The organism is Bradyrhizobium sp. BWC-3-1, assembly GCF_032917965.1.
Classification (GTDB): domain Bacteria; phylum Pseudomonadota; class Alphaproteobacteria; order Rhizobiales; family Xanthobacteraceae; genus Bradyrhizobium; species Bradyrhizobium canariense_D.
Genome location: NZ_CP136625.1, coordinates 4,141,344 through 4,197,001 on the forward strand (window position 1 = coordinate 4,141,344; position 55,658 = coordinate 4,197,001).

The window sequence follows — 55,658 nt, forward strand, 5'->3', positions numbered from 1 at the left end:
ACCGTAATTCTCCGAGGAGTATTCGGCCTGTGCCTGGGCGCGCAGCACGACCTCGCTGACCAGCGGAAAGTGGTCGTGGCCTTCGAGCTGCGCCAGCACGCGGTTGAACAGAGCGGGGCGCAGCGCGCCGCCTTTCGCGAACGGAACGTCCAGCGTCGCCAGGAATTCCGCGAGCGCGTGGACCTTTTCCAGGGTCGGCTCGTCATGCACCCGGTAGATCAGCGGCAGCGACTTCTTCTCGAGCATCTCGGCTGCCGCGACATTGGCGAGGATCATGAACTCCTCGATCAGCTTGTGCGCGTCGAGCCTGTCGGGCACGACGACGCGGTCGACCGTGCCGTCGGGCTTGAGCAGGATCTTGCGCTCGGGCAGATCGAGATTGAGCGGATCGCGCTCGTCGCGCGCGCGCTTGACGCAGGCATAGGCGGTATAAAGCGGCCTCAGGATCGGATCGAGCAGGGGGCCGGTGGTGTCGTCCGGCCGGCCGTCGATCGCGGCCTGCGCCTGGGCATAGTTCAGCTTGGCCGCGGAGCGCATCAGGATGCGGTGGAAGCTGTGCGACCGTTTCCGCCCGTCCGGCGCGATGATCATCCGCACCGCGAGCGCGCCGCGCGGCTCGCCCGGCACCAGCGAGCACAGATCGTTGGAGATGCGCTCGGGCAGCATCGGCACGACGCGGTCGGGGAAATAGACCGAGTTGCCGCGATCGAGCGCGTCGCGGTCGAGCGCGGTGCCCGGCCGCACGTAGAAGCTCACATCGGCGATGGCGACATCGACGATGAAGCCGCCCTTGTTGTTGGGATCGGGATCCGGCTGCGCGTGTACCGCGTCGTCGTGATCCTTGGCATCCGGCGGATCGATGGTGACCAGCGGCACATCGCGCCAGTCCTCGCGCCCCTTCAAATTGGCCGGCTCCGCCGCTTCGGCTTCGCGCTCTGCCGCGGGACGGAATTGTAGCGGGATGTCGTGCGCGTAGATCGCGATCAGGCTGATCGCCTTCTCCGACTTGACCGAGCCGAGCTTCTCCTTGACGCGGCCTGACGCCAGCCCAAAGCCGCGCGAGCGGATGATGTCGACGCTGACGAGATCGCCGTCCTGCGCGCCGTGCGTCTCAGTCGGGGCGATGTTCAGCTCGCGGTCGGCGGACTTCTTGTCGACCGGGATGATCCGTCCGCCGCCTTCGGGCAGGCTGCGGAAGACGCCGAGGATGCGGCTCTTGGTCTTGTCGAAAACCTTGATGATGTGGCCGCGATAGGCCGGGCCTTCGGTCTCGTCGGATCGCTCGACCCGCAGCAGCGCGCGATCGCCAACGCCGGCCGCGGTGCCGGGCTTCGGCCGGCGCGGCATCGTGATGAGGATCTTTGGCGGCTCGCCGCTTTCGACCTCGTCCCATTCAGTGGGGGAGGCGACCAGCTCGCCGTCGGCGTCGCGGCCGGTAATGTCGGCGACCAGCGTCGGCGGGAGGCTGTCCGGCTCTGAAATCGTATGGCGCTTTTTCTTGACGAGCCCGTCGTCGGCGAGCTCGCGCAGCATGCGCTTGAGCTCGATGCGGTCGGCGTTCTTCAGGCCGAACTCGCGTGCAATTTCGCGGGTTCCGACCTTTCCGGGATTTGCCTTGATGAAGGCGACGATGGCTGCCCTGTCGGGAAAGCCACGGTCATTCTTGCGTTTCACTTAGCCTCTATTTGGTGCCGGCACTTTTCTTGGCCGGAGCTTTGGCGCCAGCTGCCTTGGTCGGTGACGTTTTGGCCGTCGACGACACGGCTGCGCGCGCCTTGCTGGTGGATTCGGATTTGGGTTTGGCCGCCTTCTTCGCGGCCGGCTTTTTGGTTTTTGGTGCGGCGTCATCGCCGTCGGCGGCCTTCGCCGCAGCCTTCTTGGCCTTGGCCGGCTTCGCCGCCTTCTTCGGCTTCTTGCCGCCGCCCTTGGCCGCACGCTCGTCGATCAGCGCGATTGCCTGCGGCAGCGTGATGGCGTCTTTCTCGATGTCGCTCGGGATCGTGGCATTGACGCCACCCGCGGTGACATAGGCACCGTAGCGGCCGCCCTTTACCGTGACGGTGCCGAGGGTGGGATGATCGCCGATCGCCCTGCCGGGATCAGCGCCGAAGCGGCGGCTCGGGCCCTTGGCGATCTTCTCCGCGATCAGCGTCACCGCGCGGTTGATGCCGATGTCGAACACCTCATCGCCGGCCTCGAGGCTGGCATAAGTCTTCTCGTGCTTCACGAACGGCCCGAAGCGGCCGAGACCCGCGGTGATCGGCTCACCGGTTTCCGGATGCTTGCCGATCTCGCGCGGCAGCGACAGCAGCTTGAGCGCAAGCTCGAGCTCGACATCTCCAGGGGACATCCCCTTCGGAATGCCTGCGCGCTTCGGCTTCTCGCCCTCCGCATAATCCTTCTGCTCGCCGAGCTGGATGTAGGGGCCGAACCGCCCGGCCTTGACCCAGACATCGCGGCCCGTATCCGGGTCCTGGCCGAGCGAACGATCGGCCGTTGCCTCGCCGTCGGCGGCGAGCTGACGGGTGTAGCGGCATTCCGGATAGTTCGAGCAACCGACGAAGGCGCCGAACTTGCCGGCCTTGAGATTGAGCCGTCCGTTGCCGCAGCTCGGGCATTGCCTGATGTCGCCGCCATCGGTGCGGGCCGGATAGATGTGCTGTCCGAGCATGTCGTCGAGCACGTCGAGCACCTGGGCGACGCGCAGATCCTTGATCTCGTCGACCGCGCCGATGAAACCGGTCCAGAAATCCTTGAGCACCTGCTGCCAGGAGATCTCGTTGTTGGAGATGCGGTCGAGCTGCTCTTCCAGATTGGCGGTGAAGTCGTATTCGACGTAGCGGGCAAAGAAGCTTTCGAGGAACGCGACTACGACGCGGCCCTTGTCCTCGCCGTGCAGGCGCTTCTTCTCGAGCTTGACGTAGCCGCGGTCCTTCAGCACCTGAAGGATCGAGGCATAGGTCGAGGGCCGGCCGATGCCGAGCTCTTCCATGCGCTTGACTAGCGAGGCCTCGGAGAAGCGCGGCGGCGGCTCGGTGAAGTGCTGGGTGACGGCGAGCGACTGCCGCTTCAGCGCATCGTTGGGGCTCATCGCGGGCAGGCGGCGGGAGTCCTCGTCCTCCTCGTCGTCGCGGCCTTCCTGGTAAAGTGCGAGGAAGCCGTCGAACTTGACGACCTGGCCGGTGGCGCGCAGGTCCAGCGTGCGGCCGCCGACCTTCGCCGTGATGTCGACCGTGGTGCGTTCCAGCTCGGCCGATTCCATCTGGCTCGCGATGGTGCGCTTCCAGATCAGTTCATAGAGTCTCGCCTGATCGGACTCGAGCTTGCGGCTCATGCTGTCGGGACGGCGCGACATGTCGGTCGGCCGGATCGCTTCGTGGGCTTCCTGGGCGTTCTTGGCCTTGGCCTGGTACTGACGCGGCGCGTCCGGCACATAGGCGTTGCCGTAATCCTCGCCGATCACCTTGCGGGCCTGGGTGATCGCGGACGGGTCGATCTGCACGCCGTCGGTACGCATATAAGTAATGAGTCCGGTGGTCTCGCCGCCGATGTCGATGCCTTCATAGAGCCGCTGCGCGATGCGCATGGTGTGCGCCGGCGCAAAGCCGTATTTGCGGCTGGCTTCCTGCTGCAGCGTCGAGGTGGTGAAGGGGGCCTGCGGATTGCGGCGGGCCGGCTTGGCATCGACCGCGGTCACCGCGTAGGCGGCTGCTTCCAGCGCCTTCTTGAAGTCTTCGGCTTCCGCGCCGGTGCCGATGTCGAGGCGCTGGATCTTCTTGCCGTCGGCGCCGACGAGACGGGCCTCGAAGGCGTCGCCGCGCGGCGTCAGCAGGGTCGCGATCAGCGACCAGTATTCGCGCGCAACGAACTTTTCGATCTCGAGCTCGCGGTCGCAGACCAGACGCAGCGCCACCGACTGCACGCGGCCCGCCGAGCGGGCGCCCGGCAGCTTGCGCCACAGCACGGGGGAGAGGGTGAAGCCGACCAGATAGTCCAGCGCGCGGCGCGCCATATAGGCGTCGACCAGCGCACCGTCGATCTGGCGCGGATTCTTCATCGCGTCCGTCACCGCCTGCTTGGTGATGGCGTTGAACACCACGCGCTCGATCTTGTGGTCCTTGATCGCGCGCTTCTCTTTCAGGACCTCCAGCACGTGCCAGGAGATGGCCTCGCCCTCGCGATCAGGGTCGGTGGCGAGAATCAGGCGATCGGCGTTCTTGAGGGACTTGGCAATGTCGTTGAGCCGGCCGGCCGCCTTGGGGTCGACCTCCCAGATCATCTTGAAATTGGCGTCGGGATCGACGGAGCCGTTCTTTGCCGGCAAGTCGCGGACATGGCCAAACGAGGCCAGAACCTCGTAGGACGAGCCCAAATACTTGTTGATCGTCTTGGCTTTCGCCGGCGACTCCACAATGACGATATTCATGTAGTTCCAGTAACTTATGGGGAAATTTGGGGCCGAATTCGATGAGATTCGGGTCGGCCCTTTCGTCCCGAACATGGGTGGTGAGGCCGTCGCTGTCAAATCGAGGGCTGTTGAGAGCCCTCCCGATGGGAAAAGTTTCATATCGAGAAAGTTGCAAAATACCACCTTTGAGTTGCGGTCGATGTCGGCGTAATGTTGCCGCGGGGCATGGATTCGGGTGGGGGCTGGTGACTAAGCCAGGAAAGAAACGGGCGGGCGCCGCATCGCGCGCGGGGGGAGGCTTGCGTCACGAGGAACCGGGGGAGGGCGGCGTCGAGGAGGCGGTCGCCTTCATCGCCGAGCAGGTCGGGGCCCTGCGCAAGCTTGCCGAACGGCACAGGCTCGACGTGCTGCATTATCTCCTGGGAATGACCAAGCTCGAGGCGGACGAGCATCTGCGGCTGCGGAGCAAGCGCAGGCTGTCGTGAAGGGGGCGATGTACTGCTCCAACGACGGTGCGGTTAGCCGTTGCGGCTTGCCATTTTGGCCAATCGCAGGCCGAGATATGCGGCCGTGCCGAGGTCGCTCTCCGGCAACGAGCCGTCAATCAAATGCGTCGCCAGGCCAAGCTGGCTGCCCAAACGATTGCGGCCGCTCGGATCCTCGCCACCGGGAATATCCAGTCCGCACCAGAGCATGCCATGCTGCGCGGCCAGAATGGAAAAGTAGGACAGTGTGTGGAGTTGATCGCCGCTTGCGCAGGCGCCCGTGGTGAACCCGGCTGCGATCTTGTTGGCCCAGCGCTGCTGGCTCCATCGATCACTTGAAGCATCGGCAAACGCTTTGAATTGAGCGGCTGGCCCGCCCATATAGGTCGGGCTGCCAAACGCAACTGCGTCGGCGCCATCGATCGTCTCCAGTAAGCTCTCATTCTGAAAGCGGCCTGACACGATGTCGCCGCCGGTGATGCGACACAGCGTGACCTGCGCTTTGCCATCTGCTCCGCGCGCAACCGCATGCGCCAGCTTCTCGGTGGTGCCCGAGATGGAAAAATAGGTGATGGCGAGCAGGGGCATGGTGGTGCCAGTTTGGTGGGACCTCGCCATCTTTGACGCTGTCGATGGCTTGTACAAGTCCGCCACGCCATATTGCGAGTTGGGACGCTCGGGTACATGCCGACCCGCCTTCGATGAAAGTGGGTCAACCTGCGGAGCAATCGCGGGCTGTCGTAGCCGCGAAGACCGAGCGGAATCGGTCGCCAGGACGACGTTGAAGAGACAGCGCACCGCTATCCCGCTGACCGTCGCCGCGGCGCAGGCCGCGGCTTCAGCGAGGTGTCCGTGAGGCTGAGCAATCGCCCGTCCTCCGCGCGCAGTTCGAGCTTCTTCACCGGTCGGCCTTTCTCGCGATCGACCAGGATGGTCGCGATCTCCGACGGGCGATCGTCGAATTCCTCGCTCCATTGGCGCAGCGCTACCAACACCGGAAAGACGCCGCGGCCCTTCGGCGTCAGCACATATTCCTCGTAAGGGCTGCCGTCGGAGGCGGGGGCCGTGGTCAGGATGCCGTGATCGACCAGCGCGCGCAGCCGCGTCGACAAGATGTTCTTGGCCATGCCGAGCTTGCTCTGAAACTCACCGAAGCGGCGCAGCCCAAACAGCGCCTCGCGGATGATCAGCAGGGACCACCGGTCGCCGATCGCCTCCAGCGATCGCGCGATCGGGCAGGCGTCCCCCTCGAAGCTCGTCCGTTTCACCATGATCTGGTCCTTTCGCGATCGCACGGTCCTGTCACCGTTCACGCGCTCTTGTGGTTGCATCTTAAAACCAGGTGGCTTAGATGGCAATCGTAGTTTTATGATGAAACCACTGGAGGCGAACGTGAGACTGAAGAACAAGACGGCCCTGATCACCGGCGGCAATAGCGGCATTGGACTGGCAACGGCAAAGCTGTTCGTGGCCGAGGGCGCCAAGGTGGTGATCACCGGGCGCAACAAGGAGACGCTCGAGGCGGCCGCGAAGGAGCTCGGGCCGAACGCGCTCGCGCTCGCCGCCGACGCCACCGACATTGCCGCGACCGAATCTGCGATCAAGAAGGGCGCCGAAAAGTTCGGCAAGTTCGACATCCTGTTCGCCAATGCCGGCATCGCCGGCGGTACGCCGCTGGGGTCGGCCACGCTGGAGGTCTTCGAGAAGGTCATCAGCACCAATCTGACCGGCGTGTTCTTCACCGTTCAGTCCGCGCTGCCTTATCTCAACGACAATGCTTCCATCGTCCTCAACGGCTCGGTGATCTCCGTGCTCGGCATTCCCGGCTATTCGGCCTATGGCGCCGCCAAGGCCGGCGTGCGGGCGATGGCGCGGATCATGGCCTCGGAGCTCTCGCCGCGCGGCATTCGCGTCAACGTGGTCGCGCCCGGTGCGATCCGCACGCCGATCTGGGGACCCGCGACCGCGACGCCCGAAGCCGAGAAGGCGTTCGAGAAGCGGATCGCGCTGACGACGCCGCTGGGGCGCATTGGTGAAACAGATCACGTCGCCAAGACTGTGCTGTTCCTCGCCTCCGACGATTCCGCGCATGTGCAGGGCCAGGAAATCTTCGTCGATGGCGGCGCGGTTGCCTCTCCGAGCGGCGCGCCGATCTATCGCGGCTGATCAATCTTGGTGCAAATCGGTCGGCGCAGCGGCGAGCGGTTGCGCCGGCCGGTTCCCACGTCTCGCGAGCTGTATTTTCTGAACCTTGCGGGAGGCATTGAACCTTCGCTTGCGCTGCCAAGACACTTTTACGGGCAGGGGGTCACGAAGACTCATTTCAAGGGAGCCCGATATGCCAAAGGCAGCTCGTATTATTTCCCCGATTTCAGCACCGCGTATTTACACCGAAAACTCCGCCGTTCCTGCCAAGCGTTCCGACACCTCCGAGTTCGTCGGGGTCGCTCTTTTCTCCGGCATCGGCCTGTTCGTTTCCCTCGTCGCCGTCATCCTGGGCATTCAGGGCGCCTGGTTTTAGCTTCGCCGATCGCGCACCGGTCGATCAGCCGCCGCAAGCGATGTTGCGGCGGCTGATGATGTGCGCGTTGTCAGGCCGCGCGGAGGGCGGTCGCCGCCTCGAGCGCGCTTGCGAGCGACTTCTCGCGATGCTCCGGCCCGACCTGGATTCCGTCGGCGCTGATGAATTCGGGATGATGAATCCCCATGAAACCGAACACGCCACGCAGATAGCTTTCGAGGTGCTCCAGCGACGCGGCGGGCGAGCCCGCGCCGTAATAGCCCCCGCGCGAAACCGCGAAGATTACGCGCTTGCCGCCGGCAAGGCCCTGCGGGCCGTTGGCCCCATAGCTGAACGTCTTCCCCGCCACCAGGACCCGGTCGATCCAGGCCTTGAGCTGGCTCGGAATGGTGAAATTGTACATGGGCGCGCCGATCACGACGATGTCGGCGGCAAGAAACTCGTCCAGCGCGGCCTTGCTGGCGGCGAGATCGGGGCCGAGCTCCGCCGGCGCAGGCGCGCCTTGCGCGGCCGCCAGATGCGAGCCGGAGAGATGGGCGAGCGGGCTCTGCGTCAGGTCGCGATAGACGATGTCGAGCGATGGCGTCGCCTGCCTGAGACGGTCGACGATGGCGGCGGAGACTTGCCGGGAAACGGAGTGGGGGCCGAGCACGCTGGAGTCGATGTGGAGGAGTTTCATTCGGGATCACCCTGGTATAAGTTTGTAACCAGAGCTACATGAGTGACTATCGAAATCCCGCAAGAACGCACCTTTTTGAGCCATGGGCACATCCCTGAAACCTGCGCACATCGATTTGCCCGCCTCACCAAGGCCGGATCCCAACCATGCGGACTGCCGCGGCGTCGCCTCGATCCTCGCGCGCGTCGGCGACAAATGGAGCGTGTTCGTCATCATGATGCTAAGTGACGGGCCCAAGCGCTTTAACGAGCTCAAGCGCATGATCAATGGCATTTCGCAGCGGATGCTGACCTTGACGCTGCGCGGGCTCGAGCGTGACGGCCTGGTCACACGCACGATCTTCCCGACCATTCCGCCGCGGGTGGATTACGAGCTGACCGATCTCGGCCGGGGACTGCAGCAGCCGGTAAAGGCACTCGGCGAATGGGCGATCACGCATCAGCAGCAGATCGCCGCGGCGCGTACGCGCTTCGACGAGCGGACCACTCCTTAAAGCAGCGAGACCGCCGTGGCGTTCGAGCCGGCCGGCGAGCTCGAGTTCCAAGAGCACGGTACGCACGATGGCCGGCGAGGCGCCGGACATCCGCACGAGATCGTCAATCGTGACAGGGGCAGGGCCGAGCAGGCCGGTGATCTGGTCGCGGTCGTGCCCTTGAGGATCGCTCTCGAACGGCTCGCTGTCGGGCTCGCGCGCGGTACGCATCAGCGGCCGCTCCATGATCGGTGCGACCGCGTTGACGACGTCGGCGGCTTCGGTGACGAGCGTCGCGCCCTGCTTGATCAGATCGTTGGTGCCGGCGGCGCGCGGGTCGAGCGGCGAGCCCGGCACGGCGAACACTTCGCGACCCTGTTCGGCGGCCATGCGCGCGGTGATCAGCGAGCCCGAGCGGTGCGCCGCCTCCACCACGACCACGCCGAGCGCGGCGCCCGAGATCAGCCGGTTGCGGCGGGGGAAGTCGCGGGCGCGCGGCTCGTGGCCGAGCGGCATCTCGGAGATCGTGCTACCCTTGCGGTCGAGGATCGAGGCCAGCAAATCGCCATGCTCCGGCGGATAGATGCAGTCATGGCCGCCGGCGAGCACGGCGATGGTGCCGCTCTCGACGCTGGCGCGGTGTGCGGCCTGGTCGACCCCGCGGGCAAGGCCGGAGATGACGACGAAGCCGGCTTCGCCGAGTTCGCGGGCGAGCTGACCGGCGAATTTCAAGCCTGCACCGGAGGCATTGCGCGAACCGACGATCGCAATCATCGGCCGCATCAGCGTTGCATGGTCGCCGCGCACGGCGAGCAGCGGCGGCGCATCGTCGAGTGTTGCCAGGCGTGCCGGATAACCGTCCTCGCCGGGCGCGAGCCAGGTGATGCCGAACTTGCGGCTCGCGGCGAGCTCGGCTTTCGCCTCGTCGGCGCTACAGATGCGCGCCGATCGCTGCGCACCGCCGCGGCGTGCCAGATCCGGCAGCCGCTCCAGCGCCGCGCGCGCCGTGCCGAAATGCTCGACCAGCGACCGGAACGTGCGCGGCCCGACATTGTCGGACCGGATCAGCCGCAGGCGGTCGATCCTGTCGGCTTCGGTCAGCTCTACACTTGGATTGATGGCGTCCACGGCGGCTCCTTGCAGGGACAGCATGGAACAACCTGAAGGCGTGGGCAACAGCGACGTGCGCTTGCGCGACCTTGCCCCGATGCTAAAAGCGATCCCAATAAGAAGGGTATTGCCATGATCTCACTCGCCGACCTTCAGCGCCGCATCGAAGCGGGCGAGCTTTCGCCCGAGGCCGCCATCGCGCAATCGCATGCAGCCATCGAGGCGCGGGAGAAGGAGGTCCACGCCTTCGTCCGTTACGACAGCTCGGCGAAGGCGCAAGGCGCCGGGCCGCTGCGCGGCATCGCGGTCGGGATCAAGGACATCATCGACACCGCCGATTTTCCGACCGAGATGGGATCATCGATCTATCGCGGCTGGCAGCCGCGCGCGGACGCGCCTGTGGTGATGATGCTGAAGCGGGCGGGCGCCACCATCATCGGCAAGACCACGACCACGGCATTCGCCTCGCGCGATCCGACCCCGACGCTCAATCCGCATAACCTCGGGCATACGCCGGGCGGCTCGTCCTCGGGCTCGGCCGCGGCCGTCGGTGCCGGCATGATCCCGCTGGCGCTGGGTACCCAGACCGGCGGCTCGGTGATCCGGCCCGCCGCCTATTGCGGCACCGCCGCGATTAAGCCGTCGTTCCGCATGCTGCCGACGGTCGGCGTCAAATGCTATTCGTGGGCGCTCGACACCGTCGGTCTGTTCGGCGCCCGCGCGGAAGATCTCGCGCGCGGACTGCTGGCAATAACCGGCCGCACCGAATTCGCCGGCATCGTCCCGGCGAAGGCGCCGCGCATCGGCGTTATCAGGCAGGAGTTTGCCGGCGCCGTGGAGCCGGCCGCCGAGGAGGGGCTGCAGGCCGCGATCAAGGCGGCGACGCGGGCTGGCGCCAGCGTGCAGACCATCGATCTGCCGCAGGCGGTGCAGGAGGCCTGGCGCATCCACCCGATCATCCAGGACTTCGAGGCGCATCGCGCGCTCGCCTGGGAATTTTCCGAACGCCACGATGAGATCGCGCCGATGCTGCGCGCCAGTCTCGATGCGACGGTCGGTCTCACACCCAAGGACTATGACGACGCGCGCCGGATCAGCCGCCGCGGACGCCGCGAGATCGGCGAATTGTTCGAGCGGTTCGACGTGCTGCTGACCTATTCGGCGCCGGGCACGCCGCCGGCCAAGGAGCTCGCGAGCACCGGCGACCCCCGCTACAACAGGCTCTGGACGCTGATGGGCAACCCTTGCGTCAACGTGCCCGTGCTGAAAGCCAATGGCCTCCCGATCGGCGTGCAGGTGATCGCGCGCTTCGGCAACGACGCCCATGCGCTGGCGACGGCGTGGTTCCTGGAGCAGGCGCTGGCGAAATCAGGCTAGCGCAGGTTCGAGAGCGACGATGCGCTGGCCGGATGCGGCCGGCGCTGCGCTGTGATCTGGACCTTGCTTGAGCCAGCGCCCGGCAGCCTCGCGGCCGTTCCGGTGCAGCGCGCGAATGAAGCCGCGGCCGAGATCGGTCGATGAGCGCTGCGCCAGGCCGTCGACGAAATCTTCCGCGGCGATCCTGGAGAGCCGCAACGACGATGCGGCCTGCGATTGCGCCCATTCGATCGCGGCGATCTCGGCATTGAGGGCGGCGTTGGCCGCGATCTGATCCAGCCTGCGGTCGATCGCGGCGAGTGTGATCGGCACGTAGCTGTCGCGCGCCGGCGTGACCTGGACCAGCAGGATTTCGGCGTTCGTCGTGTCCTGCACGAGCCGCAGCAGGGGGGGATTGCCGCCGAGGCCGCCGTCCCAATAAGCCTCGCCGTCGATCTCGACCGCGCAATGAACCAGCGGTGGACAGGTCGAGGCCAGCGCGACGTCGGCGGTGATCACGTCGTTGCGGAAGATCTGCTGCTGCCCGTCGCGGATCCGGGTCGCCGCGATCAGAAGCTTCGGGCAGCGCGGGTCGCGCAAGGCGGAAAAATTGATGTCGCGCGACAGCGCCTGCCGCAGCGGATCGAGATCGAACGGATCGAACTGGCCGGAGCGCAGCGTCGGGCCGAACGCGACCGAGCTTCCCGCCGGCGAGAAGCCGCCGATCAGCATCAGCGATCGGAACGAGGCTTCGTGCATCAGCCGGATCCAGAACCGGTTCAGCCGCGCGCGGGCGCCTTCACGGCCGCCCTCGGCGAAACCGGACGCGAGCAACAGCGCGTTGATGGCGCCGGCACTGGCGCCGCTGATGGTGTCGATCGCGATCGATGGCTCTTCCAGCAGCCGCTCCAGCACGCCCCAGGTGAAAGCAGCGAAGGTGCCGCCGCCCTGAAGCGCCAGCGACAATTTTCGCGGCGGCCATTGCCGCGGGGTCCGATCGTGCGTGACGGGCGCTGCAGTTAGGATTTCGGCTGGTTTCCCCGCTTCCACGATCGGATCGGGCTCGCGCGGTGGAGGTGGGACGGAAGTAGGCGCTGGAGCGACAAGCGGCGAGGGCGCACTAGACCAGATGTCCGTCGTCGAGAGTAGCCGGCTTGCCGCGGTGCAGGCAGCACCTCGCAAATCGCCATCGTCTTGCGCGCTGACAATCTTTTCGCTCATTCTGAGCAACCGCGTAGAGCCATGCCCACGTCAGGGCCAAGCCAGGAACCCGTTCGTCCATACAGCCGTGATTCGGCTGCAAGTTGCGAACACCATTTGAGATATAATGCAGAAGGGGTGCCGCGGTATCCGTGGATTCCCGGCTTATGCCTTCTCGCCGATCCGGCTTTCCTTGCCCGATTGCAGCCGCTTGATGTTCTCGCGATGGGCGTAGAACAGCAGCAGCGTCAGCACCGCGGCCATCGCTGCTAGTGCGAGATGGCCGAACCACCACAGGAACAGCGGCGTGATAAAGGACGCCACCAGCGCAGAGAGCGAGGAATAGCGGGTGGTGAAGGCGGTCGCGAGCCATAGCAGGCAGAACACCAGCGCGGCCGGCCAGAACAGCCCGAGCAGAATGCCGATATAGACGGCGACACCCTTGCCGCCTTTGAATTGAAGCCAGACCGGGAAGAGATGGCCGAGGAAGGCGCCGAGCCCGGCCAGCATCGCGGCGTTGGGACCGGCGATGTAGCCGGCGATCACCACCGCCACGGTGCCCTTGAGCGCGTCGAACAGCAGGGTCGCGGCGGCAAGGCCCTTGCGCCCCGTGCGCAGCACGTTCGTGGCGCCGATGCTGCCGGAGCCGATCGACCGCAGATCCTGCGTGCCGCCGAGCCTGGTCAGGATCAGCCCGAACGGAATCGAGCCGAGCAGGTAGCCGATGACGAAAGCGACCGGCAGAAACAGTTCAAGCGCCATGTCTGCAAATTCCCTGGCTGCAGCTCCGCACGTCAGACATGCTCGTACACTGTCCGTCCGCCGACAATGGTGCGCACCACGCGGCCTGTAAAGCGGGCCTCGTCGAACGGCGTGTTCTTGCAGGGCGATTTGAGGTCGGCGGGATCGACCACCCAGGGCACATCGGGGTCGATCACGATGACGTCGGCGGGGCTGCCCGTGCGCAGGGTTCCGCCAGGCAATCCCAAAATCTCGGCCGGCCGGGTCGACATCGCCCGGATCAGCGTCTTGAGGTCCAATTCGTCATTGTGCACGAGGCGCAGGCCCGCCGGGAGCATGGTCTCCAGCCCGATGGCGCCGGGGGCTGCTTCTGCGAAAGGCAGGCGCTTGACCTCGACGTCCTGCGGGTTGTGGTCGGACATGATGACGTCGACGAGGCCGGAGGCGACGGCGGCGACCAGCGCGCGGCGGTCGTCCTCGGTGCGCAGCGGCGGCGACAGCTTCAGGAACGAACGGTAAGGGCCGATGTCGTTCTCGTTCAGCGCAAGGTGGTTGATCGAGGCTGAGGCCGTCACGGCAAGGCCGGCGTCGCGGGCGCGCTTGAGCACGTCGAGCGACTCGATGCAGGTTAGCGACGCCGCGTGATAGCGGCCGCCGGTGAGCGCGACCAGGCGCATGTCGCGCTCCAGCATCACGGCTTCCGCCGCGTTCGGGATGCCCATCAGGCCGAGCCGCGAGGCGAACTCGCCCTCGTTCATCACGCCTTCGCCGACGAGATCGCGATCCTCGGTGTAGTGCACGATCAACGCGTCGAAATCGCGCGCGTAGGTCAAGGCGCGGCGCATCACCTGCGCATTGCTCACGCTCTTGTCGCAGTCGCTGAAGGCGATCGCGCCTGCTGCCTTGAGGAGGCCGAACTCGGTCATCTCCTCGCCGTGCATTCCCTTGGTCAGCGCCGCCATCGGCTGGATGTTGACGATCGCGGTGTCACGGGCGCGACGCATCACGAAGTCGACGGTCGCCGAGTTGTCGATCACCGGCAAGGTATCGGGCTGGCAGATGATGGTGGTGATGCCGCCGGTCGCAGCCGCCTGGCTCGCGGACGCAAAGGTCTCGCGATGGCTGAAGCCGGGCTCGCCGACGAAGGCGCGCATGTCGATCAGGCCGGGGGCGACGATCTTGCCGGCGCAGTTGACGACGTCGGTGCCCTCGGGGACGCCGGCAGCGCCAATGCCGCGGCGGGTCTCCCGGATGATGCCGTCGGCAATCAGGACATCGCCGGGGCCATCGAAATCCCTGCTGGGGTCGACGAGGCGGGCATTGGCAAGCAGGATGGGTCGGCGGTCGGTCAACATGAGCATCACGCGTTCGGCAGGTTGCGGGCGAGCGCTTCCAGCACCGCCATGCGCACGGCCACGCCCATCTCCACCTGTTCGCGGATCAGGGACTGCGCGCCGTCCGCGACCGCGGTGTCGATTTCGACGCCGCGGTTCATGGGGCCGGGATGCATAACAAGGGCGTCTGGCTTGGCGTAGGCGAGCTTCTTCTGGTCCAGCCCGAAATAATGGAAATACTCGGAGGTCGACGGCACGAAGGAGCCGTTCATGCGCTCGCGCTGGAGCCGCAACATCATAACGATGTCGGCGCCGTTGAGCCCCTCGCGCATGTCGCGCGCGACCTCGACGCCCATCCGCTCGATGCCGGGCGGCAGCAGTGTGGAGGGGCCGACGACGCGGACGCGGGCGCCCATCGCGTTGAGCAGGATGATGTTGGAGCGGGCCACGCGCGAATGCAGCACGTCGCCGCAGATCGCGACCACGAGGCCCTCGAGCCGGCCCTTGTTGCGGCGAATGGTCAGCGCGTCGAGCAGCGCCTGTGTCGGATGCTCATGCGCGCCGTCGCCGGCATTGATCACGGAACCGTCGACCTTGCGGGCCAGCAGTTCCACCGCGCCGGAGGCGTGATGGCGCACCACCAGGATATCCGGGTGCATGGCGTTGAGCGTCATGGCGGTGTCGACCAGCGTCTCGCCCTTTTTGATGGACGAGGAGGACACCGACATGTTCATGACGTCGGCGCCCAGCCGTTTGCCGGCGAGCTCGAACGACGATTGGGTCCGGGTGGAAGCCTCGAAGAAGAGGTTCACCTGCGTCCGTCCACGCAGGACGGTGCGCTTCTTGTCAACCTGGCGGTTGAGCTCGACATATTCTTCGGACAGGTCGAGGAGGCCGGTGATGTCGGCCGCGGAAAGGCCCTCGATGCCCAGCAAATGCCGGTGGCCGAGGACGAAGGTCGATTTCGATGTCATTAAAGCGAGAGCTATAGGCGGGGATGGCCGGGGGGGCAAGGGAGAAAGCCCGGGCGGGGAGTTATCCCCCGATCTGTCGGTCTTATCGCTGGCGTGAGCTGTCCCGGTCTTCTCCGTCATGCCCGGGCAGAAGCGCGAAGCGCGTCTTCGCGCTAGACGTCCCGGGCATCCACGTTCTTAAGGTGCTGTCGCAGAAAAGGCGTGGATGGCCGGGACAAGCCCGGCCATGACGAAGGGGAGATTTCCGCTGAAAACAACTCTAACAGCGCTCTTGGTCGCGGCTTTTGTTTCCGCGGCCCACGCCCAATCGCTTCCCGGCGGTTTCCTCTATTTGCACGACATCGAGCCCAGCATCATCCAGGACATCCGCTACGCCACCTCGAACAATTTCGTCGGCCGTCCGCTCGCCGGCTACGGGGCCGGCGAGTGCGTGGTGAAGCGGGAGGTTGGGCTGCGGCTGAAGGCGGTCCAGCAGGAACTGGCGGCGCAAAATCTCTCGCTGAAAATGTTCGACTGCTACCGGCCGGCGCGGGCCTCGCTCGACATGGTCAGGTGGTCGCAGAACGGCCACGAGACGGCCGCCGAGCGGCGCTACAATCCCAAAATTCCCAAGACCGAGCTGTTCCGCCTCGGCTACATCGCAAGCCGCTCGCAGCATTCGACGGGCGCAGCGCTCGATCTCACGCTGGTCGATCTCAACGCCGACAATTCAGGCAAATACGACCCGTCAAAGTCCTACGCTGATTGCACGGCGCCGGTCGAGGCGCGATTGCCGGAGGGCAGCGTCGACATGGGCACGGGCTATGACTGCACCGACGTGAAAGGGCACACCGCCGCACCGACGATCAGTCCGGATCAGCGCGCCTGGCGCAAGCGCCTGGTGGCTGCGATGGCGAAGCAAGGCTTTGTGAACTATTCGAAGGAGTGGTGGCATTTTTCCCTGCCGGGGGCGGGTGGGGCGGCCTATGATTTCCCGATCCAGCCGCGGCGGAACTGATTCCGCGCCGAGGACACGAGATGACCCAGCCCAGCTTCGCGACCCACGAGGTCTTCAACCAGTCGCCGCCGTTCGAGGACGTCGATCTGTTCGCCGTGGACCAGCCGCTGGTCGCGGCGGTCAGGGCCAATGGCGGTGCAGCGGCGGAACCGGAGCTCTCGGAGTTCGGCAAGCATTGGGGCTCGGCTGCGATGGCCGATCGGGGGCGCGTCGCGAACGAGAACACGCCGAAGCTGCGCACCTTCGATGCCAAGGGCAATCGGCGCGACCAGGTCGAGTTTCATCCGGCCTATCACGAGCTGATGGCTCACAGCGCCCGTGCCGGCGTGCACAATTCGACTTGGACTGCGGATGGAAGACCCGCGGGCGATGCCGCGGAGGTCGTGCGCGCGGCAAAATTCTACATGGCCTCGCAGGTCGAGACCGGCCATCTCTGCCCGATCACGATGACGCGCGCCTCCGTGGCGGCGCTGGCGACGCAGCCTGATCTGCTCGCCAAGGTCATGCCGGTGCTGTCGACGAAAAGCTACGATCCCACCTTCGCGTCGTGGTGGGAGAAGCGCGGTATGACGCTCGGCATGGGCATGACCGAGAAGCAGGGCGGTACCGACGTGCGCGCCAACATGACGCGCGCGGTGCGCGACGGAGGCGCCTACCGTATCACCGGGCACAAATGGTTCATGTCGGCGCCGATGTGCGACGCCTTCCTGGTGCTGGCGCAGGCGGACCAGGGACTGACCTGTTTCTTCATGCCGCGCTTCGCGCCGGATGGTTCGGTGAACGCGATCCAGTTCCAGCGGCTGAAGGACAAGCTCGGCAACCGCTCCAATGCGTCATCCGAGGTCGAGTTCGTCGGTGCCTATGCGGAAGCCGTCGGCGGCGAGGGCAAGGGCATCCGCACCATCATCCAGATGGTGCAACTGACGCGGCAGGATTGCGCGATCGCCTCGGTCGGCCTGATGCGCTCGGGGCTCGCGCACGCGCTGCATCACGCCCGGCACCGCAGCGTGTTTCAGAAGCGTCTCGCCGATCAGCCGCTGATGCAGGCGGTACTCTCGGACATGGCGCTGCATGTGGAGGCGAGCACGGCTGTGGTGATGCGGCTCTGCCGCGCCTTCGATCGGACGCCGCACGATCCGGCGGAGGCCGCCTACATGCGGCTGCTGACGCCTGCGATCAAATACTGGACCTGCAAGAGCGCGCCGCCGTTTCTCTACGAAGCCATGGAATGCCTCGGCGGCAACGGCTACGTCGAGGACGGCATTCTGGCGAGGCACTACCGGGAGGCGCCGGTCAACGCGATCTGGGAAGGCTCGGGCAACGTCATGTGCCTCGACGTGCTGCGCGCGCTCTCGCGCGAGCCGGAGGCGGCGATGGCGGTGCTGCAAGCGCTTGCTGCCGAGACCAAAGGTCTGCCGGGGGCAGACGATGCCGTCTCGTTCATCGGCAAGGCTTTCCGGCGCGCCGATGGCGAGCGCGTCGCGCGCCTTGCGGTCGAGAACCTGGCGCTGCTTGCGGCCGCCGCCGCGCTCAACGGCGTGTCACCGCGTCAAGCAGAACTGTTCGCCACCACGCGCCTCGCCACGAACCACGCCAGCATGTACGGCGCGGTCGAGCTCGAGAGCGGCGACGTGTGCACGCTGCTGGAGCGGGCGCTGCCGTGAGCCTGCCAAACGAAAGCCTCCTGATGGACTCCCTCAATCCCGATCTGCCGCCGCTCACCGAGACGCCGGCGCCGCCGCGAGTCTGGAAGTTCTGGGGCACGGCGCTGTGGGGCATCGCTATCTTCGCAGCCATGTTCGTCGGGCAGATCGGGGCCATCGTCTATCTGGTCTGGGTCGCCCGCGACCCAATCGACCTCGCATCGATGCAGCACATCGGTCGCGAGCCGGCGTCGCTCGCGTTTTCGGTCACGATGGGCCTGCCGGCGACGATGGCCGCGGTGTGGCTGGCCATCCGCATCAAGAAAGCCTCCTTCGTCGACTATCTCGCGTTCTATTGGCCGTCCTGGAAGCAACTCCTGTTCGGCGCCGTCGGGCTGATCCTGATCGTGGTCGCCTGGGAGACGATGTCGCGGAGTCTGGGCCGCGAGGCGACGCCTGGCTTCATGACCGACCTGTTGAAATCCGGCCGCGACAAGGGCGCGGCATTGATGCTGCTGTTCGCCTTCAGCGTGGCAGCGCCGATGTCCGAAGAGGTCCTCGCCCGCGGCTTTCTGTTTCGCGGCTGGGCGGCGAGCTTTCTGCGCGTGCCCGGCGCCATCATCCTGTCGTCGCTGGTGTGGACGGTCGTGCATCTGCAATACGACCTGTACTTCCTCGCCGAGGTCTTCTCCATCGGCCTGTGGTTCGGATACATGCGCTACCGCAGCAGCTCGCTTTGGCTCACGATCGTGCTGCACGCGCTGAACAATCTGACGGCAGTGGTGCTGACGATGTGGCTGGGGAGTTAGGTCACCAGCGCGATCGCGATCGGCATGGTGATCGCCGCCAAAATCGTCTGCAGCGTGATGATCTGCGCCAGCAGCGGTGCATCGCCGCCCATCTGGCGGGCCAGCACATAGGCGCTGGTCGAGGTCGGCACCGCGGCGCAGATCGCGACGATCGCGAGGCTGTCGCCGGACAGTCCGAACCAGACGGCGAGCACCAGCGCGATCACGGGCATCAGTACCAGCTTGAACACCACGCCGATGGCGGCGCCCACGCTGGGGCGGAGCAGGCCTTCAAGATGCAGTCCGGCGCCGGTGACGAGCAGGCCGATGGCGAGCGAGGAGCGGCCGAGTGCGTCCGCCACGTCATGCCAGATCTTCGGCAACGGCAGGTGGATGACGTTGACGACGAGCCCGATCACGCAGGCCCAGATCAGGGGATTGCGGACAACCGTCATGACAACGGTGCGCGCGGATTGCTTCTTCGGCGCTGCGTAGTGGGCGAGCACCGCGACGCTGAGGACGTTGACCAGCGGAATGATCGCCACCATCGCGACGGAGGCGAGCGCCAGCCCGACCTCGCCGAACATATTGGCAGAGACGGACAGCGCCACATAGGTCTGCCAGCGGATCGCGCCCTGGAAGATCGAGGTGAAGGCGGGGCCGTCGATATCGAGCCGCGACAGGGCGGGGCGGAGCGCGAGGCAGAGCAGCGACATCGCGAGCGCCGACAGCAGCAGCGCACCGCCGACCCCTGCGACCGGGACCTTGGACAGGTCGGCCTTCACAAGCGTCTGGATCAGCAGCATCGGAAACAGCACGAAATAGGTCAGCCGCTCAAGCCCGTTCCATTGCGTATCGAGCCGCATCAGGGTGCGCTTCAGCACCACGCCGAGCACGATCAGGATAAAGACGGGGAGGAGCGCCGCGATCACGACGGCCATGGATCAGTCAGGCCCCGGGGCTGCGCGCAGATTGGCGAGGCGGTCGAGCGCGCCTTGCAGGATGAAGATCGCGGCGTGCTCGTCGATCACTTCGGCGCGCTTGGCGCGGCTGACATCCATGCCGATCAGCTCGCGCTCGACCGCGGCGGTCGACAGGCGCTCGTCCCAGAGGCCGATGGGCAGCGCGGTCAGGCCGGCGAGGTTTCGGGCAAACGCCCGGGTCGATTGCGCGCGCGGGCCCTCGCTGCCGTCCATGTTGATGGGCAGGCCGAGCACGAAGCCGACGGCCTTGCGTTCACTGGCGATCGCGAGCAGCCGGGCGGCATCCTGCTTGAACGCCTTGCGCTGGATCGTTTCGACGCCGGTAGCCAACCGGCGGTCCGGATTGGAGACGGCAACGCCAATTGTCTTGGTGCCGAGATCAAGGCCGACCAACCCGCCGCGTTCGGGCCAGTGGGTTGCAGCATCGACGAGAGGCAGGATAAGAGCCGGCATGGTGTTAGCGCATATCACGCGTCGCGCTACGGAGTGAACCCGGAACATGGATGCGCTGACATTATTCGGCTTGTTCGCCGTGACAACGATGCTGGTCGCTTACGCCCTGGAAGACCGCAGCCACTGGTTCGTGCTGATGTTCGCAATGGCCTGCGTGCTCGGTTCGGCTTACGGCTTCCTGCAAGGGGCCTGGCCGTTTGGCGTGGTCGAGGCGATCTGGGCCGTCGTGGCGCTGCGGCGCTGGCGTCTCAGGCCGGAGAGACAGGCCGGGCGAGGGCGTCTGCGGACGGCAGGGTCCTCGCCCGGGTATCGGATCAACGGATCGCGATCGGGTTGATCATTGCCTGCACGCCGCCGGTCCAGCGCGGCTGGCCCAGCACGAACAGGAATTCGTAGCCCTTGTCCCTGGCAAGCGCGGCCGTATCCATGTTCTCGAGAATGTAGGTCCCGTTCATCGCGAGCAGGATCTGGTGCACCTCGAACACGTTCTTGGACTCGAACGGCAGCACCTCGAGCGCCCAGGTGTCGGCGCCGATCGCGACGACGCCCTTGCTGGTCAGGTATTTTGCCCCTTCGACGCCCAGACCGGGCTCGCCGGCCGAATAACGCTTGTCGTCCTTGCCGATCAGGCTGAGCCAGCCGGTGTGGAAGATGACGACGTCGCCCTGGCGGATCTCAACGCCCTGCTTCTTGGCGACTTCGTCGATCTCCTTGACGTTGAAGGCGGTGCCTTCCTTCACGATATCGGCGTTGTAATAGGCGGCCATATCGAGCAGCACGCCGCGAGTGACGATCGGCGGCACCTTCTCGATGCCGAGCTTCTTCAACCCGGTGGGATCGGCGAAGTCGGCGAGCTTGTTGCCATTGTAGTAGACGTGCTCGACGCCGAGATGGCCGAGGCCGTCGAGCTGGCTGCCGATGCCGACCCAGGTGTCCAGGATGTCGTCGTTATAGGTCGCCTTGTTCGGCCCGAGACCGGCGATGCCTGCCTGTCCCGGCTGCACCACGGTGATCTTGAAGCTGCGCGGCGGATAGGCCGGCGTGCTGGACGTAACGGGGATGCCGAGTGCGTAGGTCTTTCCGGTCTTCACCAGAGATGCAGCCTTCAGCACGAGTTCAGGCGTCATGTAGTTGGCGGCACCGATCTCGTCGTTCGGTCCCCATTTCGACTTGGTCCAGTCTTGTGCGCTTGCTGTTTCGATCGTCGCAGACAACGCGGCGACACAGCACAACACGAGTGTATTGCGCATCGATAGTCCTCCCGATGTTTTTGCCGATGTTTGGCTTCGTTATGATTTCGCGCTGGCCAGTCGCTCATCCTAACGTAGAAAAGCCGTCGGCTTCAAAACTTTTCGCGGTGACATGCTGCGGCGGCTGAACGCAGCGCTCCGTGCGCAGCGTCGATTGAATCAAGTACGACAGATTTGTGACAGTGAATTTCGCGCGGTGGAACGCGCTGGCATCTCAGGCCGCGATGAATTCGTCGTCTTGTTTCAGGCAGGCGGCAAACCCGTTCAGTGCACTGGTTTGATGTCCGGCACGACGCTGGATGAAGAGCGTCTCGACCTGCGCGTGCGAATGGCTCAGCGCGTGGATCGAGACGCTGCCGTTGATCGCACTGCGTTCGACCACGGCGCGCGGCAGCAGTGTCACGCCCATGTCGGCGGCGACACAGCCGATCATGCCGTCGAGCGTGCCGAGTTCGAAGCGTGCGGCTGACGGCCAGCCGAACTCGACAAAGATCTGTTCCAGCCGCTGCCGGTAGGTGCAGCCCGTGCGGAACGTCAGTGCGGTCGGGCCCGAGTCCGGCGTGCCGGCGCGCAGCTCGGCGAGCGTGGCCCAGCGCCGCGCACTGACCAGCACCAGCTCTTCGCGGAACGCGCTTGTCGCGGTGAGATCGGCATGCACGATCGGGCCTGCGACGAAGGCGCCGTCGAGCGTGCCTTCGAGCACGCAGGCGACGAGGTCGGCCGTGGGTGCGGTGCGCAGGCTCAGCCGGACGGCGGGAAAGCGGCGATGAAAATCGGCCAACAGCGGCGGCAGCCGCACCGCCGCGGTCGTTTCCATCGAGCCGATCGCGAGCGGTCCCTTGGGCTCGCCGTCGTCGCAGGCCGCGAGTACGGCCTCGCGCGCTAGTGCGGACATCCGTTGCGCGTAGGGCAAAAGGCGCTTGCCCGCGCCGGTCAGGGTCATGCCGCGGCTATGGCGTTCGAACAGCGGCGTGCCGATCTCGGCTTCCAGTGCCTTCACGCGCTGGGTGACGTTCGACTGCACCGTGTTGAGCTCTTCGGCAGCACGGGTGATGCCCCCGGTCCGGGCGACGGCAGCGAAGGTCTGGATGTCGCTGAGTTCCATAATATCGTTTCTCTTTTGAGATGGTAGCGTTCGTTAGAATTCAATTTTAGAGAATGGTATTCTGGACTAATGTTTGTGTCGAGAGCGGAGGAGCCATGCCGATCACCACGCCGCTGACCCAGCTCCTGGGGATCAAACATCCGATCCTGCTGGCTCCAATGGACACGATCGCCGGCAGCCGGCTGACACGGGCTGTCAGCGAGGCCGGCGGCTTCGGGATCCTGGGTGGTGGCTACGGCGATCAGGAACGGCTCGAGGCCGAGACCAGGCAACTGAGGGGCTTTGCTTCGTTCGGTATCGGCTTCATCACGTGGAGCCTGGCAAGACAGCCAAGACTTCTCGACATCGCACTCGACGCCAATCCGCAAGCGATCATGCTGTCATTCGGCGATCCCGCACCATTTGCAGCGCGCATCAGGGCGTGCGGGGCGCGCTTGATCTGCCAGGTGCAGAGCGAGGACATGGCGAAGCAGGCGCTCGATGCCGGTGCGGACATCCTGATCGCGCAGGGTACCGAAGCCGGCGGTCACGGCGCATTGCGCACAACCGTCGATATCGTACCTGCGATCGTCGATCTCACGGCCGGCCGCGTGCCGGTGGTTGCCGCCGGCGGAATTGCCGATGGTCGCGGGCTCGCCGCGATGATGATGCTGGGCGCCTCCGGCGTGCTGATCGGCACGCGCTTCTATGCGAGCGTGGAGGCCAATGGCGCGGAGGAAGCCAAGCAGCGCATTCGCGACGCTGATCCCAATGACACGGTGCGCGGCGTCATCGTCGACTGGTCGCGCAGCCTGTTCTGGCCGGCCCCGTTCACCGCGCGAACGCTGGTCAATGATCATATCAGGCGCTGGACCGGCCGCGAGGTCGAGCTGATGCAGCGCGCCGCCGAGGTGACCGTCGAATATGCCGCGGCAAGGGCCGCTGGCAATTTCGAGGTCGCCGCGGTCTTTGCCGGCGAGGCCGTCGGCCTGATCAATGATATTCCGTCCGCCGCCGAAATCGTCGAACGGATCGCGACCGAGGCCGAGAAACTGCTAACCAGCCGGCGTAATTCCAGCGTGTCCGCCTAAACTGCGAGAGAACAACCATGTGGCCGAACCGTCGATTGATCGATCTCTTCAAGACCGAATCCCCGATCGTGCTGGCGCCGATGGCCGGCGTGATGGACGCGGAGCTGGTGATCGCCGTTGCGCAAGGCGGAGGCCTGGGCTCGCTGCCGAGCGCGATGCTGTCGCCGGAGAAAGCGCGCGAGCAGGTCAACATCATCCGGCAGCGCGTCTCCACGCCGGTCAACATGAACTTCTTCTGCCACACACCGGTCGAGCTCACGGCCGAGGCGGAGACGCGCTGGAAGCAGCGCCTCGCGGGCTACTACCGCGAGCATGGCCTCGATCCCGCCGCACCCATCAATGCCGCGAACCGCGCGCCGTTCGACGCCGGCTTCTGCGAGGTCGTGGAGGAGCTGAAGCCCGAGATCGTCAGCTTCCACTTCGGCCTGCCGGAGGCCGCGCTGCTCAAGCGGGTCAAGGCGGCCGGCTGTCTGGTCATCTCTTCGGCGACGACGGTGAGGGAAGCGGTCTGGCTCGAGCAGCACGGCGCTGACGCGGTGATCGCACAAGGCGCGGAAGCTGGCGGACATCGCGGCATGTTCCTGACCGACAAGATCTCGGAGCAGCCCGGCACCTTTGCGCTGGTGCCGCAGGTGGTCGACGCGGTGAAGGTCCCAGTGATTGCGGCCGGCGGCGTTGCGGATGGCCGCGGCATTGCAGCCGCCTTCGCGCTCGGCGCGGCCGGCGTGCAGATCGGAAGTGCCTATCTGCGCTGCCCGGAATCCAAGGTCAGTGCGGCGGCCCGTGCGGCGCTCGCCGAGGGACAGGATGATTCCACCGTCATTACCAATGTCATGACCGGGCGGCCGGCGCGCGGCGTTCAGAACCGCCTGATGCGCGAGGCCGGCCCGATTTCGACGGACGCGCCGCCATTTCCCCACGCCGCAACGGCGCTGGGACCGCTCAAGGCTGCGGCCGAGAAGCAGGGCAGGGTGGATTTCACCAATCTCTGGGCCGGGCAGGCGATCGGCCTGGGCCGCGAGGTCCCGGCAGCTGAACTGACCCGCGATCTCGCCAAATCGGCGCTTGCCCGGATGAAGGCGTTGGCCGGATAGGTCCCTAAAGCGCGATGAGCTTCGGGCGAAGCCTGATCGTGCTTTTGGTTCTTGTTTGCGCATGATCTTTTCGGAAAACCGCTTCATACTTTTCCGGATCATGCGCTGGCGCCGGTTGCGGCGCAAAAGCGGCCTCTGCTATACGGCACATAGGTTTTGCCGTGAGAGGCCTTATATAATGTCCGTCGACGCCGCTACCGTCCGCCGCATCGCGCATCTGGCGCGCATTGCGGTTTCCGAGGGCGAGGTTCCGCATCTGCAGGGCGAGCTCAACGCCATGCTCGCCTTTGTCGAGCAGCTCTCGGAGGTCAATGTCGAGGGCGTGGAGCCCATGACCTCGGTCACCCCGATGCAGATGAAAAAGCGGCAGGATTTGGTCAATGACGGCGAGATCGCCGACGATATCGTTGCCAACGCGCCCGCGATCGAAGGCCACTTCTTTTTGGTGCCGAAGGTCGTCGAGTAACTTTTAGGACGTGGTCCGATGTGCATGCTTTGCGACGACGAGAAGGCCTATCAGGCTTACATGAACTATCTCGACAAGATGGAGCGGCAGGGCAAGGCTGCCGACCCCAACGTCGCCGTCAATGCCGTGCTCGACGAGATCGAGGCGGCTGCGAAAGCGGCCGCCAAGAAAGACGACCCGGCCAACGACAAATCCCTGTCTCCGTTCTTCTGCAGCCCGATCAATAAATGACCGATTTGACATCGCTGACGCTCGCGGAGGCCCGCAAGGGCCTCGCGGCAAAGACTTTCACGTCCCTCGAGCTGACCGACGCGCATCTGAACGCGATCGAAGCCGCGCGCGTGCTCAATGCTTTCGTCATGGAGACGCCCGACCGCGCGCGCGACATGGCGAAGGCCGTCGACGAGAAGATCGCCAAGGGTGACGCGGGGCCGCTCGCCGGCATTCCGCTCGGGATCAAGGACCTGTTCGCGACCAAGGGCGTGCGCACCACGGCGTGCTCGAAAATCCTCGGCAACTTCGTGCCGACTTACGAGTCCACGATCACCTCGCAGCTGTGGCGCGATGGCGCGGTGATGCTGGGCAAGCTCAACAATGATGAGTTCGCGATGGGCTCGTCGAACGAGACCTCGTGCTTCGGCCCGGTCGGCAATCCCTGGCGGCGTGATGGCTCCAACACGACGCTGGTGCCGGGCGGCTCGTCTGGCGGCTCGGCCTCCGCCGTGGCGGCTCTGCTCTGCATGGGCGCGACCGCGACCGACACCGGCGGCTCGATCCGCCAGCCGGCGGCGTTCACCGCGACCGTCGGCATCAAGCCGACCTATGGCCGCTGCTCGCGCTGGGGCATCGTCGCCTTTGCCTCCTCGCTGGACCAGGCTGGTCCGATCGCGCGCAGCACGCGCGATGCCGCGATGCTGCTGCGCTCGATGGCTGGCCACGATCCCAAGGACACGACCTCGGTCGACATAGCCGTGCCGGACTACGAGGCCGCGATCGGCAAGTCCGTGAAGGGCATGAAGATCGGCATTCCCAAGGAATACCGTCTCGACGGCATGCCGGCCGAGATCGAAAAGCTTTGGGAAGCGGGCGCGGCCTGGCTGAAAGCGGCCGGGGCCGAGCTCGTTGAAGTGTCACTGCCGCACACCAAATACGCGTTGCCGGCCTATTACATCGTGGCGCCGGCGGAGGCGTCCTCCAACCTCGCGCGCTATGACGGCGTGCGCTTCGGCCTGCGCGAGCAGGGCCGGAACGTCAACGAACTCTACGAGAACACCCGTGCAGAAGGTTTTGGCGCTGAGGTGAAGCGCCGCGTCATGATCGGCACCTACGTGCTCTCGGCCGGCTATTACGACGCCTATTATTTGCGCGCCCAGAAGGTGCGCACGCTGATCAAGAAGGACTTTGAGGATTGCTTCGCCAAGGGCGTCGACGCGATCCTGACGCCGGCGACGCCGTCGGCGGCCTTCGGCATCGGCGAGAAAGGCGGCGCGGACCCCGTCGAGATGTACCTCAACGACATCTTCACGGTGACCGTGAACATGGCGGGCCTGCCGGGCATCGCTGTGCCCGCCGGCAAGGATGCGCAGGGCCTGCCGCTCGGCCTGCAGCTGATCGGCCGTCCCTTCGACGAGGAGACGCTGTTCTCGCTCGGCGAGGTGATCGAGCAGGCCGCCGGCCGCTTCACGCCGGCGAAATGGTGGTGAAGATGGCGGCGTATATCGCCAGCCTCGACGGCGCCGCGCCGCCGCCGGACCTCAGCGCTCCACTTGCCGCACTATGGTGGGCCGCCAAGGGCGACTGGGACGAGGCGCACAAGATCGTCCAGGACGAGAGCGGCCGCGCGGCCGCCTGGGTGCACGCCTATCTGCACCGGGTCGAGGGCGACCTCGGCAACGCCGGCTATTGGTACCGCCAGGCCGGCCAGCCCGTGGCAACGGATTCATTACAGGCAGAGTGGGAGCGGATCGCTGCCACGCTGCTCGGGAGCAAGCCATGAACGAACCTGCCGCACCCCACAAACTTCTCAAGGGCTCAACCGGTGACTGGGAGATGGTCATCGGCCTGGAGGTCCACGCTCAGGTGACGTCGAACGCGAAGCTGTTCTCCGGCGCCTCCACCGCATTCGGCGGCGAGCCGAACTCGCATGTGTCGCTGGTCGACGCGGCGATGCCGGGCATGCTGCCTGTGATCAATGAGGAATGCGTCAGACAAGCTGTCCGGACCGGCCTCGGGCTGAACGCGCAGATCAATCTGCGCTCGGTGTTCGATCGCAAGAACTATTTCTATCCAGACTCGCCGCAGGGCTACCAGATCAGCCAGTACAAGTCGCCGATCGTCGGCGAAGGCGAGGTCGTGGTCGAACTGGACGGCGGCAAGACCGCCACCATCGGCATCGAGCGGCTGCATCTGGAACAGGACGCCGGCAAATTGCTGCACGATCAGTCGCCGACCATGTCCTATGTCGATCTCAACCGCTGCGGCGTAGCGCTGATGGAGATCGTGTCGAAACCCGACATCCGCGATGCCGAGCAGGCCAAGGCCTATGTGACCAAGCTGCGCTCGATCCTGCGCTATCTCGGCACCTGCGACGGCGACATGGAGAAGGGATCCTTGCGCGCCGACGTCAACGTCTCCGTGCGCAAGCCCGGCGCGCCGCTGGGCACCCGCTGCGAGATCAAGAACATGAACTCGATCAATTTCATCGGCCAGGCGATCGAGTACGAGGCCCGGCGCCAGATCGAAATCCTCGAGGACGGCGGCGCGATCGACCAGGAGACCCGGCTCTACGACCCCAACAAGGGCGAGACGCGGTCGATGCGGTCCAAGGAAGAGGCGCACGACTATCGCTACTTCCCCGATCCCGACCTGCTGCCGCTGGAGTTTTCGCAAAGCTTCGTCGACGAGTTGAAGGCTGAGCTGCCCGAGCTGCCGGACCAGAAGAAGACGCGCTTCGTCGCGGATCTCGGCCTGTCGGCCTACGACGCCAGCGTGCTGGTCGCCGAGCGCGAGAGTGCCGTGTTCTACGAGACCGTGTTGGAGAAACTCGCCAACCGCGCGCGCGACGGCAAGGTCGCCGCGAACTGGGTGATCAACGAGCTGTTCGGTCGTCTCAACAAGGAAGGCCGGGATATTACGGACTCTCCGGTCGATGCCGCACAGCTCTCAGGGATCATCGACCTGATCGGCGAGGGTACGATCTCCGGCAAGATCGCCAAGGATCTGTTCGAGATCGTCTGGCAGGAGGGCGGCGATCCCCGCGCATTGGTCGAAAGCCGCGGCATGAAGCAGGTCACGGATCTTTCGGCGATCGAAAAGGTTGTCGACGACATCATCGCGGCCAATCCCGACAAGGCGGCGCAGGTCAAGGACAAGCCGCAGTCACTCGGCTGGTTCGTCGGCCAGGTGATGAAGGCATCCGGCGGCAAGGCCAACCCGCAGAGCGTCAACGAGCTGCTCAAGTCCAAGCTCGGCATCTGACCTCGCGCGTTCGAACGAGGTGACGGACAGGCGTCGTCACCTCGCTTTCGGTTCGCGATGCGACGCTCGCGCACATCCTCTGCGACGAACTTCATCCCGATCGAACGCGATACGCCGACCGAATCGCCGTCACGCGATTCGCGCAAAACGGCGACTTGCACGCGCTCTGACGAGCGCCCGCGCCGTTAATCATGAAAATATTTTCGTTGCCAAAAGTCGCGACTCAGAGTCCGCGAAGCGCCTTCGCGAGGCGCTCGCGCGATCGGCAGGATGCATCATTGCAACGATCGCGCGCGATGCACGCGTGCAAGAAAATACTTGCTGCATAGTGTTTTTCTACAATCGCATCTTTTGCAAACGTCGATGCAGCGGGCACTCTCTGCGATCGCAAGCACACCTCATGCAGTCCGTTTGCATCGCGTTCGCCAGCGCAGGCGCGTTTCGCCGTCAACACTTCTTTAAGCGAGACGCTGTTTTTTTCGTTGTGTTGGTGTATTCGGGATGAGTGTGCACTCGATCCCCGACTGCATGCAGCGATTAAGCCATCTCACACATCGGAGGGCAACATGGCCAAGAAAGCTAAGAAGGCAAAGAAGGCGAAGAAGGCGAAGAGCGCAGTGAAGAAGACTGCGAAGAAGACCCGCAAGGTCGCCAAGAAGAAGTAACTTCGCTTTTTGAAGTTGCCGGCTCCTAGAGAGCCGGCACGTCATCAGCGCCTCTCAAAAGGTTCTGGTCGACGATAGAGGGTGTCGGCGAGACATCAGGTCAACGGTCGGATCGTTCTCTTCGCGGGTTCGCTCGCTAAGCCCGGTCCGGCAGAAGAAACAAGTTTTCTTCGTTCGGTGCGGCTCTCCGTAAGGGGCTCCGCAATTTCACAGGCGGCCTTCGGCCAACGTGGAATCTGGTCCTGACGTGTTCGCCGACGCCCTCGTTCTCATGAGGCCGGGGTATTGCCGGCATTCCCATATCCCGACATTGTTGATCTGACCGCGATGTGGCCGTTCTGCCCTTGAGCAGTCAGGGTTGTCGCATATGACGTCAGCGGCGCCTGAGCGAGCACCTCGTCCTTCGAGAGGACCGCTTAGCGGTCCCCTCCGGATGAGGCTCGGCTGCATCCATCTACGTTGATGCTGCCGCATCCTCATCCCTCATCCTGAGGGCCCGCCGCAGGCGGGCGTCTCGAAGGATGGCCGCAGTCGAGCTTCCAGCCATATACTTCTTCATATGCGCGCCCTGCTTGAGCAGGGAGGCTGCAGCGCAATTGCAGGCAGTTCGCGCACCTCTTCTCCATTCGCGGTGTCATCGCCCGGCTCCGACCGGGCGATCCAGTACCCCGCAGCTTCTCGTGGGACCATTGCTGTCTCTGGAATACGGTGACGACAGCAGGCGGGGACACCACAGGACGCGCGTCACCGTGCGCAATGGTTATCGTTCTCCCAAAATCCCAAGGTAAACCGAATCTGACGAATTGCAGAAGTCCCTGCAAAATAGGGATTTCTTGCATTTGTCGTGCGCGCCTGGCGCGGGCGCGTTTACGTCTGCTTCATCGCGATACTTAAACTGCCATTCAAATTTGCCCGCCATCATTACCTCCAACAAGCCGGCAAACGGCACGGGCAAAAAGCCTCGGGGATGAGTTGAACAGTTGATCGGACGGGAGCCGCGCTCGGGGGACGAGACGGCATAAGAAAAAAGGGGATGCGTTATGTTTCAGGGTACTTTCGATCTGGAGACCGCGACGCCGATCGACGCAGGCGCGCTGTCGGACGTGCTGTTCGAGCGCGGCCTCTATTGGGCGAGCGGACGCGCCGGCCTCGTCGATCTCGTCGCCGCGCACAAATGGTTCAACCTCGCCGCGCTCAAGGGCCGCAAGGACGCCGTGACGCTGCGCCAGGAAGTCGCCGGGCAGATGTCGGATGCCGATATCTCAGCCGCCCAGCGCGAGGCGAGGGCCTGGGTCTCCGCCCACTGAGCGGTGAATCACGTCCCGGCGGTCGTTTCGCAGGCGAACCTGATTTTCGCTAATCGGTTCCCTCGTGGTCCGCCATCCGGATTCGGAGCGGCGTGAGCGATCCCGACGAGATGACTGGGCGCAGATCAGAGGCGGCGGATTCAGATCGCGCCCTTGCACTATGATCTGGGATACTTCGACCCGGAGCAGAAAACCCTGCAACCTCTCGACAACCCGTTCGGCACGAGGCCGTCACCCATGTCTTAGGTACGTTCCGTTACCCATGTCTTCGGGCCGGACAGCTGCGGAGTGGCGGAGAGGGAGGGATTCGAACCCTCGATACAGCTTGAGACCGTATGACGCTTTAGCAAAGCGTTGCCTTCAGCCACTCGGCCACCTCTCCGGTGCGAGCCTTATGCATCTAATTACTTGGGCTGGTCAATTTGGAAGCGTGTGTTTTTGCTCGAATATTCCCAGCGAATTCCGAAACCAGGCGGTTTGCTCTCGGGCCGAGAACGTAACGCCGCGATAACGGACGCCAAGCTGGAGGTTCTGGCGCTTGTATTAAGAGTGGTTCTGGCGCGGACAAAGGCTCCCTTCATCCATATAAACGATTGATTTTGCTTTCAAATTGGATCAGATGGCCCGCGTGTGGGACGACTGCCTTCGTCGCCGACCGCCTCTATCAAGTGATTCATTTGCAAGCGATTGATTTGATTGTCTCTTTCCGCGATTCGCCACAAACTAGAGCGGTGATTGCCCCTCGGATCGGCCGACGGGGTCCCGTGTCAGGGCTGCGGGAAGGACGCTCTCACAATTAGTCGGGATAACTCGCTCGCCGGCCGAGGATCTGCCCCGTCGCGCCAGGCGTCGCCGCAACCAGGGAGGGCCTTGACTGGCGATTTCTCTTTCCGTGGAAACGGCCTTGGAAATCAAAGCAGGGACGATCTGGCACGCTGTTTCATTCTTCAACTGTCAGGACTCCGCCGCTACGGATCTCATCTTACAATAGTCAGGACGTAGAGCATCCAGCTGGGTAGCTCACTGCGAGATATCGATAGGCAATATCCCGATCGCTTCGAGACGTACGCGTTTTCAATCGGTCCTGACGACAACAGCGATCTCCGCAAGCGGCTCGAAGAGTCATTTCATCGCTTTGTCGATTGCGAGACAAGCTCGACGGTGAAGTCCTGCAAGCGATCGACGATGCGCAGATCGATATTTTGTCGATCTTGCAGCCGCTTGATGGTCAGGCCAGCCAGTTCCCGAAGGACTGGCGCACGGCGAGTCCCTGGTTGATTCCACGATTCGGGCGCCCCAGACCCACAGCGAGGCGTCTCCACGAATGTGAGGGGCTGGTGCCGGAACTTTTGATGGCAGATTAAACCCGTCGAAAAAGATCAGCAGCTTCAAAGTGTTACAAAGTCGCCCTGATCACATCTGCGTGTTATTTGTGCAACACCCGTTGGAAAACACGCTCGATCGGCCGGTTCTGAAGCGTTCTGTTGTTGTGTGTGCAAGGGGGTTCGGTAATTGTGACTGAGCGACGGAGGGGGGCATCCCGAGGTCGTCCCGTCTTAGGTGGTTCGCTTAAGTAGACCATCGATACGAGGATGCGTTGATTTCCAACGTCTTTTCGCGGGTAGCTCAAACGGCTTTGTACGAGGAATTGTACGGAGCTTCAACTTGGAGGTTTCACATGAAGTTCAAGGGCCTTTTGCTCGGTTCCACGGCAGCACTGCTGGCCGTTGGGGGAGCACAAGCGGCTGATCTTCCCGTAAAGGCCAAAGCGGTCGAGTACGTGAAGATTTGTTCGCTCTACGGCGCGGGATTCTACTACATCCCGGGCACTGACACCTGCATCAAGCTCGGCGGTTATCTGCGCGCTGAAGTCGCGCTGGGCACCAACGGCGACTTCGCGGCGAACATGACGGGCGTCGGTGCGGCGCACAACCGCTACAGCAATTACTACACCATCCGTTCCCGTGAAGACCTCAACATCGACACGCGCACCGCGACCGAGTACGGCGTCGTCCGCACCTTCTTCGATGGCGTGTTCTCGTGGACCACGGGCGGCTACACCGGCGCTGGTACGACCGCGACCAACGGGGCGACCGCGTATGATGGAAGCAACCCCGCAGGTTCGGGCGCGGGCCAGGTCTCTGGTGGCTCGCTGGGCGTATACTATGCCTTCATCCAGTTCGCTGGCTTCACGATGGGTAAGGCCGTATCGCAGTTCGACGCGCCCTGGACCAACTACCCGGCCAACAACTTCGACAGCCTCGTCGGCGGCGGCGGCACGGTCACTGGTGTGAACCAGTTCACCTACACGGCTGACTTCGGCCAGGGTATCACGGCGTCGTTCTCGGCGCAGGATCAGGTCGCCTATATGCAGGCGGGCAACGTTAACCTCGGAATTCCTGGCACCACTGCGCTTGGTTCGGGGGCGACGGCAGCCGGCATTCTCGGCGGTGCGTACGGAGCCAGCAACATCGGCGGCTCGCGCTCGCCCGACCTGATTGCCATGGTCCGCGTTGACCAGGCTTGGGGTCTGTTCCAGGCTTCGGTCGCGGCGCATGATAACCATGCCGGTTATTACGGCGCGTTTGAAACTTCGGGTCATCCGGAAGACAAGTGGGGCTGGGCTGCTCAACTTGCCTTGTCGATCAAGAACATCCCGACCGGCGCCGGTGACACCCTCAACGTGCAGGCGGTCTATACGGACGGTGCAACCCGATACAACTTCCAGCCGACGTCCAGCGCTGGAACTTGGTCTGCTTTCGGCAGCACTGGTCTGGCCGGCGCTTATCAGAGCATCGGTATTGCGAGCGCTCCCGATACGGTGTTCGTGACCGGCGGCAGCCAGGAGACGATCAAAACCTGGGGCATGCGTGGCGGTTTCACGCACAACTGGGATCCCTACTGGAACTCCTCGGTCTATGGTGCCTACGCTCACGTGAGCTACTCGGGTGCTGCGGCAGGTGCAGTTTGCGCGAACTTCTTCGCAAACATCGCCACTGTGGCGGGCACGACCTGTAATCCGGACTTCAACATTGCTCAGCTGGGCTTCGTAACCCGCTGGACGCCGGTGAAGAACCTGACCTTCTCGGGCGACTTCAACTGGACGCGTCTCGATCAGAAGTACTCGGGCGCTTTGGTTATCCCCGCTGCTGGTCTGCCGGCTGTTGCCAAGCCGCCGGGCACTTACGAGTTCAAGGATCAGGACAGCTTCACGCTGCTGCTCCGCGCTCAGCGCAACTGGTAAGTTCGGTTTAAAAACCTAACCTCCAAGAGCCCTCGGCGGGAAACTGCCGGGGGCTTCTTGTATTGTTGATAGATGGTGGAAGTTATGGCTCTCGATCAGGTCCATCACCCGCAGCGACCAGAGGTGGTTGAACAAATCGTACGGGTGGTTCGATCCCTCGACTTCTTGATTTCCGAGGTTCAAGCCAAATGGGCAAGCGCGCTGAGCCTTACGGTGCCGCAATGGAACATGTTCGTCATTGTTGCAGAAGCCCATGAGCACGGTGGTCTGCCAGTGAAATCCGTTGCTGAAGCAATGCGGGTGAACTCCTCGTTTGTCGTCAACCAATCGAGACCGTTGGAACAGCTCGGTCTAATCCGTCGGAAAAATTCGAGCACCGATAAGCGATTGGTGTATCTTTCCGTGACCCCGAAGGGACTGAAGGAGCTGGGTGCTCTCGACGAGAGCAGAAGCGCCATCCGCGCCGCCATCAAAAAGGAAATGGGGGAGGCGGCGACGTTGCACACCATAGAGCTTTTGCAGCAGCTTGAGCGCTGTTTTGCGCGCTGCCGGTTGCGGTTGCAGATCGACGAATAGGACAAGAACGGACGGTCGCAATGATCATCTTTCCATTCGGGTTCTATGTCTTGGAAGGCAAGTTGCCGGTCTATCTCGGTAATGACTTAGAAGCGCAGAGAGCCATGCAGGCTTGGCTGGAAGCGAACCCTGATTGTGTCCAGTTGCGCCTGGACGTCATAGGGCCTGAGCAGCTTTTGACGAGATTCCTGGGTTTCGATGTACGCGGCCGGTCTGCCGCAATGGACCATGGGCCGCTTTTGTTCGAAACGACCTGCTGTGAAAAGGAAAAGATCACAGTGCGGCGCCTGTACCATGACTATGATGCGGCGCTCCGTGGTCATGCCGAACTGATTGAGATCAGCCGAAAAAGATTGCACTGACAGTTAGCCATGCAAAACGGAATCGCAGGGATTCCAATCTGCACGTTGTCTACAATCTAAACGGACGTATAGGTCTTAGACAAGCTCCCGTGGAGGACCTTCGTCGTGACCACTGCGCCGTTAATGACTTATCTCCGCGTTTCTACCGTAAGCGTAGCGCCGCGGCCCTTTAGATTGTCTGTGCGCGATCTTGGGAGCACCGTTAGAAGAGTCATCTTCTGCAAGGGTGCTCACAATGGACGACCATTCGGACGACATAAGACGACCATTGACACAGCGTATCGAAGTGTACGCCGGCGCAGGCCGTAAGCAGTGGCCGGATGATTTGAAGGCCCGGATTGTCGCGGAAAGCCTTGAGCCGGGCGCGGTTGTAACAGATATCGCACGCCGGCATGGCTGCCGGCCACAGCAGGTGCATGACTGGCGGCGCCGGGCGCGTTTAGGTCAACTGGTGCTGCCAGCTGCGGCGGGTGCACTGTCGTTTGTGCCGTTGGTGTCGGAATCGTCGCGTGCCGCGCCCTCCGGATCGCCGGAAGCAGCCGTTGTGACGGTTGAGCTCCAGGGGGCACGAGTTGAGGTGCGAGGGACGCCTGGACTTGCCGTGCTGAGTGATGTGTTTGTTGCGTTGCGCCGGACACGTTCATGCTGACGGCTCCCGCTGGCCTCATGATTTACGTTGCGACCCGACCTGTAGACTTCAGGAAGGGCGCGGATGGTCTGGCGCTGTTGGCGAAGGAGACGCTGGGCCACGATCCGATGAAGGGGGTGGCGGTGGTCTTCCGTGCGAAGCGCGCTGATCGGGTGAAGATCGTGGTCTGGGATGGTAGTGGCCTCGTGCTGTATTGGAAGCGGCTTGAGGGCAGCGCCTTCCAGTGGCCGCCGGTCGTTGACGGCGTCATGCGAATGAACGCGGCGCAGTTGTCCGCGCTTCTGGCCGGCATGGATTGGACACGCATGCATGCGCCTCGAATCCCGCAGCCGAAAGCGCTTGCGTAGGACATAAAATCTTCGCTGCATCGGGGCGCGAAGCATGGCAGACTCGGGCCAATGAGTGATTTGCCTGATGAACTGCCGAGCGATCCAGCCGAGTTGCGCGTCTTTGCCGCGGCTCTGCTGGATCGCTGCGCCAGGCTCGAGCGGTTGCTCAAGCTTGCAAAAGACGCGCAGTTCGGTCGATCGTCGGAAAAGCTTGACGGTGATCAGCTCCAGCTTGTTCTGGAGGATATCGATCAGGCTGTCGCGGCTCTCGAAGCAGCCGAGGACCGCGCCAATCCCAAAACACGCGAGAAGAGAGCTGCCGAGCGCAGGGCCAATCGTGGCAAGCTGCCGGAGCATTTGCCGCGCATCATCGAGACCCTGATGCCCGCTGCAACCTGCTGCCCGTGCTGCGCAGGCGACCTTTTTGAGATCGGTCACGATGAGAGCCAGAGGCTGGACGTCGTACCGGCGCAGTATCGCGTTATCGTCACCCGCCGCCCCAAACTGGCCTGCCGCGCCTGTCACGGCGTCGTCCTCCAGCATGCTGCTCCCGAGCGATTGATCAGGGGAGGACTGCCGACCGAGCGGCTCGTCGCGCATGTGATCGATGCCAAGTATCATTGGCATTTGCCGCTTTACTGCCAGACGCAGATGCTGGCGACGCACGGTATCGCCATCGACCGTTCCACGCTCGCCTTCTGGGTCGGCTACGCCGCCCAGGAATTGAAGCCCTTGTGGCATCGCCTGCGCGAGCTTCTACTCGCCTCTCCGAAGCTCTGTGTCGATGAGACCCCGGCGCCGGTGCTGGATCCCGGGCGCGGCAGGACCAAAACCGGCTACTTCTGGGCGCTGTCGCGCGATGACAGGCCTTGGGCCGGGCCTGATCCGCCCGGCGTGGTCTATGCCTATGCACCAGGCCGCGGCGCCGTTCATGGCTTGCGACTGCTCGAAGGCTATCGCGGCATCATCCACTGCGACGGCTATCAGGCTTACAAGACCATGATGCGAGAGACGCGTGCGGACGCCTTGTCCGGGACGCTCGCATTCTGCTGGTCGCATCTCCGGCGCCAGTTTGTGAAGATCGAGCGCGAGGCTTCGCCGGCGCCGGCGCCGGTTGCCCGCGAGGCCCTCGAGCGCATCGCCCAGCTCTACGCGGTCGAGAAAGCCCGCCGTGGCCGATCTGACGCCGAGCGCCGCGCGGGCCGGCAGGCGCATGCCCGGCCGTTGGCTGCAGCCTTGAAGCAGTGGTTTGAGGCGAAGCTTGGTCACCTCGCGCAGAAGAGTGAGACGGCGAAAGCTTTACGCTATGCACTGCGTCATTGGGACGGCTTGACGCTCTACCTTGATGACGGGCGCATCGAAATGGACACCAACGCAGTGGAGCGTGCGATGCGGCCGATCAAGCTCAATGCCAAGAACGCCCTGTTCGCCGGGTGTGACGAGGGTGCTGAGAATTGGGCATTGCTGGCGTCGCTCATTGAGACCTGTAAGCTCAACGGCGTCAGCGCCGAGTATTGGCTTGCCGACGTTCTCGCAAAGCTCGTCAATGGCTGGCCGGCGGCACGGCTGGACGAACTGCTTCCCTGGGCATCCACCTATACGATGCATGCACAAGATCCGAGGCTTGCGGCATGAGCCTCAGCACGACCGCGGTCCGGATCAAGGTGACTCTCAAGGACGTGAAACCGGAGGTGATGCGATGCCTTGTCGTGCCGCTCACGCTGCGCCTTGATCGGCTGCATCTGACGCTTCAGGCGGCGTTTGGCTGGACGAATAGCCATCTCTTCGAGTTTTTGGCTGGCGAAGGACGTTGGGGTATCCCTGATCCCGATGGAGATTTTGGCCCTCAGCCCATCGATGCTCGCAAGACGCGGCTCTCCAATATCGTTCACGAGACCGGCGCGAAGACGATCCATTATCTCTACGACTTCGGCGACAGCTGGGATCACGTGATCAAGCTCGAAAAGTGGTTCGACAACACGACAACGGAGGGACTTCCCCTCTTGCTCGAGGCCGCCGGCCGTTGTCCTCCGGAAGATGTCGGCGGTGCGTCAGGCTATACCGAATACCTCGACGCCATCCGCGACCCCACCCATCCGGAGCACGAACAAATGCGCCTCTGGGGCCCTGAGCAGTTTGATCCCAACGTCGTCGACCGGAAGGCGCTCGAGGCCGCCGTCAACGCATTGTCGGAAATATGGAAGCCGCGCCGGCGCACCACGCGTTCAAAATAGACGTCAAGCACCAATCAAATGGGCCTCAGAGCGACGCTTACTTTCTACCTCTGCTCAAAGCCGCTCCGGCTTGGGCATTGAGGCCCAGCGGCAGACCCTGGCTCACTTCGCGTCCTCCGAGGGATACGAAGTCGCCCGCGAGTTCGTTGAGGTGGAGACGGGCAAAGGCTCGGATGCTCTGGACCGGAGGCCGCAGCTCAAGGCCGCGCTGGCTGCTGCACGGAAGCTCAGGTGCCACGTAGGAGTTGCGAAGCTCGACCGGCTCAGCCGTGATGTACACTTCATCTCCGGGCTAATGGCCCACAAGGTCCCTTTCGTGGTCGCTGAGCTTGGGCCCGACGTTGACCCATTCGTCCTGCACCTGTTCGCCGCCCTGGCCGAGAAGGAGCGTGCGCTGATCTCCACCCGCACACGGCAAGCCCTATCGGCCGCGAAGGCCCGCGGGGTTACACTGGGCAACCCTAAGCTCCACGTGGCCCGCAAGGGAGCTGTGGAAGCCGTAAAGGCCGAGGCCGACCGCTACGCTGCGAATGTGCTTCCCATCATCCGCGAGACACAGAAGGCGGGCGCGAGCACGCTCAGGCAGATAGCGGACGCGCTGAATGCGCGGGGTGTCCCCACGGCCCGAGGTGGCCAATGGCACGCCCAATCAGTCGCGAACATCCTTGAGCGGGCATAGAATGGGGCGGCCACGATGTTACTGGTTGGAACACTATTGGTGCTGCTCTCCACACTCCTCACTGCGTTCCAGGTCTCAAAGGGTCCCGGCGTGCTCCTCATCGTCGGCCTGTGGCTGATCTACCGCAGCGGTTGAGACCTGCCCGGCGCCCACGGGACACCACGTGAAACTTTGGGCCCCCTTTCCGGTAAGGGATCCTAATCTGGCATCATGCCCCGCCCCGGGTTCAAACTTCCTCGGGTTGAAGGGCGGCGGCGGCGGAGCTTAGGACTGCGGTGCCTCGCCCCTACGGTTGCGCCGAGCATAACGAAGGGCATTCGACCTTCAATCCACACACCGTCACGGTCATCGCTGGGATCGGGCTCATTTGTTGGGCGATGGGGGCAAGCAGATGGTCAAGGCGGCCATCGTGACCACCGTGTTCGCATTGGCCGCCGCAGGGCTATTCTCGCTGTTTTGAGCCCCTGGATCGGCCGCCTTCAGACTTACGGCTGCGGTGTCTCTTTGGGGGCCACAGGGAGTCGCCTCTCCCGGATAGGGCTACGGGGGTGTAGGCGCTCAGACGCCAAAGCGCCTCCACAGACTTCGCTGAGTCTCAACGTGATACACAAGGTTCTCCTTGGGACTCTCCCGAGGAAAGCCCAGGAGAGTCACTTGTGAGTCCGCTCGGCGGGGCTCTAACCCCACTGGGCCGCGCGGAAAACGCATCCAGAGTCGTTTCTGGTCGTTTGGGGACCTATGAGGCGGGCCGGGGCTCCCGGTTGCCAAACGCCCAATCCGCGATGTGATAATAATGCAACGCTGGAACCGAGCCACCGGCTCTCCTGCGTCAACATTCGTTCCACGATATGGTGTGGTGGCTCGCGGCTGTGTGGTGTGTGATGGGGAGGAGGAGTGGGGAATATACCACTATGAATATCATCCATAAGGGGAGGCTCCACTCTCTTAGAAGTCGAGAGGCTCTGGCCGTGATATGCCCAGCTTGGGGACCGCTCCCGTTCTGGCGCGGAACTTCTTCTTGAGGATGTCCACAGCCACCGCCTCCTTGCTCCGTGGGACGATAATGCTGTCATGGACTGGATAGCTCGGGGTGCCGCCAGCCATCAGCTCCTGCATAGTCCCAATAATGACTTCACTCTCAACAAACTGGAGGTCGCTCCAGTCCCGAACACGGCCCCCAATCTCTTCGCCCCATCGCTCAAGGATAGGGTGCCGCTGTAGGACGCGCTCCCTGATCCGTTTCATGGGGTAGGCCTTGGGATCGAAGGTGTCCGGCGAGATATCCTTGTGCTCCAGACGGTCCAAAAGGTTCTCCTTGATCTCCTTGGTCCACCGCGTTCGCAGTTGCCCGCCGCCGAAAGACATGTTGATCCAGCACTTCGCGACTTCCCGATCCAGATCGGTGTCACCAAGGATGCCGCCGTAGGCGTCTGTGTCGGTGTCGAGTTGCTGGCCACACCATGAATAGAAGATGGTGAGATAGGCGGAGGAGATATCGACCTCGACCACAGCCTCGTCGTCGATAATCATCTTCCGTCGCTCCTTGCCGCCGATGCGCTGGTAGCAGGTGCCGTCTTGTGGGTAGGACCAAAGCCGTCCGCCCTTATTCCACCGGAAGTCGGGGTCATCCGCGCGGTGAAACAGCCGAACCCAGCCAAGGTGCCTGATCTCGCGATTTGGGTGCGCGAGCGTGTGATGTGCGGCGAAAGAGTTGAGCGCGGCGACTTGTGCCCGAAGCCGCTGCGCATGTTCCGTGTCAGGCGTCTTCTGGTAGGGCGACGTTAGCCGCACCAACTCGGAAGGCATCACCACCTCAAACCGGAAGTGCTCCCCCACGGTGTCCGGTGTCACACCATGCGAGGCACACGCCGCCAACAGAGCCGGTGTCGCCCTGTAGCGGGTGAGCTTGCCCGAAGCGGGGCCGACGCTTTTCAATCCGTTATACCACCCCGGATATCCTGGCTTGTGCTCAACCAGGCCCGCCTCAGCAAACGCGAGGCGCACAGCCTCGAACATGCGCCATGTGATACCAGGAGCGCCTTCACGCCCACGGGTGTAGTCGCTCTTTTTCAAGGAGCACATGAGCCACCCCTCGCTCCGATCACGGTGGACCGTGTCGAGCAGATCAGCGATGAACGCACCCACAGCGTTCGCGTGATCTACCATGGTCTTCTTGCGTGCATACGCCGCGCCTTTCGCGGCTTGCGGCCTCGGATAGCGCGCGGCAAGCTCGCCCATCAGTGCAGAGGCCTGTTGACTGATCGGTGTCGCACGTAGGGTTGCCAAGGGTGCCTTGTTGAGCGGCGCGCGCTCCTCCTTGGGGGTCTTCGGATCCCAGCCTGAACGTGTCGCGGCCTCGGGATCCCACTCTTCGGATGTGTCCGTCATTGTGGTCGTGTCTGCTCTGCTGCTCATCCCGAATCGCAGTTCTTTTGTCGTATTGTGTGAACTCAATGCCCTCTCGGTCGTGCTCGCCACGTGTACGCCCCCTGCGAGAGACGCGTGACGGCCCTTCCGGGCAAACATTATCAATCCAGCTTGTATCGAGGGAACTTCTTGATTGCTTCCGCGAGATCCTCGGGCGTCGGTGTGGTGTACTTCCTCCCCGTCGTTGGAGGTACATGCCCCGTAATGGCGTCGCTGTACCGCTCATCAATGCCGACGCGAGCTGCTATCGTTTTGAAAGTGTGGCGCCACGCGTGGTTTGGGCTGATCTCTGGTCGTTTACGCCCAAAGACCGCACCCACATGCCCACCTGTGACCTCATTCGCTCCGCTTGATTCTGTCGGGGTCGATTTTCCACTCGCTTGTCGGACCGTTCGTTGGGTTCATAGAACAGCGGAGCGCCGTTTGCTCTGTGCACGAACTCAATCAAACCCTGTTCAATGAGGTGCTCATGGAGGGGGATCGTGCGCGCCTTGCGCGTCTTCATCTTGCCGGCCGAGGGCGTCAATCTTGCGAACCAAAAACCATCTCGCTGCTGTATGTCGGCGGCTCGTAATTGCGTGATTTCGCCTGCACGCGCACCTGAATAGGCGCAAATCCATGGCACCCAGCGGCGGGCTCGCTCGCTATAGGATTTAGTGTCAGACGAGAGGAGGGCGGCCGATAGGATCGTCTTGATCTCCGCTCTCTCGAACGCTTTGCCCTCTCGCTCAACATTTTTTCGAGGAACGCTGATGTGGACCTCGGTAAAAGGATTGCTCTCGATCAATCTCTCTTTCAGGCCCCAAGTGAACACCGTTTTCAGCGCTGTCCGCCACGCACCTGCAACGGTTCCTGCTGAGCGTTCTTCGTTGATGAGACCTGTCATCCAAGCCTTTGCCTTTTCATAGGTAATACGCCGTACGTCGGGGAAGTGGCGATTGGCCTCCTTGAACACTGTAGCCCAACGGTAAACCGTGCCTTCAGCCGGCTGGACCGCTTTCCTCCAAGCGTCGAAAAGCTCCAGCGCCTTAACTGGCGTAACGGCGCTCACCTCTTCCAGCGCAGGAAAGACGGACGAGTGCTTATCGGGGCTAAAGTCGCCTCGCGCGAGCGCCTCCAACCGCTGAAGTGCCGGCAGAAGGTTGTTACCCACTGCGTCAACAAAGAGTGCGTCTGCATCCGGTGTGAGCTTTAGACCTTGTCCAAGTAAGAACGCTGCTGTTTCGGCCTCAAGCGCGATAGCGGGGCGTATTTCCTCCTTCACCTCGGGCGAGAACTGCCAATCACAGTCGGGGTCGTTTGCCGGTCGCTCTTCGTATTCGTCGGGGGCGTGAGGTCGGATGACTTCCCAGACCAAAGTCTCCGCGAGGGCTCGCCAATGTCCGGGCGTCCTTAGGTCTCGTTCGTGCCTCGACAGAAACCAGGAATACCATTGGCCAGCCAGCGCATAGGCTTGTTGCCGTGTAAGCGGCTGCGGACCCTTTGCCTTTGCAGCCTTCAGGCTCGCAATGCGTATCTCAATTTCTGCCAGCCACTCGCCGAACCGCGCGCGGGCCTCGTGATCCGACACCCCGGCCGAAAGATAGAACTTCTCTTCCCAGGCATTTCCGAACCGCGCCGCGTAGGCCTTCCTGACGCCCTCGGGGATCGCCTTTCGGGCCGTGTAAGCCCCGGTAGAAGTCCTTGTTAGCCGGGTCATTTGAAACGCCATTCTGTACGGTGCCTTGTAGATAGGCGCATCCAAATGGCGTTGGCAATCAGTAAGTTACTGATCTTTCTACCTTTGGCTCCCCGACATTTCGGATCGCTTAAGTCCCTCGCGTTCAGCGGGTGTGTCCGAAGGCGCGAAGCGACTAAGCGGTGAATTTAAGGGACAAGGGAACCAACCTTAGGGTGTCTTCACCCAGCGGATCCGGAACCTTCCCTATGGCAAACTTGGAGGTTTAACATGAAGTTGGTTAAGAGCCTTTTGCTCGGTTCCGCGGCGGGTCTGCTCGCTGTTGGCGGAGCGCAGGCAGCCGATCTCCCCGTGAAGGCCAAAGCGGTCGAATACGTGAAGATCTGCTCCCTGTACGGTGCGGGTTTCTACTACATCCCCGGCACCGACACCTGCATCAAGCTGGGTGGTTATCTGCGCGCTGAAGTCGCGCTGAACACCAACTCGGACTTCAGCGGTCAGCTCACGTCGAACAACGGCGCGCGCAACCGTCTGACGAACTACTACACCATGCGCGCTCGTGAAGATCTCAACATCGACACGCGCACCGCGACCGAGTACGGCGTCGTCCGTACCTTCTTCGACGGCGTGTTCTCCTGGACCACCGGCAACTACGCCGGCACCGGCAGCGCGACCGGCACCACTGCCTACAGCAGCACGCTGGCGCTCAACACCTCCGGCGCCGCCCCGGCGCTCGTTGGTTCGGCCGTCAACGGCACCGACGGCGCGACCTCCGGCGGTTCGCTCGGCGTGTACTACGCCTTCATCCAGTTCGCTGGCTTCACCATGGGTAAGGCCGTGTCGCAGTTCGACGCGCCCTGGACCAACTATCCCGGCAACAACTTCGACAGCCTCGTCGGCGGTTCCGGCACGGTCACTGGTGTCAACCAGTTCACCTACACCGCTGACTTCGGTCAGGGCGTGACGGCGTCGTTCTCGGCTGAAGATGCGACGGCCTATTACCAGGCCGGCAACCTGAACATGACTGGCGCGACTGCGGCTGGCATGATCGGCGGTTCGTATGGCTCCAACGCCATCGGCGGTTCGCGTTCGCCGAACCTCGTCGGTATGGTCCGTGTCGACCAGGCTTGGGGTCTGTTCCAGGCGTCGGTCGCTGCGCATGACAACCACGTTGCCTACTACGGCGCCACCGAGCCGACTGGCCATCCCGACGACAAGTGGGGTTGGGCTGCTCAGCTCGCTCTGTCGATCAAGAACATCCCGACTGGCGCGGGTGACGTGATCAACATCCAGGGCGTCTACACCGACGGCGCATCCCGCTACAACTTCCAGAACCTGGCGGGCGGCAGCTACTCGATGTTCGGCAGCTCCGGCGTTGCCTACCAGAGCGTCGGCTTCGCCATCGCTCCGGACACCGTGTTCGTGACCGGCAGCGGTCAGGAAACCGTCAAGACCTGGGGCTTCCGCGGTGCCTACACCCATAACTGGGATCCATACTGGAACACCGCGATCTACGGTGCTTACGCTCAGGCGCAGTACGGCACTCTTGCTAAGACCACCCTCTGCGGCGCTGGCGGTGCTGGCGGCGTGTTCGGCGGCCTGGCGGGCGTGACGGGTTGTAATCCTGACTTCGCCATCGGCCAGGTCGGTGTCATCACCCGCTGGACCCCGGTCAAGAACCTGACGTTCTCGGCCGACCTCTCCTGGACCCATCTGGACCAGAAGTACGCTGGTACGGTTGCTTACGCTGGTGCCGGCACGACGGCCAAGCCGGCCGCCGTGTACGAGCTGAAGGATCAGGACACGCTCGTTCTGCTCCTCCGCGCTCAGCGCAACTGGTAAGTTCGGTCTAACGACCTGACAGAGAGCCCCGGCGGGAAACCGCCGGGGCTCTTTTTTGCACCAGGCGGACCACGGATCTCCGACATGTTCTGGAGAACGAGTGGAGTGTGGAATGATGAGTAGCTTTGGGTGATCAAGAGCGGGGTTCGGATCGCGCGATCAAGACCACTTCAGCCGCCGCGGCAAGAGGCGGAGGCGCCGGCAGGTCCTTGAGATTCATGGCCACCACGGCGTCCAACGTGGTCTGCCCGTCTAGACCGCAACCAGCGCGAGTCGAGCGGCATAGAGCGGGTTAGGCCGCGTCGACGACGTCGGAGTTTAGGCGTGGTGCGACAGCCGTAGAAGCGCCGGCCGATAGGGGGCTTGCGGATCGTCGTCCTCATTCGAGGGAATTGTGCAGGAGCCGAATTCCCGTCTGATCCGCTCGATCTCGGCGATGCGCTCGTGCAGCCGCTGCAGATGCTCCGGGGATTTCGCCCGCCAGAATCGAAATGTGTCGGCGGTGAGCGGGAGGAACGCGGTGCCGAACAGCGTCGGCTCCGGAACGACGGTTCGCCCGAGCAGCAGGAACCGCCCGGCACCGGAGACGACGAGGGTCGCGTAGCCGCGGTTTCCGATCCTCTTGATGCCATTCAGCGACCATTCGGCGAGCTTGCTGAAATAGGGCTCCTCCCGCCAGCGATCGGGGCAATGGTCATCGACGGTAACGTTGACCGCGTCCTGGCTGAAATGCACGATGATGCCCGATTTCGCCGGAAACCAGTCGTCATCCAGATGGCCCTGCAGCCAGGCGCAGACGAAGGAACGGCACATCTGCGGACGGCGCTCGTAGATGGTGCATCCAGTGCCCGTCTGCCAATGCCTGCACCGCTGGTTCACCGGCTTGTCGACGGCCGCCACTTCGAGGATATCGCAGCAGGCATTGCACGAGCCGCATTGCCGGGCTGGCTGGGCTGTCCTCGTCGGGCTGGTTCCGCGAAAACCCTGCCCGTCGCGGACCAGCAGCTTCTGCTTTTCCAGCGCATTCAACGCACGTTCGATTTTGAGACGAGATAGTCCCGTGGCGTCGATCACACCCTTCATCGTCGTCGCGCCCGCCTCTACTGCACGGGCGACGCTCAACATTGCCTGATCCATGTTTGTAGTTCTTTTCTTCTCTTATTGCGGCGCGCCCGATCCGCCCTGCACGATCTTCTCGTTCAGCTTCTCACCGTACGGTCTGGAGCACTCCGGCCCATGTTGATGGCCCCGCCTCAAACGCCGGGAGCTGACCGCGTTACCCCCTCGCGCGGATACCTTGTTATCGGATCGCCGCAAGCGAGTCTCATAGGCACGCCGCTATTCCACGCTGCCGGCGCCACGGCGCAAATCAGCCTCGATCTGCAACCGGGTGCCGCCGCCGAAGCGGGCGCGGTAGACCTGAAGGTTCTCCATGATCCGCTGCACATAGTTGCGCGTCTCGGAGAACGGGATCAGCTCGACCCAGTCGACCGCGTCGACCTTGGGGTCACGCGGATCGCCGTAGCGGTCGATCCACTTCTTCACACTGCCGCGGCCGGCATTGTAAGCGGCGAAGGTCATGATGTAGGAGCCGCGATAGTCTTCGAGCAGTCCACCGAGCTCGGCCGAGCCGAGCGTGGCGTTGTAGGCCGAATCGTTCTTCAGACGCCCCAGATCGTAGGTCCCGCCGTGCCGCTTGCAGACATAGCGCGCAGCGTCCGGCGTCACCTGCATCAGCCCATAGGCCTGCGCCGGCGAGACGACCGAGGGATTGAAGGCGCTCTCCTGCCGCGCGATGGCGTAGATGATGCTGCGCTCGACCTCGGGTCCGATCGGCGTGAATTGCGGAATGCCGTTGACGGGATAGGCATAGAAATCGAACGGCAGCCCGCGATTGAGCGCGGCCTTGCCGAGCAGCAGCATGCCGCGCGCGTCGCTGTGGCGCTGGGTGAGCTCGCCGAGGCCGGCTAGCGCTTCGGGATCGCCGTTCTCGCCCATGTCGGCGAGCAACGGTATCACCATCTCGCGCTCGTCGAGCTCGTAGAGCAGCTGCGCGGCGCGCACGATCTCCAGCCGTTCGGCACCGCGGCTGCGCGGCTGAGCGTTGAGCTCGATCTGCGGCAGGCCGAGCTTGGCGCGTGCGAGCTGGCCGTAATAGCTGGTGGATTGCTCGGCGGCCCGCGCGTAGGCGTTGCGCGCCTCCTGCTGGCGGCCTGCAGCTTCGGCGGCGCGGCCCTGCCAATAGCCGGCGCGCGCCAGCGTGGTCGGATTGACGCTGCCGATCCCGATGCGGGCAAAGTGCTGGGTGGCGGCCGCGGGATCGTTGAGGAAGCGCAGCGCGATCCAGCCGGCGGTGAACTCTTGCTCGGTCTTGTAGATGTCGCGCGAGGGCAGGGCCGCATCGCGCGCGATCAGATAGGCGCTGCGGAATTCCTCGGTGTCGATCATCTTGCGCGCCAGGAGGCGCCGTTCGATCCACCATTCGTCGAGATTGTAGAGCCGGCCCGGATCCTTCGGTGCCGACAGCATGAGCTGGGCGGCTTCCGCAAATTTCTCCTCGCGGCGCAGCAGCTGGATCTTGCTGAAGATGAAGCCCGGATCGCCGTGCAGCTCGCGCGGCACGGCTTCGAGCAGCGCACGAGCGTTCGGCGCTTTCTTGAGGGAGGCGATGCGGGCTTTGGCGAGTGCGACATAGCCGGCCCCGAGGCGCTTTGCAGCCCGCAATGCGGCCTCGTTCTCGCTGCCGTAGAGCAGCGTATCCATCCGCGCCTTCTGATCGCCGGGCGTCAGCAGCGCGCCGAACTGGTCGAGTGCGTTGTTTTCGGTCTCTTCCGACATCGGGTCGCTGCGCCAGGCATCGCGCACCAGACGTTCGGCGTTGGCACGGTCGCCGCGCGCCAGCATCGCCTTGGCGACCGTGAAGCGGCCCTTGGCGGACACGGGGGATTCGTTCTCGAACCACGACCACGCGACCTGGTCGTCGCGCCTGTCGTCCCACATCGCGGCCTCCAGGCGCCGGCGCAGGAAGGTCTGCGAGGGCCAGCTCGGATTGGCGGACAGGAAGGCGCGGTAGCGCTCCACAGTCGCGCCATTGTCCTCGCTGCGAAGGATGATCCATTCCGCGAGTTTTCGCGCGACCGGATCCGAGATCGTGGCCGCGGCACTGGTGGCGTCGCCCGCCTTGCGCTTGCGCACGAGCTCGATCACGGTCTCCAGCGTGTCCTTGTCGGCTTGCGGCGTCGAGGAGGTCGCAGCAACCGCAGCCGGTGTGACCGGCTTGCGCGGGGCGGCATGCTGGCGGGTCGCCGGAGCCAGGACAGGAGCCGCGACGGGCTTGGCGGAGGCCGGGGCGGTCGGTCTGACGATGGCCGTTGCTGCCGGTGCGGGTGCGGTCTTCGGGACCGAGCCGCCAGCGGCCGGCTGAGGTTTCGGCGCGACAGCCGCAGGCTTCAGCTTGTCCTTTGCAGGTTCCTTGCCTGCGTTCTTGCCAGCATCCTTGCCAGCGTCCTTGGCAGGCTTCTTCGCGGCATCCTTGGCGGGTGGACTGGTCGCGCCCTTGCTTGCGCCCTTGGCGGCGTCCTTCGAAATGTCCTTGCCGGTTCCCTTGGACGCCCCCTTCGTGGTGTCCTTGGCGGCTGGCTTTGCGATTTCCTTCGCGGTTTCCTTGGCGGTCTCCGCGGTTGTCTCATTGGATTTGGCCCAGGCGGCGCAGCCGGCCGACAGCCCTGCCATCAGGCACACGACCAGACCGGTGGATCGCCATGCGGCGCGCGGAAAGGAGATCACGGCGTTTCGTCGCCCCGAATCAGTCAATTGGCTCAAGACCTAGCTGTACAAGATCTGGCTATATTTGATTGAATATACGGACAAATACCAACAGCCGCTTACCTTTGCCGGGTTTGCACCACCACCGCGGCAAAATCGCGGCCTAAACCCGTGCGTCACACGGAAGCGGGTCTTTTACCGGCGGGATAGACCCGATATGAATGCGGCTTGCTCGAGATCGCCGCGTACGGAGGAAGTCCATGGCAGCCAAGACGAAATTCCGGGGATCGTTCACCGCCTTGGTCACGCCGTTCAAGAACGGCTCGCTGGACGAGGCGGCGTTCCGCTCCCTGGTCAACTGGCAGATTTCGGAGGGCACCAACGGCCTGGTCCCGGTCGGCACCACCGGCGAGAGCCCGACGCTGAGCCATGACGAGCACAAGAAGGTCGTCGAATGGTGCATCGAGGAAGCGAAAGGCCGCGTGCCTGTCGTCGCCGGCGCCGGCTCCAACTCGACCAAGGAGGCGATCGAGCTCGCCCAGCACGCTGAAAAGGCGGGCGCCAACGCGGTTCTGGTCGTGACGCCCTACTACAACAAGCCGACCCAGGAAGGCATGTACCAGCACTTCAAGGCGATCAACGACGCGATCGGGATTCCGATCATCATCTACAACATCCCGCCGCGTTCCGTGATCGACATGTCGGTCGACACCATGGCGCGGCTGTGGGAGCTGAAGAACATCGCCGGCGTCAAGGACGCCACCGCCAGCATGGTTCGCGTCTCGCAGCAGCGCGCGGCAATGGGCGAGGACTTCAACCAGCTCTCGGGCGAGGATGCGACCATCCTGGGTTACATGGCCCATGGCGGCCATGGCTGCATCTCGGTGACCTCGAACGTCGCGCCGCGGCTGTGCTCGGAGTTCCAGGCCGCCTGGGCGAAGGGCGATCATGCCACCGCGCTGAAGCTGCACGACAAGCTGATGCCGCTGCACAACAACCTCTTCATCGAGAGCAATCCGGCGCCGATCAAGTACGCGCTGTCGCTGCTCGGCAAGCTGGACGAGACGCTGCGGCTGCCGATGGTGCCGGTCACCGAGCCGACCCGCGTTGCCGTGCGCAGCGCAATGGTTCATGCCGGCCTCATCAACTGACGCGCTGGCCGATCGGGGAGCTTTCATGGCGATCGAGGAAAGAGGCACGCGGATGCTCACGGAGTTCCGCGAATTCGCCATGAAGGGCAACGTCGTTGACCTCGCGGTCGGCGTCATCATCGGTGCGGCCTTCGGCGCCATCGTGACGTCGCTGGTCGGCGACGTGATCATGCCCATCATCGGCGCAGTTACCGGCGGCCTCGACTTCTCGAACTACTTCACGCCGCTTTCGAGCAAGGTCACCGCCGCAAATCTCGCGGACGCGAAAAAGCAGGGTGCCGTCTTGGCTTGGGGCAACTTCCTCACGCTGACGATCAACTTCATCATCATTGCCTTCGTGCTGTTCCTGGTGATCCGTGCCATGAACAAGTTGAAGCGCAAGGACGAGGCGGAGCCTGCCGCTCCGCCGAAGCCGTCGGCCGAGGTCGAGCTGCTGACCGAGATCCGCGATCTCCTCAAGAAGTCTTGACGCGCGCGCTTCATCCAAACTGTTAGCGTCCTCGCGCATCTCGATCAGGTTTGTCCCCCATGGCCGACAAGAATGAACGTCCGATCAAGGTCATGGCGGAAAATCGCAAGGCCCGCTTCAACTATGCGATCGAGGATACGATCGAGGTCGGCATTGCCCTGACCGGCACCGAGGTCAAGTCGATCCGCAACGGCAAGAGCACGATCGCGGAATCCTACGCCGATTCCAAGGACGGCGAGATCTGGCTGATCAACGCCACCATTCCGGAATATCTTCAGGGCAACCGCTTCAATCACGAGCCCAAGCGGCCGCGAAAACTGCTGCTGCATCGCAAGCAGATCAACAAGCTGATGGGAGCGGTCGACCGCGAAGGCATGACGCTGATCCCGCTCAAGCTTTACTTCAACGAGCGTGGTCGCGCGAAATTGCAGCTCGCGGTTGCAAAAGGCAAGAAGCTGCACGACAAGCGCGAGTCCGAGAAGAAGCGCGACTGGAGCCGGGAGAAGGGCCGCCTGATGCGGGCGAGGGGATAGCGGGATGACTCAGAGAAACCTGCTCGAGGTTGATTGGACCCGGATTCCCGCCCCCGCGGATGACGGCGGCGCCGCGCACCTGAAAGGCATGACGCTGCCGCCGGTCAGCCTGCTCGCCACTGACGACACGTCAGTCGCGCTGTCGGCGCTGCGTGGCCGGACCGTGGTGTTCGCCTATCCGCGCACCGGCGAGCCCGGCAAGATCGCGCTGGTCGACGATTGGGACATCATCCCGGGCGCGCGCGGCTGCACGCCGCAGACTTGCGCGTTTCGCGATCTGTTCGCCGAGCTGAAGGCCGCCGGCGCCGCGCAGGTGTTCGGCCTCTCGACCCAGAGCAACGCGTACCAGACCGAGATGGCCTCGCGGCTGCATCTGCCGTTCCCGGTGCTCTCGGACGAGAAGCTGGCGCTCACGCGCGCCCTGAATTTGCCGACCATGGAGGTTGCGGGCCTGACGCTGATCAAGCGCCTTGCGCTGATCGTCGACGACGCCAGGATCACGCATGTGTTCTATCCGGTGTTTCCGCCCGACCGGAACGCCGGCGATGTGCTGGACTGGCTGAAGGCCAATCCGGCCAAAGGCTTGTCTAGGGATTAGTCGAGGTCGGCCTTCACCTTCGCGAACACGGAGCGGAACATGTCCGGCGTCAGCACGCGGGTGTTCGTGTTGTAGCGGGAGCAGTGATAGCTGTCGTAGAGCCTGAATGCGCCGGCCTGATGCACGGCGCCGTGGCCGAAGGGGGCTTGCGATCCCTTCAGGTTCAGCGGCTTGAGCACGGTGTCGTGCGCAATGCGCCCGAGGGCGACGATCGCGCGCAGGTTCGGCATCGTTGCGAGATTCGCGGCGAGAAACTGCCGGCAGGTGTTGATCTCGACCGGCAGCGGCTTGTTCTGGGGCGGCACGCAATGCACCGCATTGGCGATCCGGCAGTCGACCAGCTTCAGGCCGTCGTCGGGACGCGCCCGATATTGGCCCTTGGCGAATCCGTATTCGAGCAGCGTGGTGTAGAGCAGGTCGCCGGCATAATCGCCGGTGAAGGGACGGCCGGTGCGGTTGGCGCCCTGCATCCCCGGCGCAAGGCCGACGATCAGCAGGCGCGCCTTGATGTCGCCGAAAGGCGCAACCGGTGCATTGTGCCACAATGGCTCGCGCGCGCGGTTCGCCTCGCGAAAGGCGACCAGGCGCGGACAGAGCGGACAGTCACGGTCGGGGACGAGGCTGAGAGGCTGGCGGCTTGACCGGGCCGCCTCACTCCTCGAAGTCGTCATCGCCCCTCGCCGGCGCCATCGTGGTTGCGCGCTGGAGGAACTGCGGAGCGTGGTGGCGCGCCTCGCGGTCGCCGCGGTCACGCGGGGCGGGGCGTTCGGACGGGTCGCGACCGAGCTTGGACTGCAGCTCGACGAGGTCGGTGAAGACGTCGGCCTGCCGGCGCAGCTCGTCGGCGATCATCGGCGGCTGGCTGGCGATCGTGGAAATCACGGTGACCCGCACGCCGCGGCGCTGAACGGCCTCGACCAGAGAGCGGAAGTCGCCGTCGCCCGAGAACAGCACCATCTGGTCGATGTGCTCGGCGAGCTCCATGGCGTTCACGGCGAGCTCGATGTCCATGTTGCCCTTGACCTTGCGGCGGCCGGAGGCGTCGATGAACTCCTTGGTCGCCTTGGTGACGACGGTGTAGCCGTTGTAGTCGAGCCAGTCGATCAGCGGCCGGATCGAGGAGTACTCCTGATCCTCGATGATCGCGGTGTAGTAGAACGCCCTAAGTAGCGTCCCGCGGCTCTGAAACTCCTTCAGCAGGCGCTTGTAATCGATGTCGAAGCCCAGAGTTTTTGCCGTCGCGTAGAGATTGGCTCCATCGATGAAGAGCGCGATCTTGTCGGTAGAGGAAGGTGACATTCAGTTTGCTCGCGTAGAGTTCGTGATTGATCGTTTATTGTTGGCGCGGCGACAGCAAGCCGCGCGCTTCTAAAGTCCCGCCGAAACCCGTCGAAACCGCAAATCCGGAGAAGTCGGGGCAATCAAGGTATAGTTATGGCCAACTTGCACATACCCGGCGCCGCCCTCGCCGGCGGCCCGGGTAACCACCCATCCCAGCGCCAATGTGGGGGTAGCAGAGCCGTTTGGCGAGGCCAAATCACAAATTGGCCTTGCGAAACCCTCCCGGTCCCTATAACTACCGGCATTCATCCACATATTTCGTCCCACCCACAACGGAGCGACAGTCGATGGCTCGCGTCACCGTAGAAGATTGTATCGACAAGGTCGACAACCGGTTTGACCTGGTCCTGCTGGCCGCCCACCGCGCCCGCATGATTTCGTCTGGTTCACAACTAACGGTTGACCGTGATAACGACAAGAACCCTGTTGTGTCTTTGCGCGAAATTGCTGAGACCACCATTTCGCCGGAGGACCTCCGCGAGGAGCTGGTGCACTCGCTGCAGAAGTTCGTCGAGGTCGACGAGCCCGAGCCTGACACTGTGCCGCTGATCGGTTCCGCCGGTGCAAGCGTGGATGCAGACGATACCGAAGTCGCCGTTGAGCGCATGACGGAAGAAGAGCTCCTGAAGGGTCTCGAAGGCCTCGCGCCGCCCGAGGAGCAACCCGAGGAAGACGAGTAAATCGTCCCGTCGCGCTCATCGACTTCTTTGTGATCTGATCAAAGGCCCGAACCGTTGTTCGGGCCTTTGCTTTTGTTGGCGTTTTCGTGGTTACCATAGCGTCGTCGGTTCGCGCCTGTCCCTGTCACTGAATTGATCGGACACGCGCGCGATCGGAGCTAAGATGTATACAACGGGCTCTGTCGTGGTCCGTTTGAAGGCAGGACGGCATGGTATATCGACGCCGCACACCAACGCAGATGCAGGCCGCAACCGAATCGGTTGCCGTGGCCCCGACTGCGCCGGTGGCGCGCCCGGCGAAGCCTCGCGCACGCATGATGCGTCAATATGACCTCGTCGAGCGCGTCAGGTCCTACAATCCCAACACCGACGAAGATCTGCTGAACCGCGCCTATGTCTACGCCATGAAGGCGCACGGCTCGCAGACCCGCGCCTCGGGCGACCCGTACTTCTCCCATCCGCTCGAAGTGGCGGCGATTCTCACCGACCTGAAACTCGACGACGCCACCATCGTGGCTGCGCTGCTCCACGACACGATCGAGGACACCGAAGCGACGCGGGCCGAGATCGACCAGATCTTCGGGCCCGAGATCGGCGCGCTGGTCGAAGGGCTGACCAAGCTGAAGCGGCTGGAGCTGGTGTCGCGGGAGGCCAAACAGGCCGAGAATCTGCGCAAATTGTTGCTGGCCATTGCCGACGACGTCCGCGTGCTCCTGGTGAAGCTCGCCGATCGCCTGCACAACATGCGCACGCTGGACTTCGTGCCGACGGAATCGCGACGGCGCATTGCCGAGGAGACGCTCGATATCTATGCGCCGCTGGCCGGGCGCATGGGCATGCAGGAAATGCGCGAGGAGCTGGAGGACCTGTCGTTCCGGACCCTCGACCCGGAAGCCTATTCGGTGGTGATGCAGCGGCTCGATGCGCTGGCGGAGCGCAACCGCAATCTGATCGGCGAAATCGAGGACCAGCTCTCCAACAATCTGCGCCACCGGGGCTTGGGCGCGCGGGTCTATGGCCGCCGCAAGAAGCCATTCTCGATCTGGACCAAGATGGAGCGGAAGTCGGTCGGCTTCGAGCAATTGTCCGACATCTTCGGCTTCCGCGTCGTCGTCAACGACATCGAGGCCTGCTATCGCGCGCTCGGCATCGTCCACACGAACTGGCCGGTCGTGCCCGGGCGGTTCAAGGACTACATCTCGACGCCGAAGCAGAACGACTATCGCTCGATCCACACCACCGTGATCGGCCCCGGCAACCAGCGCGTCGAGTTGCAAATCCGCACCGAGGCGATGGACCAGATCGCCGAGCGCGGCATCGCCGCGCACGTGTTCTACAAGGAAGGCGTGGGCTCGCCGACCGAATTCCTCAAGCGCGAGTCCAATGCGTTCGCCTGGTTGCGCCACACCATCGGCATCCTCTCGGAGAGCGCCAACCCCGAGGAATTCCTCGAGCACACCAAGCTCGAGCTGTTCCACGACCAGGTGTTCTGCTTCACCCCAAAGGGCAAGCTGATCGCGCTGCCGCGCCATGCCAACGTGATCGACTTCGCCTATGCCGTGCATACCGACGTCGGCAACAGCGCGGTGGGCTGCAAGATCAACGGCCAGTTTGCGCCGCTGTCCTCGGAGCTCCAGAATGGCGACGAGGTCGAGGTGCTGACCTCCGAAGCGCAAGCGGCGCCGCCGTCCGCCTGGGAAACGCTCGCGGTCACCGGCAAGGCGCGCGCCGCAATCCGCCGCGCCACCAGGACTGCGGTGCGCGATCAATATGTCGGTCTCGGCCGGCGCATCGTCGAGCGCCTGTTCGAGCGCGCCAAGATCGAATATGCCGACGACAAGCTCAAGGGCGCGCTGCCGCGGCTGGCACGAACCTCGATCGAGGACGTCATGGCGGCTGTGGGACGCGGCGAGATCAAGGCCTCCCACGTCGCGCGTGCGATGTATCCCGACTACAAGGAGGAGCGCATCGCGCGCTACGGCGTCAAGAAGGGGCTTGCCGGCAAGCTCAAGGAGAAGTCGTTCGAACCGCCGCGCACCCCGGTCGCGATTCCGATCCGCGGCATCAATTCCGACCTGCCGGTGAAGTTTGCGCCGAATGGCGGCGCAGTGCCCGGCGACCGCATCGTCGGCATCGTCACGCCGGGCGAGGGCATCACCATCTACCCAATCCAGGCGCCGGCCCTGAAGGATTTCGAAGAAGAGCCGGAGCGCTGGCTCGACGTGCGCTGGGACATCGAGGACTCCGCGCCGCAGCGCTTCCCGGCCCGCATCAAGGTCGAGAATGTCAACGAACCCGGCGCGCTGGCGCAGATCGCGACCGTGATCGCCGAGCACGACGGCAACATCGACAACATCAGCATGCAGCGCCGCTCACCGGACTTCACGGAGACGACGATCGATCTCGAAGTCTACGATCTCAAGCATTTGAGCGCGATCCTGGCCCAGCTGCGCGCGAAGGCGGTCGTCGCCCGCGCCGAACGTGTTAATGGATAGACGCCTTCCGTCATGGTCCATTCCTATG

At 63.7% G+C, this 55,658-nt stretch carries 51 protein-coding genes, 1 tRNA gene and 2 pseudogenes (1 of these 54 only partly in view); 33 read left to right on the forward strand and 21 right to left on the reverse strand.

Annotation, left to right across the window (positions count from 1 at the left end; translation table 11 throughout):
• Both rnr and topA read right to left on the reverse strand, forming a co-directional pair.
• Nucleotides 1-1,674, reverse strand: partial view of a ribonuclease R gene (rnr, locus tag RX329_RS20090; protein WP_085395632.1) — the 5' portion only. Its footprint begins 681 nt before the window's first position; 1,674 of the gene's 2,355 nt are visible here — the first part of the coding sequence; its start codon is at nucleotides 1,672-1,674; the stop codon falls past the left edge of the window.
• A gap of 7 nt (nucleotides 1,675-1,681) precedes the next feature.
• Nucleotides 1,682-4,426 carry a type I DNA topoisomerase gene (gene topA / locus RX329_RS20095; RefSeq protein WP_094183575.1) on the reverse strand — a complete coding sequence of 915 codons (2,745 nt, stop codon included), beginning with the start codon at nucleotides 4,424-4,426 and terminating at the stop codon, nucleotides 1,682-1,684.
• A gap of 281 nt (nucleotides 4,427-4,707) precedes the next feature.
• On the opposite strand from topA, the gene RX329_RS20100 reads away from it, so the two are divergent.
• Nucleotides 4,708-4,893 (forward strand): hypothetical protein, encoded by a 186-nt coding sequence (locus RX329_RS20100; protein ID WP_018458332.1) that lies wholly within the window; start codon nucleotides 4,708-4,710, stop codon nucleotides 4,891-4,893.
• A 33-nt stretch (nucleotides 4,894-4,926) separates the two neighbouring features.
• On the opposite strand, the gene RX329_RS20105 is transcribed toward RX329_RS20100, so the two are convergent.
• Together RX329_RS20105 and RX329_RS20110 are read right to left on the reverse strand one after the other, a co-directional pair.
• Nucleotides 4,927-5,511 carry a flavodoxin family protein gene (locus RX329_RS20105; RefSeq protein ID WP_245329522.1) on the reverse strand — a complete coding sequence of 195 codons (585 nt, stop codon included), beginning with the start codon at nucleotides 5,509-5,511 and terminating at the stop codon, nucleotides 4,927-4,929.
• A gap of 182 nt (nucleotides 5,512-5,693) precedes the next feature.
• A complete protein-coding gene (locus RX329_RS20110) occupies nucleotides 5,694-6,164 on the reverse strand; it encodes a winged helix-turn-helix transcriptional regulator (protein WP_085395655.1) in 471 nt (156 codons plus the stop codon).
• A gap of 121 nt (nucleotides 6,165-6,285) precedes the next feature.
• On the opposite strand from RX329_RS20110, the gene RX329_RS20115 reads away from it, so the two are divergent.
• Both RX329_RS20115 and RX329_RS20120 read left to right on the forward strand, forming a co-directional pair.
• Nucleotides 6,286-7,059: an SDR family oxidoreductase gene (locus RX329_RS20115; RefSeq protein ID WP_166517487.1), complete on the forward strand. Its 774-nt coding sequence runs from the start codon at nucleotides 6,286-6,288 to the stop codon at nucleotides 7,057-7,059.
• Between the two features lie 172 nt (nucleotides 7,060-7,231).
• Nucleotides 7,232-7,414, forward strand: a complete 183-nt coding sequence (locus RX329_RS20120) for a hypothetical protein (RefSeq protein ID WP_018458328.1) — start codon at nucleotides 7,232-7,234, stop codon at nucleotides 7,412-7,414.
• 70 nt (nucleotides 7,415-7,484) lie between these two features.
• Here RX329_RS20120 and RX329_RS20125 read toward each other — a convergent pair whose 3' ends face one another.
• Nucleotides 7,485-8,093 (reverse strand): FMN-dependent NADH-azoreductase, encoded by a 609-nt coding sequence (locus tag RX329_RS20125; protein ID WP_018458327.1) that lies wholly within the window; start codon nucleotides 8,091-8,093, stop codon nucleotides 7,485-7,487.
• A gap of 82 nt (nucleotides 8,094-8,175) precedes the next feature.
• Between RX329_RS20125 and RX329_RS20130 the strand changes: the two genes are divergently transcribed.
• Complete coding sequence (locus RX329_RS20130) at nucleotides 8,176-8,586, forward strand: winged helix-turn-helix transcriptional regulator (protein ID WP_018458326.1); 411 nt, start codon at nucleotides 8,176-8,178, stop codon at nucleotides 8,584-8,586.
• Between the two features lie 9 nt (nucleotides 8,587-8,595).
• Here RX329_RS20130 and dprA read toward each other — a convergent pair.
• A pseudogene (gene dprA / locus RX329_RS20135) lies at nucleotides 8,596-9,717 on the reverse strand (DNA-processing protein DprA); the annotation flags it as partial.
• A gap of 90 nt (nucleotides 9,718-9,807) precedes the next feature.
• Between dprA and RX329_RS20140 the strand changes: the two are divergent.
• A complete protein-coding gene (locus RX329_RS20140) occupies nucleotides 9,808-11,052 on the forward strand; it encodes an amidase (protein ID WP_018458324.1) in 1,245 nt (414 codons plus the stop codon).
• On the opposite strand, the gene RX329_RS20145 is transcribed toward RX329_RS20140, so the two are convergent.
• From RX329_RS20145 to RX329_RS20160, 4 genes are all read right to left on the reverse strand, one after another.
• On the reverse strand, nucleotides 11,044-12,252 hold the full coding sequence (locus RX329_RS20145; protein ID WP_085351405.1) for a patatin-like phospholipase family protein: 1,209 nt from the start codon (nucleotides 12,250-12,252) through the stop codon (nucleotides 11,044-11,046). The two genes, RX329_RS20140 and RX329_RS20145, sit on opposite strands and share 9 nt — an antisense overlap.
• Before the next feature lie 144 nt (nucleotides 12,253-12,396).
• A complete protein-coding gene (gene plsY / locus RX329_RS20150) occupies nucleotides 12,397-12,993 on the reverse strand; it encodes a glycerol-3-phosphate 1-O-acyltransferase PlsY (RefSeq protein ID WP_085351406.1) in 597 nt (198 codons plus the stop codon).
• Between the two features lie 32 nt (nucleotides 12,994-13,025).
• Nucleotides 13,026-14,333: a dihydroorotase gene (locus tag RX329_RS20155; RefSeq protein ID WP_198959261.1), complete on the reverse strand. Its 1,308-nt coding sequence runs from the start codon at nucleotides 14,331-14,333 to the stop codon at nucleotides 13,026-13,028.
• A complete protein-coding gene (locus RX329_RS20160) occupies nucleotides 14,333-15,280 on the reverse strand; it encodes an aspartate carbamoyltransferase catalytic subunit (RefSeq protein ID WP_007603315.1) in 948 nt (315 codons plus the stop codon). Before RX329_RS20160 ends, RX329_RS20155 begins: the two co-directional genes overlap by 1 nt.
• 226 nt (nucleotides 15,281-15,506) lie before the next feature.
• Between RX329_RS20160 and RX329_RS20165 the strand changes: the two genes are divergently transcribed.
• The 3 genes from RX329_RS20165 to RX329_RS20175 are packed head-to-tail and all read left to right on the forward strand — an operon-like array spanning nucleotide 15,507 to nucleotide 18,729.
• Nucleotides 15,507-16,277: a M15 family metallopeptidase gene (locus tag RX329_RS20165; protein WP_085351450.1), complete on the forward strand. Its 771-nt coding sequence runs from the start codon at nucleotides 15,507-15,509 to the stop codon at nucleotides 16,275-16,277.
• A gap of 20 nt (nucleotides 16,278-16,297) precedes the next feature.
• The gene (locus RX329_RS20170; RefSeq protein WP_085395635.1) at nucleotides 16,298-17,941 is read left to right on the forward strand and encodes an acyl-CoA dehydrogenase family protein; all 1,644 of its coding nucleotides are present in this window, start codon (nucleotides 16,298-16,300) and stop codon (nucleotides 17,939-17,941) included.
• 23 nt (nucleotides 17,942-17,964) lie between these two features.
• Entirely contained in the window at nucleotides 17,965-18,729 is a 765-nt protein-coding gene (locus tag RX329_RS20175) for a CPBP family intramembrane glutamic endopeptidase (protein ID WP_085395656.1), read from the forward strand.
• Here the strand turns inward: RX329_RS20175 and RX329_RS20180 are convergent.
• Nucleotides 18,726-19,649, reverse strand: coding sequence for an AEC family transporter (locus tag RX329_RS20180; RefSeq protein ID WP_085351408.1), 924 nt, complete (start codon nucleotides 19,647-19,649; stop codon nucleotides 18,726-18,728). The genes RX329_RS20175 and RX329_RS20180 overlap by 4 nt on opposite strands.
• A 3-nt stretch (nucleotides 19,650-19,652) precedes the next feature.
• On the reverse strand, nucleotides 19,653-20,144 hold the full coding sequence (gene ruvX, locus RX329_RS20185) for a Holliday junction resolvase RuvX (protein WP_007603328.1): 492 nt from the start codon (nucleotides 20,142-20,144) through the stop codon (nucleotides 19,653-19,655).
• A gap of 46 nt (nucleotides 20,145-20,190) precedes the next feature.
• On the opposite strand from ruvX, the pseudogene RX329_RS20190 reads away from it, so the two are divergent.
• A pseudogene (locus RX329_RS20190) lies at nucleotides 20,191-20,400 on the forward strand (hypothetical protein); the annotation flags it as partial.
• A gap of 58 nt (nucleotides 20,401-20,458) precedes the next feature.
• On the opposite strand, the gene RX329_RS20195 reads toward RX329_RS20190, so the two are convergent.
• Together RX329_RS20195 and RX329_RS20200 are read right to left on the reverse strand one after the other, a co-directional pair.
• Nucleotides 20,459-21,394, reverse strand: coding sequence for a cyclase family protein (locus RX329_RS20195; protein ID WP_085351410.1), 936 nt, complete (start codon nucleotides 21,392-21,394; stop codon nucleotides 20,459-20,461).
• Nucleotides 21,395-21,608: 214 nt separating this feature from the next.
• Nucleotides 21,609-22,499 (reverse strand): LysR family transcriptional regulator, encoded by an 891-nt coding sequence (locus tag RX329_RS20200; protein ID WP_085395636.1) that lies wholly within the window; start codon nucleotides 22,497-22,499, stop codon nucleotides 21,609-21,611.
• Between the two features lie 95 nt (nucleotides 22,500-22,594).
• Here RX329_RS20200 and RX329_RS20205 point away from each other — a divergent pair, with 95 nt between their 5' ends.
• From RX329_RS20205 to RX329_RS20240, 8 genes are all read left to right on the forward strand, one after another.
• Entirely contained in the window at nucleotides 22,595-23,569 is a 975-nt protein-coding gene (locus RX329_RS20205) for an NAD(P)H-dependent flavin oxidoreductase (protein ID WP_085395637.1), read from the forward strand.
• Nucleotides 23,570-23,586: 17 nt separating this feature from the next.
• Complete coding sequence (locus tag RX329_RS20210) at nucleotides 23,587-24,663, forward strand: NAD(P)H-dependent flavin oxidoreductase (RefSeq protein ID WP_085395638.1); 1,077 nt, start codon at nucleotides 23,587-23,589, stop codon at nucleotides 24,661-24,663.
• 178 nt (nucleotides 24,664-24,841) lie between these two features.
• On the forward strand, nucleotides 24,842-25,129 hold the full coding sequence (gene gatC / locus RX329_RS20215; RefSeq protein WP_085383243.1) for an Asp-tRNA(Asn)/Glu-tRNA(Gln) amidotransferase subunit GatC: 288 nt from the start codon (nucleotides 24,842-24,844) through the stop codon (nucleotides 25,127-25,129).
• 18 nt (nucleotides 25,130-25,147) lie between these two features.
• A complete protein-coding gene (locus RX329_RS20220) occupies nucleotides 25,148-25,360 on the forward strand; it encodes a hypothetical protein (RefSeq protein ID WP_007611210.1) in 213 nt (70 codons plus the stop codon).
• Nucleotides 25,357-26,832 carry an Asp-tRNA(Asn)/Glu-tRNA(Gln) amidotransferase subunit GatA gene (gene gatA, locus RX329_RS20225; protein WP_085351415.1) on the forward strand — a complete coding sequence of 492 codons (1,476 nt, stop codon included), beginning with the start codon at nucleotides 25,357-25,359 and terminating at the stop codon, nucleotides 26,830-26,832. Before RX329_RS20220 ends, gatA begins: the two co-directional genes overlap by 4 nt.
• Nucleotides 26,823-27,125 (forward strand): hypothetical protein, encoded by a 303-nt coding sequence (locus RX329_RS20230; protein WP_085383246.1) that lies wholly within the window; start codon nucleotides 26,823-26,825, stop codon nucleotides 27,123-27,125. Before gatA ends, RX329_RS20230 begins: the two co-directional genes overlap by 10 nt.
• Nucleotides 27,122-28,606: an Asp-tRNA(Asn)/Glu-tRNA(Gln) amidotransferase subunit GatB gene (gene gatB, locus RX329_RS20235; protein ID WP_085395639.1), complete on the forward strand. Its 1,485-nt coding sequence runs from the start codon at nucleotides 27,122-27,124 to the stop codon at nucleotides 28,604-28,606. The genes RX329_RS20230 and gatB overlap by 4 nt, the downstream gene beginning before the upstream one ends.
• Nucleotides 28,607-30,311: 1,705 nt before the next feature.
• Nucleotides 30,312-30,578 (forward strand): hypothetical protein, encoded by a 267-nt coding sequence (locus RX329_RS20240; protein ID WP_085351418.1) that lies wholly within the window; start codon nucleotides 30,312-30,314, stop codon nucleotides 30,576-30,578.
• A gap of 289 nt (nucleotides 30,579-30,867) precedes the next feature.
• On the opposite strand, the gene RX329_RS20245 is transcribed toward RX329_RS20240, so the two are convergent.
• Nucleotides 30,868-30,960 (reverse strand) — tRNA-Ser (locus RX329_RS20245).
• Nucleotides 30,961-31,720: 760 nt separating this feature from the next.
• Here RX329_RS20245 and RX329_RS20250 point away from each other — a divergent pair.
• From RX329_RS20250 to RX329_RS20290, 9 genes are all read left to right on the forward strand, one after another.
• Complete coding sequence (locus tag RX329_RS20250) at nucleotides 31,721-31,942, forward strand: hypothetical protein (protein WP_085383927.1); 222 nt, start codon at nucleotides 31,721-31,723, stop codon at nucleotides 31,940-31,942.
• 314 nt (nucleotides 31,943-32,256) lie between these two features.
• Entirely contained in the window at nucleotides 32,257-33,822 is a 1,566-nt protein-coding gene (locus RX329_RS20255; protein WP_085395640.1) for a porin, read from the forward strand.
• A gap of 84 nt (nucleotides 33,823-33,906) precedes the next feature.
• Nucleotides 33,907-34,398: a MarR family winged helix-turn-helix transcriptional regulator gene (locus tag RX329_RS20260; RefSeq protein ID WP_161495143.1), complete on the forward strand. Its 492-nt coding sequence runs from the start codon at nucleotides 33,907-33,909 to the stop codon at nucleotides 34,396-34,398.
• A gap of 20 nt (nucleotides 34,399-34,418) precedes the next feature.
• Complete coding sequence (locus RX329_RS20265) at nucleotides 34,419-34,760, forward strand: hypothetical protein (RefSeq protein ID WP_085383923.1); 342 nt, start codon at nucleotides 34,419-34,421, stop codon at nucleotides 34,758-34,760.
• 235 nt (nucleotides 34,761-34,995) lie between these two features.
• A complete protein-coding gene (gene tnpA / locus RX329_RS20270) occupies nucleotides 34,996-35,409 on the forward strand; it encodes an IS66-like element accessory protein TnpA (protein ID WP_094183533.1) in 414 nt (137 codons plus the stop codon).
• Nucleotides 35,403-35,756 (forward strand): IS66 family insertion sequence element accessory protein TnpB, encoded by a 354-nt coding sequence (gene tnpB, locus RX329_RS20275; RefSeq protein WP_085394292.1) that lies wholly within the window; start codon nucleotides 35,403-35,405, stop codon nucleotides 35,754-35,756. The genes tnpA and tnpB overlap by 7 nt, the downstream gene beginning before the upstream one ends.
• A 51-nt stretch (nucleotides 35,757-35,807) precedes the next feature.
• A complete protein-coding gene (tnpC, locus tag RX329_RS20280; RefSeq protein WP_317244292.1) occupies nucleotides 35,808-37,373 on the forward strand; it encodes an IS66 family transposase in 1,566 nt (521 codons plus the stop codon).
• On the forward strand, nucleotides 37,370-37,972 hold the full coding sequence (locus RX329_RS20285) for a plasmid pRiA4b ORF-3 family protein (protein ID WP_085394294.1): 603 nt from the start codon (nucleotides 37,370-37,372) through the stop codon (nucleotides 37,970-37,972). Before tnpC ends, RX329_RS20285 begins: the two co-directional genes overlap by 4 nt.
• 70 nt (nucleotides 37,973-38,042) lie before the next feature.
• Complete coding sequence (locus RX329_RS20290; protein ID WP_317246345.1) at nucleotides 38,043-38,651, forward strand: recombinase family protein; 609 nt, start codon at nucleotides 38,043-38,045, stop codon at nucleotides 38,649-38,651.
• A gap of 945 nt (nucleotides 38,652-39,596) precedes the next feature.
• On the opposite strand, the gene RX329_RS20295 is transcribed toward RX329_RS20290, so the two are convergent.
• Together RX329_RS20295 and RX329_RS20300 are read right to left on the reverse strand one after the other, a co-directional pair.
• Nucleotides 39,597-41,039 (reverse strand): hypothetical protein, encoded by a 1,443-nt coding sequence (locus RX329_RS20295; protein ID WP_143275425.1) that lies wholly within the window; start codon nucleotides 41,037-41,039, stop codon nucleotides 39,597-39,599.
• A gap of 283 nt (nucleotides 41,040-41,322) precedes the next feature.
• Nucleotides 41,323-42,777 carry a hypothetical protein gene (locus RX329_RS20300; protein WP_161495144.1) on the reverse strand — a complete coding sequence of 485 codons (1,455 nt, stop codon included), beginning with the start codon at nucleotides 42,775-42,777 and terminating at the stop codon, nucleotides 41,323-41,325.
• Between the two features lie 249 nt (nucleotides 42,778-43,026).
• On the opposite strand from RX329_RS20300, the gene RX329_RS20305 reads away from it, so the two are divergent.
• The gene (locus tag RX329_RS20305) at nucleotides 43,027-44,598 is read left to right on the forward strand and encodes a porin (RefSeq protein ID WP_085357377.1); all 1,572 of its coding nucleotides are present in this window, start codon (nucleotides 43,027-43,029) and stop codon (nucleotides 44,596-44,598) included.
• A gap of 318 nt (nucleotides 44,599-44,916) precedes the next feature.
• Here RX329_RS20305 and RX329_RS20310 read toward each other — a convergent pair whose 3' ends face one another.
• A complete protein-coding gene (locus RX329_RS20310) occupies nucleotides 44,917-45,735 on the reverse strand; it encodes a YkgJ family cysteine cluster protein (protein WP_317246346.1) in 819 nt (272 codons plus the stop codon).
• A gap of 201 nt (nucleotides 45,736-45,936) precedes the next feature.
• On the reverse strand, nucleotides 45,937-48,330 hold the full coding sequence (locus tag RX329_RS20315) for a lytic transglycosylase domain-containing protein (protein ID WP_317246432.1): 2,394 nt from the start codon (nucleotides 48,328-48,330) through the stop codon (nucleotides 45,937-45,939).
• 293 nt (nucleotides 48,331-48,623) lie between these two features.
• Here RX329_RS20315 and dapA point away from each other — a divergent pair, with 293 nt between their 5' ends.
• Genes dapA through RX329_RS20335 form a run of 4 tightly spaced genes read left to right on the forward strand, consistent with a single transcriptional unit; the run spans nucleotide 48,624 to nucleotide 51,114 of the window.
• A complete protein-coding gene (dapA, locus tag RX329_RS20320) occupies nucleotides 48,624-49,514 on the forward strand; it encodes a 4-hydroxy-tetrahydrodipicolinate synthase (RefSeq protein WP_007603384.1) in 891 nt (296 codons plus the stop codon).
• A 52-nt stretch (nucleotides 49,515-49,566) separates the two neighbouring features.
• Nucleotides 49,567-49,983, forward strand: coding sequence for a large conductance mechanosensitive channel protein MscL (gene mscL / locus RX329_RS20325; RefSeq protein ID WP_162496383.1), 417 nt, complete (start codon nucleotides 49,567-49,569; stop codon nucleotides 49,981-49,983).
• Nucleotides 49,984-50,042: 59 nt separating this feature from the next.
• Entirely contained in the window at nucleotides 50,043-50,516 is a 474-nt protein-coding gene (gene smpB / locus RX329_RS20330) for an SsrA-binding protein SmpB (RefSeq protein ID WP_007603387.1), read from the forward strand.
• A 4-nt stretch (nucleotides 50,517-50,520) separates the two neighbouring features.
• Nucleotides 50,521-51,114: a peroxiredoxin gene (locus tag RX329_RS20335; RefSeq protein WP_317246347.1), complete on the forward strand. Its 594-nt coding sequence runs from the start codon at nucleotides 50,521-50,523 to the stop codon at nucleotides 51,112-51,114.
• On the opposite strand, the gene RX329_RS20340 is transcribed toward RX329_RS20335, so the two are convergent.
• Both RX329_RS20340 and RX329_RS20345 read right to left on the reverse strand, forming a co-directional pair.
• Entirely contained in the window at nucleotides 51,111-51,785 is a 675-nt protein-coding gene (locus tag RX329_RS20340; protein ID WP_026233573.1) for a uracil-DNA glycosylase, read from the reverse strand. The genes RX329_RS20335 and RX329_RS20340 overlap by 4 nt on opposite strands.
• The gene (locus RX329_RS20345; RefSeq protein ID WP_007603390.1) at nucleotides 51,766-52,413 is read right to left on the reverse strand and encodes an NYN domain-containing protein; all 648 of its coding nucleotides are present in this window, start codon (nucleotides 52,411-52,413) and stop codon (nucleotides 51,766-51,768) included. The genes RX329_RS20340 and RX329_RS20345 overlap by 20 nt, the downstream gene beginning before the upstream one ends.
• A 329-nt stretch (nucleotides 52,414-52,742) precedes the next feature.
• Here RX329_RS20345 and rpoZ point away from each other — a divergent pair, with 329 nt between their 5' ends.
• The gene (gene rpoZ, locus RX329_RS20350) at nucleotides 52,743-53,135 is read left to right on the forward strand and encodes a DNA-directed RNA polymerase subunit omega (RefSeq protein WP_007603391.1); all 393 of its coding nucleotides are present in this window, start codon (nucleotides 52,743-52,745) and stop codon (nucleotides 53,133-53,135) included.
• 209 nt (nucleotides 53,136-53,344) lie between these two features.
• Nucleotides 53,345-55,630 carry a RelA/SpoT family protein gene (locus RX329_RS20355; protein WP_026233572.1) on the forward strand — a complete coding sequence of 762 codons (2,286 nt, stop codon included), beginning with the start codon at nucleotides 53,345-53,347 and terminating at the stop codon, nucleotides 55,628-55,630.
• Nucleotides 55,631-55,658 lie beyond the last annotated feature (28 nt).

Excerpts from the sequence above, each read along its gene's own strand:
- dapA (WP_007603384.1), top strand. The coding sequence starts at position 48,624 with ATGGCAGCCAAGACGAAATTCCGGGGATCGTTCACCGCCTTGGTCACG.
- RX329_RS20335 (WP_317246347.1), top strand. The coding sequence starts at position 50,521 with ATGACTCAGAGAAACCTGCTCGAGGTTGATTGGACCCGGATTCCCGCC.
- RX329_RS20285 (WP_085394294.1), top strand. The coding sequence starts at position 37,370 with ATGAGCCTCAGCACGACCGCGGTCCGGATCAAGGTGACTCTCAAGGAC.
- RX329_RS20130 (WP_018458326.1), top strand. The coding sequence starts at position 8,176 with ATGGGCACATCCCTGAAACCTGCGCACATCGATTTGCCCGCCTCACCA.
- RX329_RS20120 (WP_018458328.1), top strand. The coding sequence starts at position 7,232 with ATGCCAAAGGCAGCTCGTATTATTTCCCCGATTTCAGCACCGCGTATT.
- ruvX (WP_007603328.1), bottom strand. The coding sequence starts at position 20,144 with ATGCCGGCTCTTATCCTGCCTCTCGTCGATGCTGCAACCCACTGGCCC.
- RX329_RS20160 (WP_007603315.1), bottom strand. The coding sequence starts at position 15,280 with ATGACATCGAAATCGACCTTCGTCCTCGGCCACCGGCATTTGCTGGGC.
- RX329_RS20125 (WP_018458327.1), bottom strand. The coding sequence starts at position 8,093 with ATGAAACTCCTCCACATCGACTCCAGCGTGCTCGGCCCCCACTCCGTT.
- RX329_RS20265 (WP_085383923.1), top strand. The coding sequence starts at position 34,419 with ATGATCATCTTTCCATTCGGGTTCTATGTCTTGGAAGGCAAGTTGCCG.
- RX329_RS20140 (WP_018458324.1), top strand. The coding sequence starts at position 9,808 with ATGATCTCACTCGCCGACCTTCAGCGCCGCATCGAAGCGGGCGAGCTT.
- RX329_RS20180 (WP_085351408.1), bottom strand. The coding sequence starts at position 19,649 with ATGGCCGTCGTGATCGCGGCGCTCCTCCCCGTCTTTATCCTGATCGTG.
- RX329_RS20165 (WP_085351450.1), top strand. The coding sequence starts at position 15,507 with ATGACGAAGGGGAGATTTCCGCTGAAAACAACTCTAACAGCGCTCTTG.
- RX329_RS20305 (WP_085357377.1), top strand. The coding sequence starts at position 43,027 with ATGAAGTTGGTTAAGAGCCTTTTGCTCGGTTCCGCGGCGGGTCTGCTC.
- RX329_RS20255 (WP_085395640.1), top strand. The coding sequence starts at position 32,257 with ATGAAGTTCAAGGGCCTTTTGCTCGGTTCCACGGCAGCACTGCTGGCC.
- gatC (WP_085383243.1), top strand. The coding sequence starts at position 24,842 with ATGTCCGTCGACGCCGCTACCGTCCGCCGCATCGCGCATCTGGCGCGC.
- RX329_RS20300 (WP_161495144.1), bottom strand. The coding sequence starts at position 42,777 with ATGACCCGGCTAACAAGGACTTCTACCGGGGCTTACACGGCCCGAAAG.
- RX329_RS20195 (WP_085351410.1), bottom strand. The coding sequence starts at position 21,394 with ATGCGCAATACACTCGTGTTGTGCTGTGTCGCCGCGTTGTCTGCGACG.
- RX329_RS20345 (WP_007603390.1), bottom strand. The coding sequence starts at position 52,413 with ATGTCACCTTCCTCTACCGACAAGATCGCGCTCTTCATCGATGGAGCC.
- rpoZ (WP_007603391.1), top strand. The coding sequence starts at position 52,743 with ATGGCTCGCGTCACCGTAGAAGATTGTATCGACAAGGTCGACAACCGG.
- RX329_RS20220 (WP_007611210.1), top strand. The coding sequence starts at position 25,148 with ATGTGCATGCTTTGCGACGACGAGAAGGCCTATCAGGCTTACATGAAC.
- tnpA (WP_094183533.1), top strand. The coding sequence starts at position 34,996 with ATGGACGACCATTCGGACGACATAAGACGACCATTGACACAGCGTATC.
- mscL (WP_162496383.1), top strand. The coding sequence starts at position 49,567 with ATGCTCACGGAGTTCCGCGAATTCGCCATGAAGGGCAACGTCGTTGAC.
- RX329_RS20295 (WP_143275425.1), bottom strand. The coding sequence starts at position 41,039 with ATGACGGACACATCCGAAGAGTGGGATCCCGAGGCCGCGACACGTTCA.
- RX329_RS20310 (WP_317246346.1), bottom strand. The coding sequence starts at position 45,735 with ATGGATCAGGCAATGTTGAGCGTCGCCCGTGCAGTAGAGGCGGGCGCG.
- RX329_RS20155 (WP_198959261.1), bottom strand. The coding sequence starts at position 14,333 with ATGCTCATGTTGACCGACCGCCGACCCATCCTGCTTGCCAATGCCCGC.
- smpB (WP_007603387.1), top strand. The coding sequence starts at position 50,043 with ATGGCCGACAAGAATGAACGTCCGATCAAGGTCATGGCGGAAAATCGC.
- RX329_RS20170 (WP_085395635.1), top strand. The coding sequence starts at position 16,298 with ATGACCCAGCCCAGCTTCGCGACCCACGAGGTCTTCAACCAGTCGCCG.
- RX329_RS20355 (WP_026233572.1), top strand. The coding sequence starts at position 53,345 with ATGGTATATCGACGCCGCACACCAACGCAGATGCAGGCCGCAACCGAA.
- RX329_RS20315 (WP_317246432.1), bottom strand. The coding sequence starts at position 48,330 with ATGGCAGGGCTGTCGGCCGGCTGCGCCGCCTGGGCCAAATCCAATGAG.
- plsY (WP_085351406.1), bottom strand. The coding sequence starts at position 12,993 with ATGGCGCTTGAACTGTTTCTGCCGGTCGCTTTCGTCATCGGCTACCTG.
- gatA (WP_085351415.1), top strand. The coding sequence starts at position 25,357 with ATGACCGATTTGACATCGCTGACGCTCGCGGAGGCCCGCAAGGGCCTC.
- gatB (WP_085395639.1), top strand. The coding sequence starts at position 27,122 with ATGAACGAACCTGCCGCACCCCACAAACTTCTCAAGGGCTCAACCGGT.
- RX329_RS20230 (WP_085383246.1), top strand. The coding sequence starts at position 26,823 with ATGGTGGTGAAGATGGCGGCGTATATCGCCAGCCTCGACGGCGCCGCG.
- RX329_RS20175 (WP_085395656.1), top strand. The coding sequence starts at position 17,965 with ATGGACTCCCTCAATCCCGATCTGCCGCCGCTCACCGAGACGCCGGCG.
- RX329_RS20200 (WP_085395636.1), bottom strand. The coding sequence starts at position 22,499 with ATGGAACTCAGCGACATCCAGACCTTCGCTGCCGTCGCCCGGACCGGG.
- RX329_RS20145 (WP_085351405.1), bottom strand. The coding sequence starts at position 12,252 with ATGAGCGAAAAGATTGTCAGCGCGCAAGACGATGGCGATTTGCGAGGT.
- topA (WP_094183575.1), bottom strand. The coding sequence starts at position 4,426 with ATGAATATCGTCATTGTGGAGTCGCCGGCGAAAGCCAAGACGATCAAC.
- RX329_RS20205 (WP_085395637.1), top strand. The coding sequence starts at position 22,595 with ATGCCGATCACCACGCCGCTGACCCAGCTCCTGGGGATCAAACATCCG.
- RX329_RS20105 (WP_245329522.1), bottom strand. The coding sequence starts at position 5,511 with ATGGCGAGGTCCCACCAAACTGGCACCACCATGCCCCTGCTCGCCATC.
- tnpB (WP_085394292.1), top strand. The coding sequence starts at position 35,403 with ATGCTGACGGCTCCCGCTGGCCTCATGATTTACGTTGCGACCCGACCT.
- RX329_RS20240 (WP_085351418.1), top strand. The coding sequence starts at position 30,312 with ATGTTTCAGGGTACTTTCGATCTGGAGACCGCGACGCCGATCGACGCA.
- tnpC (WP_317244292.1), top strand. The coding sequence starts at position 35,808 with ATGAGTGATTTGCCTGATGAACTGCCGAGCGATCCAGCCGAGTTGCGC.
- RX329_RS20340 (WP_026233573.1), bottom strand. The coding sequence starts at position 51,785 with ATGACGACTTCGAGGAGTGAGGCGGCCCGGTCAAGCCGCCAGCCTCTC.
- RX329_RS20210 (WP_085395638.1), top strand. The coding sequence starts at position 23,587 with ATGTGGCCGAACCGTCGATTGATCGATCTCTTCAAGACCGAATCCCCG.
- RX329_RS20110 (WP_085395655.1), bottom strand. The coding sequence starts at position 6,164 with ATGGTGAAACGGACGAGCTTCGAGGGGGACGCCTGCCCGATCGCGCGA.
- RX329_RS20260 (WP_161495143.1), top strand. The coding sequence starts at position 33,907 with ATGGCTCTCGATCAGGTCCATCACCCGCAGCGACCAGAGGTGGTTGAA.